General features: G+C 35.2%; 53 protein-coding genes and 2 riboswitches (1 of these 55 cut by a window edge). Of the genes, 16 read left to right on the forward strand and 37 right to left on the reverse strand.

The features are described from left to right. The 7 genes from K350_RS0100460 to gyrA form a co-directional block, all read right to left on the reverse strand. On the reverse strand, positions 1-224 hold the 5' portion of the coding sequence (locus tag K350_RS0100460; RefSeq protein ID WP_028978240.1) for a hypothetical protein. Its footprint begins 124 nt before the window's first position; the window shows 224 of its 348 coding nt (coding positions 1-224); its start codon is at positions 222-224; the stop codon falls past the left edge of the window. A 107-nt stretch (positions 225-331) separates the two neighbouring features. Further along, positions 332-562: a hypothetical protein gene (locus tag K350_RS26780; RefSeq protein WP_156026793.1), complete on the reverse strand. Its 231-nt coding sequence runs from the start codon at positions 560-562 to the stop codon at positions 332-334. Positions 563-603: 41 nt separating this feature from the next. Further along, a complete protein-coding gene (locus tag K350_RS26785) occupies positions 604-1677 on the reverse strand; it encodes a winged helix DNA-binding domain-containing protein (protein ID WP_051312729.1) in 1074 nt (357 codons plus the stop codon). Between the two features lie 149 nt (positions 1678-1826). Then, the gene (locus K350_RS0100475; RefSeq protein WP_081670832.1) at positions 1827-2297 is read right to left on the reverse strand and encodes a Smr/MutS family protein; all 471 of its coding nucleotides are present in this window, start codon (positions 2295-2297) and stop codon (positions 1827-1829) included. 265 nt (positions 2298-2562) lie between these two features. Further along, positions 2563-3036, reverse strand: a complete 474-nt coding sequence (locus tag K350_RS0100485; protein WP_028978242.1) for a response regulator — start codon at positions 3034-3036, stop codon at positions 2563-2565. A 337-nt stretch (positions 3037-3373) separates the two neighbouring features. Then, positions 3374-4477 (reverse strand): tetratricopeptide repeat protein, encoded by a 1104-nt coding sequence (locus K350_RS0100490; RefSeq protein ID WP_028978243.1) that lies wholly within the window; start codon positions 4475-4477, stop codon positions 3374-3376. Between the two features lie 105 nt (positions 4478-4582). Then, on the reverse strand, positions 4583-7195 hold the full coding sequence (gene gyrA, locus K350_RS0100495; protein ID WP_028978244.1) for a DNA gyrase subunit A: 2613 nt from the start codon (positions 7193-7195) through the stop codon (positions 4583-4585). 228 nt (positions 7196-7423) lie between these two features. Here gyrA and K350_RS0100500 point away from each other — a divergent pair, with 228 nt between their 5' ends. The 4 genes from K350_RS0100500 to K350_RS26790 all read left to right on the forward strand — a co-directional run bounded on the left by K350_RS0100500 (position 7424) and on the right by K350_RS26790 (position 10133). After that, positions 7424-8212 carry a GyrI-like domain-containing protein gene (locus tag K350_RS0100500; protein WP_028978245.1) on the forward strand — a complete coding sequence of 263 codons (789 nt, stop codon included), beginning with the start codon at positions 7424-7426 and terminating at the stop codon, positions 8210-8212. 9 nt (positions 8213-8221) lie between these two features. Next, complete coding sequence (locus K350_RS0100505; RefSeq protein WP_028978246.1) at positions 8222-8638, forward strand: hypothetical protein; 417 nt, start codon at positions 8222-8224, stop codon at positions 8636-8638. Positions 8639-8831: 193 nt separating this feature from the next. Continuing rightward, positions 8832-8940: riboswitch (SAM riboswitch) on the forward strand. 204 nt (positions 8941-9144) lie between these two features. Next, positions 9145-9381, forward strand: a complete 237-nt coding sequence (locus tag K350_RS0100510; RefSeq protein WP_028978247.1) for a hypothetical protein — start codon at positions 9145-9147, stop codon at positions 9379-9381. 80 nt (positions 9382-9461) lie between these two features. Beyond that, positions 9462-10133, forward strand: coding sequence for an HPP family protein (locus tag K350_RS26790; RefSeq protein ID WP_081670833.1), 672 nt, complete (start codon positions 9462-9464; stop codon positions 10131-10133). Positions 10134-10196: 63 nt separating this feature from the next. Here the strand turns inward: K350_RS26790 and fabG are convergent, their stop codons facing one another. The 4 genes from fabG to argS all read right to left on the reverse strand — a co-directional run bounded on the left by fabG (position 10197) and on the right by argS (position 14320). After that, positions 10197-10943 (reverse strand): 3-oxoacyl-ACP reductase FabG, encoded by a 747-nt coding sequence (fabG, locus tag K350_RS0100520; RefSeq protein WP_028978248.1) that lies wholly within the window; start codon positions 10941-10943, stop codon positions 10197-10199. Positions 10944-11033: 90 nt separating this feature from the next. Further along, complete coding sequence (locus K350_RS0100525; RefSeq protein ID WP_037573477.1) at positions 11034-11942, reverse strand: 1,4-dihydroxy-2-naphthoate polyprenyltransferase; 909 nt, start codon at positions 11940-11942, stop codon at positions 11034-11036. Beyond that, a complete protein-coding gene (locus K350_RS26795) occupies positions 11942-12526 on the reverse strand; it encodes a glutathione peroxidase (protein ID WP_081670834.1) in 585 nt (194 codons plus the stop codon). Before K350_RS26795 ends, K350_RS0100525 begins: the two co-directional genes overlap by 1 nt. A 3-nt stretch (positions 12527-12529) precedes the next feature. Then, a complete protein-coding gene (gene argS, locus K350_RS0100535) occupies positions 12530-14320 on the reverse strand; it encodes an arginine--tRNA ligase (protein ID WP_028978250.1) in 1791 nt (596 codons plus the stop codon). A gap of 138 nt (positions 14321-14458) precedes the next feature. Here argS and K350_RS0100540 point away from each other — a divergent pair, with 138 nt between their 5' ends. Next, positions 14459-15853, forward strand: a complete 1395-nt coding sequence (locus K350_RS0100540; RefSeq protein WP_028978251.1) for a type III PLP-dependent enzyme domain-containing protein — start codon at positions 14459-14461, stop codon at positions 15851-15853. A 63-nt stretch (positions 15854-15916) separates the two neighbouring features. Beyond that, a complete protein-coding gene (locus K350_RS32180; protein ID WP_156026795.1) occupies positions 15917-16057 on the forward strand; it encodes a hypothetical protein in 141 nt (46 codons plus the stop codon). A gap of 107 nt (positions 16058-16164) precedes the next feature. On the opposite strand, the gene K350_RS0100550 is transcribed toward K350_RS32180, so the two are convergent. The 3 genes from K350_RS0100550 to K350_RS30600 form a co-directional block, all read right to left on the reverse strand. Then, positions 16165-16965, reverse strand: coding sequence for an alpha/beta fold hydrolase (locus K350_RS0100550; protein ID WP_028978252.1), 801 nt, complete (start codon positions 16963-16965; stop codon positions 16165-16167). A gap of 2 nt (positions 16966-16967) precedes the next feature. Continuing rightward, the gene (locus K350_RS0100555; protein WP_028978253.1) at positions 16968-18149 is read right to left on the reverse strand and encodes a PLP-dependent transferase; all 1182 of its coding nucleotides are present in this window, start codon (positions 18147-18149) and stop codon (positions 16968-16970) included. Positions 18150-18260: 111 nt separating this feature from the next. Further along, positions 18261-18359: riboswitch (SAM riboswitch) on the reverse strand. A gap of 278 nt (positions 18360-18637) precedes the next feature. Further along, positions 18638-19264 (reverse strand): hypothetical protein, encoded by a 627-nt coding sequence (locus tag K350_RS30600; protein ID WP_156026797.1) that lies wholly within the window; start codon positions 19262-19264, stop codon positions 18638-18640. 257 nt (positions 19265-19521) lie between these two features. Here K350_RS30600 and K350_RS0100565 point away from each other — a divergent pair, with 257 nt between their 5' ends. After that, positions 19522-20172 (forward strand): sigma-70 family RNA polymerase sigma factor, encoded by a 651-nt coding sequence (locus tag K350_RS0100565; protein ID WP_081670835.1) that lies wholly within the window; start codon positions 19522-19524, stop codon positions 20170-20172. A gap of 190 nt (positions 20173-20362) precedes the next feature. Here K350_RS0100565 and K350_RS0100570 read toward each other — a convergent pair whose 3' ends face one another. The 20 genes from K350_RS0100570 to K350_RS0100665 form a co-directional block, all read right to left on the reverse strand. After that, complete coding sequence (locus K350_RS0100570) at positions 20363-22333, reverse strand: DUF3857 domain-containing protein (protein ID WP_028978255.1); 1971 nt, start codon at positions 22331-22333, stop codon at positions 20363-20365. Between the two features lie 9 nt (positions 22334-22342). Then, entirely contained in the window at positions 22343-24274 is a 1932-nt protein-coding gene (locus K350_RS0100575) for a transglutaminase-like domain-containing protein (protein ID WP_162144105.1), read from the reverse strand. Positions 24275-24281: 7 nt separating this feature from the next. Continuing rightward, the gene (locus tag K350_RS0100580) at positions 24282-27563 is read right to left on the reverse strand and encodes a hypothetical protein (protein WP_028978257.1); all 3282 of its coding nucleotides are present in this window, start codon (positions 27561-27563) and stop codon (positions 24282-24284) included. Positions 27564-27793: 230 nt separating this feature from the next. Next, positions 27794-28144 carry a hypothetical protein gene (locus K350_RS0100585; protein ID WP_028978258.1) on the reverse strand — a complete coding sequence of 117 codons (351 nt, stop codon included), beginning with the start codon at positions 28142-28144 and terminating at the stop codon, positions 27794-27796. Positions 28145-28190: 46 nt separating this feature from the next. Further along, positions 28191-30098 (reverse strand): OmpA family protein, encoded by a 1908-nt coding sequence (locus K350_RS26805; protein WP_051312731.1) that lies wholly within the window; start codon positions 30096-30098, stop codon positions 28191-28193. 177 nt (positions 30099-30275) lie between these two features. Next, the gene (locus tag K350_RS32960) at positions 30276-30410 is read right to left on the reverse strand and encodes a hypothetical protein (protein WP_281169202.1); all 135 of its coding nucleotides are present in this window, start codon (positions 30408-30410) and stop codon (positions 30276-30278) included. 192 nt (positions 30411-30602) lie between these two features. After that, positions 30603-32798 carry a T9SS type A sorting domain-containing protein gene (locus K350_RS0100600; RefSeq protein WP_028978259.1) on the reverse strand — a complete coding sequence of 732 codons (2196 nt, stop codon included), beginning with the start codon at positions 32796-32798 and terminating at the stop codon, positions 30603-30605. 927 nt (positions 32799-33725) lie between these two features. Beyond that, a complete protein-coding gene (locus tag K350_RS0100605) occupies positions 33726-34271 on the reverse strand; it encodes a hypothetical protein (protein WP_156026799.1) in 546 nt (181 codons plus the stop codon). 347 nt (positions 34272-34618) lie between these two features. Further along, a complete protein-coding gene (locus tag K350_RS0100610; protein ID WP_028978261.1) occupies positions 34619-34993 on the reverse strand; it encodes a group III truncated hemoglobin in 375 nt (124 codons plus the stop codon). A gap of 1 nt (position 34994) precedes the next feature. Further along, complete coding sequence (locus K350_RS0100615) at positions 34995-35741, reverse strand: acyl-CoA desaturase (RefSeq protein ID WP_028978262.1); 747 nt, start codon at positions 35739-35741, stop codon at positions 34995-34997. A gap of 157 nt (positions 35742-35898) precedes the next feature. After that, entirely contained in the window at positions 35899-37257 is a 1359-nt protein-coding gene (hemN, locus tag K350_RS0100620; RefSeq protein WP_425423899.1) for an oxygen-independent coproporphyrinogen III oxidase, read from the reverse strand. Positions 37258-37266: 9 nt separating this feature from the next. Beyond that, positions 37267-37959 (reverse strand): sulfite exporter TauE/SafE family protein, encoded by a 693-nt coding sequence (locus K350_RS0100625; protein WP_028978264.1) that lies wholly within the window; start codon positions 37957-37959, stop codon positions 37267-37269. Between the two features lie 4 nt (positions 37960-37963). Further along, positions 37964-38398, reverse strand: a complete 435-nt coding sequence (locus K350_RS0100630) for a FixH family protein (protein WP_028978265.1) — start codon at positions 38396-38398, stop codon at positions 37964-37966. A gap of 31 nt (positions 38399-38429) precedes the next feature. Continuing rightward, positions 38430-39848 carry a cytochrome c oxidase accessory protein CcoG gene (ccoG, locus tag K350_RS0100635; RefSeq protein WP_037573481.1) on the reverse strand — a complete coding sequence of 473 codons (1419 nt, stop codon included), beginning with the start codon at positions 39846-39848 and terminating at the stop codon, positions 38430-38432. Positions 39849-39871: 23 nt separating this feature from the next. Beyond that, the gene (locus K350_RS0100640) at positions 39872-40717 is read right to left on the reverse strand and encodes a cbb3-type cytochrome c oxidase N-terminal domain-containing protein (protein WP_245598396.1); all 846 of its coding nucleotides are present in this window, start codon (positions 40715-40717) and stop codon (positions 39872-39874) included. Further along, a complete protein-coding gene (locus K350_RS0100645; protein ID WP_037573484.1) occupies positions 40701-40883 on the reverse strand; it encodes a hypothetical protein in 183 nt (60 codons plus the stop codon). The genes K350_RS0100640 and K350_RS0100645 overlap by 17 nt, the downstream gene beginning before the upstream one ends. A gap of 32 nt (positions 40884-40915) precedes the next feature. Continuing rightward, the gene (ccoN, locus tag K350_RS0100650; RefSeq protein WP_028978269.1) at positions 40916-43042 is read right to left on the reverse strand and encodes a cytochrome-c oxidase, cbb3-type subunit I; all 2127 of its coding nucleotides are present in this window, start codon (positions 43040-43042) and stop codon (positions 40916-40918) included. Between the two features lies 1 nt (position 43043). Then, positions 43044-43214, reverse strand: coding sequence for a cbb3-type cytochrome oxidase assembly protein CcoS (gene ccoS, locus K350_RS0100655; protein ID WP_028978270.1), 171 nt, complete (start codon positions 43212-43214; stop codon positions 43044-43046). Between the two features lie 84 nt (positions 43215-43298). Further along, positions 43299-45695: a heavy metal translocating P-type ATPase gene (locus tag K350_RS0100660; RefSeq protein ID WP_028978271.1), complete on the reverse strand. Its 2397-nt coding sequence runs from the start codon at positions 45693-45695 to the stop codon at positions 43299-43301. Next, positions 45680-46153: a hypothetical protein gene (locus K350_RS0100665; protein WP_028978272.1), complete on the reverse strand. Its 474-nt coding sequence runs from the start codon at positions 46151-46153 to the stop codon at positions 45680-45682. Before K350_RS0100665 ends, K350_RS0100660 begins: the two co-directional genes overlap by 16 nt. A 131-nt stretch (positions 46154-46284) precedes the next feature. Here K350_RS0100665 and K350_RS30605 point away from each other — a divergent pair, with 131 nt between their 5' ends. Next, entirely contained in the window at positions 46285-46710 is a 426-nt protein-coding gene (locus K350_RS30605; protein WP_051312733.1) for an OsmC family protein, read from the forward strand. Between the two features lie 29 nt (positions 46711-46739). Here K350_RS30605 and K350_RS0100675 read toward each other — a convergent pair whose 3' ends face one another. Beyond that, on the reverse strand, positions 46740-46955 hold the full coding sequence (locus K350_RS0100675; protein ID WP_028978273.1) for a hypothetical protein: 216 nt from the start codon (positions 46953-46955) through the stop codon (positions 46740-46742). Positions 46956-47054: 99 nt separating this feature from the next. Then, a complete protein-coding gene (locus tag K350_RS0100680; protein ID WP_028978274.1) occupies positions 47055-48188 on the reverse strand; it encodes a porin in 1134 nt (377 codons plus the stop codon). Between the two features lie 250 nt (positions 48189-48438). Here K350_RS0100680 and K350_RS0100685 point away from each other — a divergent pair, with 250 nt between their 5' ends. The 8 genes from K350_RS0100685 to K350_RS0100720 all read left to right on the forward strand — a co-directional run bounded on the left by K350_RS0100685 (position 48439) and on the right by K350_RS0100720 (position 56814). Next, a complete protein-coding gene (locus tag K350_RS0100685) occupies positions 48439-49020 on the forward strand; it encodes a Crp/Fnr family transcriptional regulator (protein ID WP_028978275.1) in 582 nt (193 codons plus the stop codon). A gap of 109 nt (positions 49021-49129) precedes the next feature. Next, positions 49130-49780: an NADPH-dependent F420 reductase gene (locus K350_RS0100690; protein ID WP_028978276.1), complete on the forward strand. Its 651-nt coding sequence runs from the start codon at positions 49130-49132 to the stop codon at positions 49778-49780. A 157-nt stretch (positions 49781-49937) separates the two neighbouring features. Continuing rightward, positions 49938-50528 (forward strand): YceI family protein, encoded by a 591-nt coding sequence (locus tag K350_RS0100695; RefSeq protein ID WP_028978277.1) that lies wholly within the window; start codon positions 49938-49940, stop codon positions 50526-50528. A 68-nt stretch (positions 50529-50596) separates the two neighbouring features. Then, positions 50597-51472: a 4,5-DOPA-extradiol-dioxygenase gene (ygiD, locus tag K350_RS0100700; RefSeq protein ID WP_028978278.1), complete on the forward strand. Its 876-nt coding sequence runs from the start codon at positions 50597-50599 to the stop codon at positions 51470-51472. A 19-nt stretch (positions 51473-51491) separates the two neighbouring features. Further along, positions 51492-52004, forward strand: coding sequence for a YceI family protein (locus tag K350_RS0100705; protein WP_028978279.1), 513 nt, complete (start codon positions 51492-51494; stop codon positions 52002-52004). Between the two features lie 592 nt (positions 52005-52596). Continuing rightward, a complete protein-coding gene (locus K350_RS26815) occupies positions 52597-54801 on the forward strand; it encodes a bifunctional alpha,alpha-trehalose-phosphate synthase (UDP-forming)/trehalose-phosphatase (RefSeq protein WP_037573501.1) in 2205 nt (734 codons plus the stop codon). After that, on the forward strand, positions 54801-55469 hold the full coding sequence (locus K350_RS0100715; RefSeq protein ID WP_028978280.1) for a response regulator: 669 nt from the start codon (positions 54801-54803) through the stop codon (positions 55467-55469). Before K350_RS26815 ends, K350_RS0100715 begins: the two co-directional genes overlap by 1 nt. A 1-nt stretch (position 55470) precedes the next feature. Further along, on the forward strand, positions 55471-56814 hold the full coding sequence (locus K350_RS0100720; RefSeq protein WP_028978281.1) for a sensor histidine kinase: 1344 nt from the start codon (positions 55471-55473) through the stop codon (positions 56812-56814). Position 56815: 1 nt separating this feature from the next. Here K350_RS0100720 and K350_RS0100725 read toward each other — a convergent pair whose 3' ends face one another. Next, positions 56816-57253 (reverse strand): response regulator, encoded by a 438-nt coding sequence (locus K350_RS0100725; RefSeq protein ID WP_028978282.1) that lies wholly within the window; start codon positions 57251-57253, stop codon positions 56816-56818. Positions 57254-57671 lie beyond the last annotated feature (418 nt).

Here is a 57671-nt window from a genome sequence, read left to right on the forward strand (position 1 = left end):
ATTTGTTGTATGATCAGGAGTTTATCAATATTATCAACTTTTGCAACAAGTTTTTCGCTCTTTTTTATGTTTCCGCTTTTAATTTGACCACTTACCACGAGTCTTCCGTCTGAAAGCTGAAAAACATCTTCTGTAATGAAGACAAATATTTCAGGTTTGGAATTTTTAACAGAGGAGAAGGAAAATTGCAGGAATATGACTAGTGTTTTAAGAATCCCTTTCATAAAATTAAATTGAGGTAATGGTTATAATGAATTGGATCTTAAGTTACAGAAAAGAACTGTTTCCCAGAGGTGATTTCCCAGATTTCATCAAATCAAAGTCTCCCACTTCAATCTTCCAGTTCTTCACAAAAGAACTCAGCCTGCTTCATTTTAAGAATAATTTCTTCTGCAGACAAAGAGTCACATTCTATTCTCAGGACTTTGTCCCGATCATCCATGTCAACTGTCCAGCTGATCTTATCATTGAATTCAATTAATGCTTCATGTATCATTTCCTGATAGGTTAAAACTTTCTTGTCTGTTTTGAAAACTAATACGTTCTTAAATTGCTCTCTCATAATATTAAATTCCGGCTTCATGTATCATTGATTGTTACAGTTTAGAAAGCCTTTTGGATTACAGGCATTTCCAGAAAACTCTCAAGGCTTTTAAGTTCTTCTTTTATAGCAGATTGCTTTATCTTGCTGAGATTATCAAAGAGTTGGATATCCAGGATCACATTTCCTTTGGACAATATTTTTTTCCATACTCCGACAACTCTTCCATTTACAATAACTGTAGGATAAAATAAACCATTTACAGTAATGACTTTCCTATTGTGCTCAGCATCCAAAAACAGCTCTCTGTTTTTATACCCTAAAATATATTCATCAAATGCCGGAAGCAGCAATACTTTATTGGGGATAGGATTTATCTTAAGATTACTAAAGTACCAATATTCTGATTGGTTGAATATTTCTTTGGTCATGCTGGATAGTATAGATTCAAAAGCATTTTTTGCATCAGCATTCGATAAACCAGACCAGTTTACAAAATCAGCAAATGTTGCAGGGCCATGGCTTTGAAAATATTTTTTTGCCAGTTCGTATAAAGCTTCTTTTCGTTCAAGGATTTTAGCTTCAGGAGCCCAGGAATCAAGCAGTGTAAAGGTAATCTCATTATCTTTCATCGGCCCCTGGCAAATAATTTTTTGAAGCGATGCACGGTTAATAAGATATACACCTCTGTTTTCTTCAGGAGATAGTCCATTCTTTATAAGTAATGCATAGAGTTCTTGTCTCGTCAGATATATACCATCGAGTTCTTTGGAAAATATATTAAATGCTTTTGAAAATGATTTTTCATCAAGGCTGACACTGTGATACTGTTTATGCATTCGAGTTATAACCGCAGGGCCCGCCAGGTCAAGTATCCACTTTATATCTTTTGAAGAAACAAGGTGTAAAGTACCTCTCAATGCCGAAGTTCTTATAATTGATCCGTCATTAATACAATTAATAATATCGGATTCAGACGAATTGGGTAAACGTATTCCAATTGCCAGTTTAGATGCAGGAAAATCCTGAGACTGAATGACACATGATTTACGCACAACTTCCTCGCAAGATGTATTACTACTATTCACCAAACCGTGGTTGATAAGTCTATAGTTTAAAATTTCAGAAGGTGTCATGATTTTGATTTGATTATTTTCAAATAGCAGCTTATCAATACAAATAAATAGAGAATGACTGACAACAGTGTGTCAGTAGGAATAAAAAAAGCATCAGATTCTTACAAAAAGAATCTGATGCTATGATATTTTTAATTGAAGTGTTCTCTTTAAGCTTTGAATTTTACAAGAGTTACGTGGTCTCCTCCCTTCTCACGTGCTTCATCTGTTGCGCTTTCCACTTCTTTATATTTCCGAAGAAATGACCTAACTGTATCTTTCAATATTCCACTTCCTCTACCATGCACAATGCGAGCTTCGGGTAAACCCAAGAGAAGAGCATCATCAACCCAGTTTGTTAACAATGTAATTACATCTTCTTTGGCTTTGCCTCTGACATCAAGTTCAAACTGAAAATGTAATAACTTTTCTTTTGTGTCAATTTTAACGTTCCCTGAATTTTCAGGTGCAGATTTGATGGTTTCAGGAGGTGGTTGTGAAAAGGTAACTTTGTTTTTCTTAACAGTCATTTTCATAATGCCCATAGCAACTTCAAGATCGTTGCCTTTGACAGAAAGGACTTCTACTACGGTGTCCTGACCATTGATTTTTACAAAGTCTCCAGGTTTAATTTCGCTCATAGCTATAAAAATCTATTTTTAATAAAGTCAAAAATAGAATTTCCATTTGCATTATCAAGAGCAGAAGTATGATTTTTTGAATTAATTTAGTCCCCAAAAAATGATAAATTGCCTTACTTACCAGTATAAGATAATTTATTTAATTAATTCAAAATTAGAAATAACAGGAATCGGCAATACCGATGGAGTTGTGCCTTAGTATCTCTGATTGACACAATTTGAAGTTAAAAAAATAATCAGATGATAATTCAAAACTTTGATAGAATTAAGCTGCTCCTAATCTCAATGGTCTGAATGTTTCGTAACAATTCCTGATTTTTCTGACAGTACTATTAAAGAAATGTTTCTGGACAATATATGTAAGAGCATTAATTGTGAATGAGGAAAACAAGAAATAATTGGCTCCCATTTTACTTGCTCTGCTTTTTTCTTCGTTAGAAAGATGCTCGTTCAATATAACTATAATTACATTTTCCTTTTCAAGTCTTGAAGCATGCGCATAATCTTTTAAGAAATCCCATCCATCCACAATTGGAGTGTCCATGTCTAGCAATACCAATACTTTTGATTCTTTTAACTTTCTGCCCAAATGAAGGTGGTCTAGAAATAAGAATGCATGTCCTCCATTAAGAGCCATTTTAACTTGGTCGGCCATTCCAGAGGATTCAATGGAAGATTTTATGCGACTAGTGAAGTCGCTGTTTTTGCCTACAATAATTACCTGGTCAATTTTTTGCATAACGGTATTGGAAGGTTTCAATGTATTTTTACGAAATAAACTAAAGTATAGTTACATAGGGAAATTCGATAAAGAGGTAAAATTAATGGATAAGAGTCAAAATTAACAAGTTTTAATTTGATTTTAATGAAGAATATATATGATTTTAGAAAGAATTTTAACTAATAATCCTGTTTTTATTCAATTTTGTCGGAGCAAGGTAAATTATTTAAAGAAAAAATACAATTGAACTTCAGTTTGTTATCGGTAAAAGTGGAATAAATATCCTTGTCGAAATCCAAAAAAAATACCTGAAAGATAGCTTTCAGGTATTGTAACTTAAGGTCCGATTTACCCCTTATTTTTTAATAGCCTTGTTTAATTCATTGATTAGCACATCAAGTTGTTGCTTGTCACTCGGGTCTTCTGCTTTTGCTATTGCTTTTTGTGCATGATCCAGGGATTTCTTGAATAACTCATCGATTTCAGCTTCAAGAGCTTTACCTTCTTTCTGATAAGCTCCTACGCTAAGGGTACCAAGTTTCTGGTGTTTTTCCTTTCCTGTATTATAATAGATAACAGCAGTGTTAAAATTGGCTATCAGATCATTTGGGGCAATGGCTAATACCTTACCATAAGTCTGCAAAGCTTTATCTGTATCAGTTTTGCCATATAATACTGCAAGCTGATTAAGAAGATTTATATCATTAGGGTTATTCTTAACCAGATTTTCAATAGAAGCAGTAGCTTCTGAATCTTTACCTGTTTGTAAGTAAAGATTTTTTTGAAGTTCCAGTATGGTTTTGTTATTTGGAAAATCAACAAGACCTTTTTTGGCAGTTGCAAGAGCCTTTTCAGGACTTTTTTCTATTTCGTTTTCAATTGTAATCTGGTAATAATAAAGAACAGGGCTTTTATAGTTGAGAGAATTAAGTTTAACCACACTGTTTTTAATGACATTCATGTCGTGTACTTGTTCTGCTGCATAAATTGCATTAATGTAAGCAAGAGTGTCTGCAGGTTTAATCTTCTGGGCAGTTTCAAAACTTGTGATTGCCTGTTTATAGTTACTGGCCTCATATTCTGAAAAGCCTTTATTTATAAACAAGCCCCAGATTTCCTGTAGTTTTGCTGAAGACATTTTTGAATATTCGCCTTTAGAAGGATCCAACTCTACAGCTTTATTGTATGATTCATAGGAAGTCTGAAGTGCCTCTGGTGCAGCCGATTTTACTTCCGGTTTTTGGTTCATTGCTATATCCTGGTATATTAACCCTTTGTAATACCAGGTTTTTGCATTTGCTTTAGTTTTTTCGTGTTGACTAGCTTCGTCAATTTCCTGTTTTGCTTTTATCAAATCTCCATCTTTATGATAAAGGATTGCATTGGTAACAGCAGAGTTCTGAGCAACTCCGATTAGAGAAGAGCCTGTTAATATGATACTAAATAAGATTCTTTTCATAGCTAAATCAATTCTTTAGATTTAAATAGTTAAAAAACTGTTTATGTGTGACTTACAAAAAAAAGCCGGAATATAATTCCGGCATTTGTAAATATCAATTATCCATTATTCATTATCATTATCATTATCATTGTCATCATCCTCTTCTTCTTCAGACTGAGACTCTTCAGTAGCATCAGCATTTGGAAGTTCAGAATCTACATCAGGAAGTTCAGATTCGATTTCCAGGATTTCAGATGCTATAGCATCGGTCGTTTCTGGCGAAATTTCGGTTGGGCCAAGGTTTTCAATTTTCGCAACAGATGCTATTTCATCTGTTTCACTTAGCTTTATTAAACGAACTCCTTGGGTAGCTCTTCCGACAATTCTAAGTGCAGCAACTGGCATTCTTATTATAATTCCGGATTTATTGATGATCATCAGTTCATCTTTATCCGAAACATCCATTATTGCTACTAATTTCCCTGTTTTTTCAGTAATGTTTAGAGTTTTAACTCCTTTTCCTCCTCTGTTGGTAACTCTATAGTCGTCGATATCAGAACGTTTTCCATATCCTTTTTCTGATACAACAAGAAGGTTATTATCAGAGCAGCTCAGACAAACCATACCAATTACCTTGTCTTCGTCGTCAGCCAAAGTTACGCCTCTCACTCCTGCTGCATTTCTACCCATTGGACGAACATGTTCTTCATTAAATCTGATTGCTCTACCAGATTTAAGGGCTATAACAATTTCATTATTACCATTGGTAAGCCTTACATTTAAAAGTTTATCGCCTTCGTTTATTGTAATAGCCTGTATACCATTGGATCTAGGTCGGGAGAATGCTTCAAGGGAAGTTTTCTTTATGGTTCCATTTTCTGTAACCATTATGATAAAGTTATTATTAATATAATCGACATCAACCAACGTTTTTATATTAATAATCGCTCGTACTTTGTCTTCTTTCTCTACATTGATAAGATTCTGAATTGGTCGACCTTTCGATGTTTTACTTCCTTCAGGTATTCCATAAACTTTTTGCCAGAAGACTTTTCCTGAATCTGTAAAAATCAGAAGGTAATTGTGCATCGTTGCAATAAAAAGATGTTCCGTAAAATCATCTTCTTTTGAAACAGCTCCCCTTGATCCGACTCCACCCCTGGCCTGTGAACGATATTCTGTTAATGGTGTACGCTTAATATAACCTTCGTGTGAAATTGTAATAACCATTTCATCATCCGCGATAATATCTTCTATGTCAATATCATCTGCAGAATGTACGATTTGAGTTCTCCTTTCATCACCATAACGCTCTTTCATTTCAAGAGACTCGTCTTTGATGATTTGCATTCTGAGCTCCTGGCTATTAAGAATTTCATTTAACCTTGCAATTAAAGCCATAACTTCTTCGTATTCCTTAACGATTTTGTCACGCTCCATGCCTGTTAAACGCTGAAGTCTTAATTCAAGGACAGCTTTAGCCTGAATTTCAGACATTCCGAAGTTTTCCATCAAACCTTTTTTAGCTTCTTCAGGATCTCTGGAGTTTCTGATCAACTTTATTACCTCATCAAGGTGATCCAGGGCAATCAGATATCCTTGTAAAATATGTGCACGTTTTTCAGCTTCTTCCAGTTCAAACTTCGTTCTTCTGACTATCACTTCATGACGATGATCCACAAAGTGTCTGATCATGTCTTTCAGATTTACTGTCATTGGCCTGCCATTGACAAGAGCAACGTTGTTTACCCCGAAAGATGATTGAAGTTGAGTGTATTTATAGAGATTATTTAAAACGATACTTGGAATAGCATCTTTTTTCAATTCATATACGATGCGAAGCCCTTCTCTATCTGATTCGTCTCTGATATCAGAAATTCCTTCGATTTTCTTTTCATTAATCAATTGTGCCGTTTTTTCCACCATTGAGGCCTTGTTGACCATATATGGAATATCGTGGACAACAATCATATCTCTTCCTGTAGGAGTATTTTCAAAAGTGGCATTTGCTCGCACTACAACTCTTCCACGACCAGTTTCAAATGCCGATTTTACTCCTTGATAACCATAAATGGTTCCTCCTGTTGGAAAATCCGGAGCTTTTACAAATTCCATCAGCTCCTCAATTGTGATGTCATTGTTATCAATATATGCACAAACACCATCCACAACTTCACGTAGATTATGTGGCGCCATATTGGTAGCCATACCAACAGCGATACCGGAAGTTCCGTTAATCAAAAGATTTGGCACCTTTGAAGGAAGAACTGTGGGTTCTTCAAGGGAATCATCAAAGTTGGGTTGAAAATCTACTGTATTCTTGTTTATATCAGAAAGCATTTCTTCGGCGATTCTCTTGAATCTAGCCTCAGTATACCTCATTGCCGCAGGAGAATCACCGTCTATAGATCCGAAGTTTCCTTGTCCATCGACCATCATATATCTCAATGACCATGGTTGTGCCATACGAACCATGGAATCATATACCGATGCGTCACCGTGAGGGTGGAATTTACCAAGTACCTCACCAACAATTCTTGCGGATTTTTTATAAGGTTTGTTCCAGTTAACACCTAATTCTGACATTCCAAAAAGCACCCTTCTGTGTACAGGTTTTAATCCGTCTCTTACGTCTGGTAATGCCCTTGAAATGATAACCGACATCGAATAATCGATGTAAGCTCCCCTCATTTCATCTTCAATGTTAATAGGAATTATGTTTTCGCCTTCAGCCATAGATATTATAAATGGAAATTAGGATTTTTTAATGTAGCAAGATAAGTATTTTTAGTGAATGGCCACAATTTGGCATCCTAAATTTGGCTTTTATTTATACACATTCAGATCTTCTTCTTTCTGTTTTTTTGATAATGGAACCAATATGCAATCACTACTTTAAGTAAATAAACGATATGTATTGGTTATTAGCACAATACAACACAATAGTTTTTCAAGATTTTCAATTTGATTATACTGAAGGTAAGCCTAGCCCCAAATTTTAAATGGAACAAATACCTTCTGGTTTATGCTTTTTATATATGTAGAAAGGAACAGTCTGAAATTTCTGAAGAACAGAATTTTATAAGATTTAAGTTGAATGCAAAATATAATAAAATGGAGGCTTTGATTGATCTGGACAAGCATTTATATGATCCTTCTATAGAGGAAGTTAGACTGGTAGAAGTACCTGATTTTAATTATTTCACTCTTTATGGAGAAGGTCCGGCGATATTTGATATGCATTTTTTGCAAGCAGCATTAACTCTATTCAAAGTTGATGAATATGCTAGAAAAATTTTATCTGCCAAGACTCCAATGGTTAATATTTGTGCGAATGGAATCACTCCTGTTGAAGTTTTGTGGTGGAAAGATGATAGACCATTTGATTTTAACATGGATACAATTTGGAAATGGGCAATTATGATCAATGAGCCAGCATTAATCAACGAAGACATTCTTGGCTTGTCACAGAAAATGGTTTTGGAAGAGAACCCAGAATGGTCTTTTACCCAGTCTATTACATTAAATCGCCTTTCTGAGGGCTTGAGTTTGCAGACATCATTTAAAGGTGGCCGAACAGAAGGAAAAAAATCTCTAGAAAAGGTCCGTTCTTTTGCAAAAAGTAAAAATCTGGAATTCATTGGTAAATACCATGAAATATATTTTGAAAATCCGGAAGACTTAAAGTCAAATCAGTTGGTGACAATTTTAAGATTTCCTGTATCAGAAATTAAAATATCTCAAATAATTTAATAGTTGGCTATGACACAATTACTGGAATCCCCAAAAACCTCTTACCTTCTTGAAGGAAGCCTTGAGGTCTTACATCAACAGACCAGAGAATGGTTAAGTGAAATGGATTTGTGGAAGGATGAGATACGTTTTTTTAAGAATCTGATCAATAAGCAACTTCTGAAAGTGAGATCAGAAGATGATAAGGAGGAGTTGAGAGATTATGAAAAAATTCTAAGTAAAATGCATAATGACTGGCTGGAACATCTTTTCATGCAAACCCAAGCTCATGAAATGTATTTGGCTGGAATAATGCAAAACCGCCCCAAAGACTATGATGAAGCATATAGAGAAAGGCATCGAGACCTTACTGAAAAAGTTGACGGTTTTTATAAGGAAATGAAAAGCATTAAAAGCGAATTATTTGAATTCATAGAAAAGCTTTGATAATGATGTAGTTAAACAGTGCATCATTAAAATTTTTCATAACAATTTACCTGATCCTCAGTTTGGTAATCACAGCCGGACTGAGGATATTATTTTTTAATAAATTCACCGGTTAATTTATTTTTGTTAAACTATTTGGAACAAAATTTCCAGTAGCATATATTTGTAATGCGATCACCTACCGTGTGTAGTTGATTTATAAAGAAGAAGGGAGAGAATAGGCTCTGAGAACTTCTAGCAACCTGCCACCAAAAATGTAAGGTGCTAAATCCTAGTTTCGATTTTCGGAACACATATAAATTAACACTTATGAATACAGCCCAATTTAGAGATTCAAAAGAAAAAGTAACTAAAGGACAAGGTTCTTCAGTAAACTTTCGTTTTGCCATTACGTTAAATGCATATAACAACAGTTATTGTTGTTGTAAGCTTTCGTAGTTGGCTTTGGCTAATTTCCTGTAGTAACAGGTTTAAATCAATCCTTTAACAATTTAACCCTTAATGCCATGACAAAAACTATTTCTATTAATTTTAAGACGTTGGCACTCACAGCTGGAATTTCTAATTCTCAAAATAACGAAGTTTGCAATCCTGTATATTCAGTTAATCTGTATCATTTTAACGAAACACCTGGATTGACTTACGAAACCTATCTGACAATTTCAGAAATGGTTAATTATAAATGTGACCAGGCGGTGGCTGGTCAATCTCCGCTAAAACAATGCACCTGGAATCTGAATTAATTCCTGGTTTTTAGATAAATTTGAGGGCTGCTTCATATAAATTGAAGCAGCCCTTCGTTTTTATTCGGTTTAACCTTAAAATGAAAATTAAAATATCGAAACCATTTAAAAGTACACCCAACATTAACCTTTCACGAAAATTCAGAATTGCCAAATATGTCATGTACCGGGAAACCATGTTGCATAAGAGTGATCTTTTATGGACTTTCCTTGGATCGTTTTGCGGAATAGGACTTATTGGTCTCATCAACAGCCAGATATTCGAAGTTCAGGATCATATATTTTTAATAGGATCTTTCGGAGCTTCTGCCGTATTATTATATGGAGTATCTAACAGCCCTTTATCTCAGCCAAGGAATCTGTTTGGAGGTCATATACTTTCAGCACTTGTAGGGGTGACTGTGGCTCAATTATTACCAGACACGCTTTGGTTCTCATCTACTCTGGCAGTTTCACTTAGTATCATGGTAATGCAAATGACCAAAACTCTGCATCCTCCCGGAGGTGCAACTGCTCTGATTGCTAATATTGGCTCTGCTAAAATAAAAGCTTTGGGATACTGGTATGTGGTCTCTCCTGTCGCCACCGGAGTTATTATTCTATTTGCAATTGCGATGGTATTTAACAACCTTTCAGGACGCAAATATCCCGTGAATAAAGGTGGAAAGCGGAAAGCTAAAAGTCCAAAGTTAAAAATTGAAAGTGAAAAGTTAAAAGAAGTCGTTATTGAGGAAAAGTATGAGACTGTTTAATAAGCTGAATGTGGAAAGGTAAAAGCTAAAAGTTACGATGCTTTTACCTTTCCGCTTTCTGCTTTATGAAACAAAACCTCCATCTATTGTAAGTACTGATCCACTTATATACGAACTTTCTTCTGATGCAAGAAATATATAGGCGTTTGAAACATCTTCAGGCTTACCCAGTCTCCCTACCGGGATTTTATCTTTAATACTTCTAACGATTTTTTCCGGTACATTTTTCAGAGATTCGGTTTCGATAAAGCCAGGAGCAACTGCATTTACAGTAATTCCGTGTCTACTTAATTCTCTTGCCCATACTTTAGTAATACCCACTAGTCCTGATTTGGCTGCAGCGTAATTTGCCTGACCGAAATTACTATAAATACCTACCAATGACGATGTATTAATGATGCGGCCGAATTGTTTTTGAACCATATAAGGAGCAATAGCTTTGGTACAGTTAAAAACACCTGTGAGATTCAGGTCTATAACTTGTTGCCATTGTTCAATGCTCATATTCATCGAAGCAGCGTCCCTGGTGATGCCAGCGTTGTTAATGAGAATATCAATTTGTCCTCTTGATGCAAAAACACTTCTTGCAGCCTCTTCTACTTGAGCAAAACGAGTTGTGTCCACTTCCATAAAGGTCACATCCTCCATTCCATTTGCTTTTATTTCCTTAAGGGTTTCATTACCCTTTTCAATATCTATATCCCAAATAATAACAGATGAACCTTCGGATGAAAATCTATCTACAGTCTTCTTGCCAATACCCTGGGCTCCTCCGGTAATAATACTAACTTTTCCTTCTAGCTTCTTCACACACCGAAAAATTTATAATAAAATATAAAGCTTAAATACAGAAAAAATAAGTGAAATAGAAAGAGGAATATGATATAGTTATTAACAGCTTCAGGACATTAATAAGCCTAATCCAAACAGTATTACAAAGGCTAACGTTGAAAGAGCCATGAGTTTTAATTGAGGATCAATTTTTTCTGATTCATTTTCTTTGGTAACTTTTATTCCGGTTATTAATATCAGAGGGAAACTTAATAAGAACAGCCACTTTCCTACTGAATGGTTTTCATTTAGAAGAATGTATGTAAATGCTGAGCCGAAACCTCCTATAAGTAGAAACCAGTGATAAATTTTAGCTTTTCCTTTACCTAACCTTACTGGAATAGAATATTTTCCTGCAAGCTTATCGGATTCTATATCACGTATGTTATTGATGTTTAATACAGCTGCTGAGAAAAAGCCGCAGGCAAAAGCAGGCAATAATATTTTATAATCCAATGTATGTGTATGCAGATAATAACAACCTCCGACACCAACAAGTCCAAAGAATAGAAATACAGAAATGTCTCCCAGACCTGCATAACCATAAGGATTTTTTCCTGCTGTATATTTAATGGCTGCTACAATTGACAGGATACCTAATATCAGGAAAAAGCCAAATGTACCCAACGAGGAAAATGAAATAGCATTTACCAAAAGAATTACGCCACTAAATAATGAAAGAGATCCAAAAAGATACATTCCTTTTTTCATTGTTTCCGGTGATATTTTACCCGATTGTACAGCTCTTTGAGGCCCTTTTCTGAAGACACTATCAGCACCATTTTGGGAGTCTCCATAATCATTAGCCAGGTTTGACAATATCTGGAGGAATATTGTAGTTAAAATTGCCAAAAGACAGATTAAAAGTTTAAAGCTCCCATCATTGGCGGCAAGGAAACTGCCCATGATGATACTCGAAAGAGCCAGAGGAAGTGTCCTTAACCTAAATGCCGATACCCATGCTTTTATTGAACTCATTATTTGTTGATCGCTTCTGTAATTTCAAAACCCATAGGTGTAGATCCGGAAGGGAAAAATTTCACCAATTCACCATTTTCATTAATTAAATACTTGCAAAAATTCCATTTGGGAGCCTGATCGTTCCAGCCATTTTTATCTGCTACAGATAACCACTCAAATACAGGATGCTGTCCTTTTCCTTTTACTGTAACTTTTTCCATCATTTGAAAGGTTACACCATAATTTGCGGTGCAGAATTCCCTGATTTGGGTACTATTCCCAGGCTCCTGATTAAAGAAATCGTTAGAAGGAAATCCGAGGATTACTACTTTATCTCCATGCGTTTCGTGAAGTTTCTGAAGTTCAGCATACTGATGTGTATAGCCACACTTGGATGCAGTATTTACAATTAAAACTTTTTTCCCTCTGAATTTCGAAAAGTCTATTGAATCTCCTTCCAAAGTATAAGCCTTAAGGGAATAGAATGAAAAGAAAGCATCCTTACCATCCAAAGGTTTAGACTTTATCTGCCCACACCCAGGAAGAACATATATGAATGTTAAAGCTAAAACTACAAAAGAAAATTTAAGTGATAATTTCATAATTTACATTTTTTCAGGTACTTCTATTCCTAATAACTGCATCCCTCTATTGATTATTTTGGCTACAGCGAAAGAAAATGCTATTCTGAAGGCAAGTGCTTCTTTCTTTTCTTCTGAGAAAATTGATACCGCACCAAAGAAGTGATTATACGCTTTTGCCAGGTCAAAGATATACTGAGCTATTTCTGATGGAGCATAGTTTTTCGCTGCCTCCTCAATTTTTTCAGGAAACTTTGTCATCAGGATTATAGCCTCTCTTTCTGATGGTTGCATATTGTCCAGATTTGAAAAAGCTTCTGGTCTGAAATCTACTCCTAATTGTTTTGCCTTCCTTAAAATCGCAGAGATACGAGCGTAAGTATATTGAATAAAAGGACCTGTGTGTCCTTGAAATTCAATAGATTCCTCTGGATTGAAAAGCATTCTCTTCTTCGGATCGACTTTTAACAGAAAATACTTTAGTGCACCAAGACCAAGTTTTTTGTACAAAGCTTGAAGATCTTCCTCACTGAACCCTTCTATTTTACCCAACTCTTTGGTTCTAGCCTCTGCAGTTTCCAACATCTCTTTTACCAGATCATCTGCATCTACGACTGTTCCTTCTCTTGATTTCATCTTGCCACTTGGCAGATCTACCATTCCGTAAGAAAGATGATACACCCCATCAGCATAAGTTTTACCAAGCTTCTTCAAGATAAGCTTCAATACATTGAAATGATAATCCTGTTCATTTCCTACTACGTAGACAGATTTCTCAGCATTGTATTCCTGGAATTTAAGGTCTGCAGTTCCTAAATCCTGAGTTATATAGACAGATGTCCCATCTCCTCTTAACAAGAGCTTCTGGTCCAGTCCATCAGAAGTTAGGTCAACCCATACAGAGCCATCAGGCTTTTTAAAGAATACCTGTTTTGCAAGGCCTTCTTCCACTATGTTTTTCCCTAAAAGGTAGGTATTCGATTCATAATAAAATTTATCAAAAGTAACACCTATCGTTTTGTATGTTGCATTGAAGCCATCATACACCCAACCATTCATTTTTTCCCATAGAGCAACGACTTCTTTATCTCCTTCTTCCCATTTTAATAAAAGCTCCTGTGCTTGTTTCATTAAAGGAGCCTGCTTCTTTGCCTCTTCTTCTTCTACTCCCAGACCTTTAAGCCCATCTATTTCCTTCTTATATTCTTTGTCAAAAAGCACGTAATACTTGCCTGCAAGGTGATCACCTTTTAATCCAGAAGTTTGAGGAGTTTCTCCATTTCCCCACATCTGATAAGCCAACATGGATTTACAAATGTGAATTCCTCTGTCATTAATAAGGTTAGCTTTTACTACATCATATCCGCTGGCTTTAAGTATTTCAGAGACAGAATAACCAAGGAAATTATTTCTTAAGTGGCCGAGGTGAAGAGGCTTATTTGTATTTGGACTTGAATACTCTACCATTACCCTTTTACCATTAGAAGGTAAAACGGCAAAGTCTTCACTTAGAACGCTATTAGAAAAGATTGAAAGCCAGGTTTTATCAGAAATGACAAGATTTAAAAATCCTTTTACAACATTGAAATCAGAAACTTCCTCCAGATTATCCTTTAAAAATTTACCAATTGCCTCGCCTATTTGCTCCGGAGATTTCTTGGTTTTGGAAGTATATGGAAAAGTTACAAAAGTTAAAGCACCTTCAAATTCTTTCTTGGTCGGTTGCAATTGAATTGATTCTGCCTGATCTTCCAGGCTGAACTGACTTTTCAAAGCTTCTGATATTCCTGATTTTATCTTTTTTTCTAAATTCATTTTAAAGTTATTTTTCAGCCATTGGACGAATTCCGTATTAAGTTTTATTTGTTTGCTTCAATGGCGTTGCAAAGATTGTAATTTTATAGCAATATTGCACAAATTTTAAACAGCACTATCCGCAATTAAGAACAAATAATGGACAGATACATTGACCTGATTGAACAGACATTTTATTTTCCTACAGAAGAGTTTAAAGTAGTTGACAATGATTTGCATTTCAATGAAGTACCTTTAATGGACATAGTAAACAAATATGGTACTCCTTTAAAATTAACCTTTCTGCCGAAAATCAGCAGTCAGATTCAGAAGGCCAAAAAATTCTTCAATGAAGCAATTGCAAACAATAACTATCAGGGCAATTATGTATACTGTTATTGCACCAAATCTTCACACTTCCAGTTTGTTCTTGAAGAAGCTCTGAGAAATGATATCCATATTGAGACCTCAAGTGCTTATGATATTCCTATTGTAAAGATTCTACATAAAAAAGGCAAAATCAGCAAAGATACTTTTGTAATCTGTAATGGTTATAAAAGACCTGAATACACGCAATATATCAGTGATCTGATAAATGAAGGTTTCAAAAACTGTATTCCGATTCTGGATAACCTTGATGAGATCAATGCCTATGATGAACAGGTAACCAATCCATGTTTTGTAGGTATGAGATTAGCGGCTGATGAGGAGCCTAAATTTGAATTCTATACAAGCAGATTGGGCATCAGATACAATGATGTATTACCTCTGTATGAATCTAAAATAAAAGATAATCCGAAGTTTAAGCTTAAGATGCTTCATTTCTTTATCAATACAGGAATGAAGGATACTACATATTACTGGAGTGAATTAAGCAGATTCGTTCACAAATACTGTGAATTGAGAAAAGTTTGTCCAGACCTTGATTCCATTGATATCGGTGGTGGCTGGCCAATTAAAACTTCCGTTCACTTTGATTATGACTATGGATACATGGCCGATCAGATTGTGAAAACTATCAAAAGAATCTGCACTGAGAATCAGGTGCCGGTTCCGAATATCTTTACTGAATTTGGAAGCTTTACTGTGGGGGAAAGCGGTGCCGTGCTTTATTCAGTGCTTGGAAGCAAACTTCAGAATGATAAAGAAGAGTGGTATATGATCGACAGTTCATTTATCACTACACTGCCAGACGTATGGGGTTTGAATCAAAAGTTTATATTACTAGCTGTAAATAACTGGAACAAAGAATACGACAAAGTGAAAATTGGTGGTATTACTTGTGATAGTATGGATTATTATAATTCGGAAGCTCACCTGAACATGGTATTCCTACCAAAGCTACAAGAACAGAATAAGCAGATAATAGGATTTTTCCATACAGGTGCTTATCAGGAATCACTAGGAGGATATGGCGGAATTCAGCATTGCCTTGTGCCTGCGCCAAAACATGTGCTTATTCAGAAAGATGAAAACGGCAATTTTACAGATACCTTATTTGCTCCTGAACAAGATAAAAATGTAATGCTGAAGATTCTCGGATACGAGAGTTAAACAATCCCTGAAGGAATCTGGTTAGATTAATAATTATGGTTAGGCTAAAAAACTTGTTGGATTATGAGAAAAATACCATACTTATTCTTTGTTGCAGTTCTTTTATTATCTGCTTGCAGAAAAGAAGAAACATGCGCTACGTATTCAAAAGATACGAAAGTTAAAAAAACGAAGCAATTTACTTCAGATGAAGCTTCTATCTAAAGTAAAAGAGCCGTTCCTGCCAGGGACGGCTCTTTTTTATTCTTTTAAATCTTCATCTTAAAGTCTCCTCAACTTCTTCATAAGATTTCTAGTACAGCATTGCTATATCAAGCTCTTTTACTTGATAAGACATAATCTGAAGATTGAATTAAGAAGGTTTCAAGTACACCATTAAACTCTTCTGGATGTTCCATCATAGGCACATGACCACATTGATCTATGACGTGTAATGTTACATCACCTGGTATCAGTTTTTGAAATCTATGAGCAATATGTATAGGTGTTACTTTATCTTGTTTTCCCCAAATCAGAAGTACAGGTACATTTATTTTGTCAAGTACTGACGCAACATTGTTAGTATTAGCAGAGCGGGCCATTTTAATTACTTTAATGGTTTTCCTGACATTATTAACGACCTCGTATACTTCGTCAACTAACTGAGGGGTAGCTACTCTTTCGTTGTGAAATATATTTCTGACTTTTTCTTCCACATACTGATAAGATCCTCTCTTCGGATATGTAACACCAAGGCTATTTTCATGTAAACCTGAACTTCCGGCAAGTACAAGTCTTTCTACTTTATCAGGATGGTTAACAGTATATAGTATAGCGAGATGGCCGCCAAGAGAGTTTCCCACTAATGTTACTTTTTCCAGATTCAAGGATTGAATAAAGCTATCAAGGTAGTCAACTAATCCATCGAGACCTTCTTTTGGTAACGATTTTTCATATACTGGCAATTCTGGAATTATGACTCTGTATTTTTGAGAAAAATACTTTATCGTTTCATGCCAGTTGCTCAACCTTCCGAACAAACCGTGAAGTAGCAAAATCGGCTCTCCTGAGCCTGCTTCAGTGAAATGAAATAAGCTGGGCTTTCCAGATTTATTTTCTTTGAATAGTCTCATAATCAGACTTGATTGGTTAGTTTTTCTTTTATCAATGCGATGGGCACTCCAAAGCTTAAAAACTTTTGCAATGCTTGTTCGAGTTCTAGTTGTCTTGACAAATACAGTCTATAGTTTACTTCATTGTTTAGCTGAGTAAATACTTGCTGAAAGTATTCCAGAACTACTTGAAGATTATTAACCTTAATCTCGATTATAAACTCTCTGTTCGTAGTATTCACGTCAATAATCAGTCCTTCAGGCTTACCAGCGACAAAGAATCCCTTTAGTAAACCAAAGCTGAATTTATCATCCCATAAATTGAATTTAAGCCTGTTTCCAAATCCACCTTTAGAAAACCTTTCGGCATTCAGATTAGATATTGAAGACTTAAGTCCAGGATAACTCACTTCCATCACTGTTTCCAGTTGATTAAGCCATTTTGCAAGTTGAAAAGCAACAGAAGAATATTCTTTATATTTCTTCTCTTCTATATTGAGCTGGTTTTCTATAAGCTCGCCAGTTATGTCAGTTATAAGGAATTCAGGAGCAATGTTTTTTTCACGTTGCTCTTTAAGCTCTTCCAGCAACGATTTTTGAATAAGCATTTGAAATAGATCTTTTTTTTGCCAGCTATTCAAGCCTTGTACCACAAAAGCTCCAATAGCTGTATTGTTAAACGCACTATAATTTTGAACCGAAGTGATAACAAAGTCAGCTCCTATTTCAAGAGGATTGAATATCTTTCCCAAACCGCCTGCTGAATTGTCAATGATAACAGGAATCAAAGATTGATGAGCCTGTTCAATAATGTGTGAAAGATCTTCTACAGCCAATGTCAAACTGTCGATTGTTTGCAAATAGATCACACCGATATTATTTAATGCGATAATATCTTTAAGATTAGTATCAGAATAATCTTTGGCAAAGAACAATTTGATTCCATTTCGTTTGAAAGCTTCAATTTCCCATACACCAAGATGGAATGTCAGGATATTTTTTCTTTCTCCGACTATGTTTTTTATGAGTGTATATCGTGCAGAACGAATTGATTTAAATGCTAAAGCCTCAATACCTGATTCAGAAATAGCAACTTTCTTTTCTATTTTTCTCAAAGTATCCCAGGTTGTATTAAAATGTAAACTATCTTCTGCAGCATCATTGAGATGGCTGTGTGTTATTTTATCTATTTGGATGGATTTCATAGCTTTTGTGAATTACAGGATTAAAATTTGGTTGAAAATTAGGATTGCAAACCGTTATGGTTTATCAAAACTTATTTGAGGTGATTCTACATCGTTTGTTCATCATCGTAATATTTATAGTTCCCTTATTGGGCAGGAATTAGCACCTTGAAATGAAACAGGTTGCTATAGGTTCATTGAGCCTGCTCTCTTCCCTATTCTTTATAAATTAAATGCAGTAACCGCATGTAATTCTATACAAAGGTATTTTGAAATTCCTAAAATACAATAACTCTATAGGAAAAGTAGGGTTTATGTTTGAGGTTTATGAAAAGAATACCACCTGAATAAGTATAATATATTGAAAATTAAAGCTTAGTAAGAAAGAAATGATTGTCCATCATTATGGGCCATAAAGTAAATTATAAGAGCTAATCAGGATAAAAAGTCTAACCACATAAGATGCACACAACAACAGATTATTAATCTTAATACAACATAGATCCTATTTATTCTTGTTGAATCCAGTTATATTCATCATGATCCCAATAGATTATCCCTCCTCCGCAGGATTCAGAGGCATGAATATAAATACCATCTGCAGGCAGGGTTGTTTTTAATGAATCAGGAACATCTTCTAACATGATCTCTCCTGTTTCTTCATCAATATTGCTGCACGACTTTGTTCCTTTATTTACCTTTTGAAACACCCCAACCCAATTAAAATCATCAAATTTCTGAGATAGAACTTCCTGACCTGCACCTAGTAAATAATGTTCTTTCGATGCTCCATGCTTAATCAAAAGACCTACTTTATTAGTTTTCTTATCTTGCAATAAAATAGCCGTATCCCCAATATCATCCAAATTAAAATACCCGGTTATCATGTAGGGATTATGATTAGTTGAAATATCATACTGCTCGTCAAGTCCTAAACTACTGATATATGACGTTAAAATACTATCATTAAACATTGGAGACTGAACATTAGGAAGGTCTTCTTGAATCCGCTTTTCAACTTTGGGAGTACTATCCTGAATTGCAAGCATATCAGTAACAACTGTGATTTCAGTATTCTTTTGTGCACATGAAACCGCAATAATTGCCAAAACAAAAAAGTACAAGTCAGCTTTCATAACTTCAATAGGTTGATGCAATAGTCTAAGATAGAATCTAGACCAAATTAGGTTGAATTCAAGATATGAATATTCTTTCAATAATTCACTTTTAAACAAACATCTGACCATTCCAAATGGCTTACAAACATCATAGACAAGGATTTTTTTAATTCATTAATCATATTTTTATAGCTGTGAATACTAAGTAATTACTGTTCATTAATATGAAAATAAATGCAATTTTAATTTATAAACAGACAAATATTTTTTAACACATGGTTACATATTTTTTCCAATTCCGTATAAGGAAAATTATGACGGATCTTGAGTTAATTGATAAAATTCGTAATGGCGAAAAGAAACTCTTTGGAATTATTATTCAAAAATATAATCTAAGGCTTTTCCGAATTACAAGGTCAGTTACAAGGCATGACGCAGACGTAGATGATATTCTTAAAGAGACTTTTCTTAAAGCATTTTTAAGGCTTTCTCAATTTAAAGGAGATATTGAGTTTTCTGTCTGGCTTACAAGGATTTTGTTAAATATTATTTCTATCAGGCTTAATAAATCGAGTTGGTTTAGCAAGGATTTCTTCAATGCCTTTAAGAAACGAAGTATTCCTGATTTAGGAGTATCCAATATAGGCTTTAAAGAAATACTGGAAAAAGCTGTTGATGGTTTGCCCAGAACCCTGAGATCCGTTTATGTGATGGTTGAAGTTGAAAGTGCTAATATACAAGATGTTGCTTTATCACTGGAAATACCTGAAGAGGAAGTCAACGACAGATTAATCAGGGCTAAAGCATTTCTGAATGATAACCTATGCATTGACAGTCTGAACCTACCAGATTTATTTATCTTTCCGACTGATCGTAGTGAAGTTGTTTATTGTGAAGTAATGGAAATGCTTGATATGATCAGGTAAAATTTCTTCATAAAAATTTTACCAACCTATATATAACTTGAACCCAATATAAAACTATTGATAGTCAATCTTGATCATGGGTGAAATTCAATTATGGTCACAAAGTATCATTGATTAAATTTTCTATAATAAACACAAAGGGCTTACCCGCATTACCGGATAAGCACTTTAAATTATTTATTAAGATATCTTATTCTTTTTCAAGAACCAGGGTAATCTTATTAAAATCTGCTGCTGCATTGATTACTTTTCTGAATTGCTCAAATATCTCGATTGGATAGTTAAGCTTTTTGTAATACTCTTCCACGTCGATTGTAACAATTCGTCCTTCCTGTTTGTATGTAGAAGTAAAGCCCATAGAATTTTCATTTCCGTCTTTGAAAACAATGTTCTTATTAAGGTCTTTCAGGTTCGGAATTTTATATCCCTGTGGAATCTCGAATTTAATCTTTCTTACGTATTCATTCGGATAATCAAGAGAGATCTCTGTATTTCTTTTCTTTTCCTGATACAGTTCATTCTGTGGCCCAATGATTTCGCCAATCTTCAGAAGGTACTTACCTCCTGCCTTTTCAATCAGTTCATCACTTTTTAAAGTACCTGTAATAAGCATTGGCTGAATATACGGAGATATGTTTTTGTCTACATTTTTTACTGTAACATTGCTAACATGTCCGTCTTTAGCCTGGCTTTTTAGAATCTCATCAAACAGCTCTTTACGCTTGTCTTCAGGAATCAAATCATAATATGGCTGAATAAACATTGCTTTATAACCTTTAAAGCTTCTCTCTATTGAGATTGTTGAATTGTCATTTTCAAGATCAACAGCCAGATTGATAATGAGGTTATCATGATTCAACTTATAATCAACAGAAGGTATCATCTTGATTTCACTAAGTCCTGTTGTAAAATCACCAACCGTAAGAGGCTTGATAACCATAGCATAATTGCCCAGGAAATATGAAGGAATCATTGGATAACGGAATTCAAACTGCACAGGAGACATATACTTGTCAAGCTTATCAAAGTAGATCAGCTGTTCATCAAGGTAATCCCATGATTCAAACTTAGGATCAAATCGTTCGCTTGTCTTATCATTAGAAAGCGCCAATCTGTGGCTTACTTCGGCTCTTTCGAAGAGTTTAATAAACAACCTCGTCATTCCGAATTTGGAACCGAATTTATTTTTTAATATAAAATCAATCTGAGAACTTTCACTTCCTCCATTTTGATTTACAATAAAATTACTTTTGATGTGATTTTCTATAAGCTTTATCTTATCCTCTTCCGAAGCAGATTTATCAAGCTTAATTTTCTTTAAAAGTCCGTCTACCTGTTTGTCAATTTTAGAATCTGTAACATGAGTGTTGGCATATATACTTTTAGCTGCTTCCGCAAATGTTACGATTTTTGTTTTACCAGTGCTCGTGTTATTTGCGATCTTATATTCAAGACGCATTACATTCGCCCAATAGTCACTGTATTCTTCCTTAGGTAAAGCATTAGTTTTATTCACCTTCAGAGATATGTGTCTTTTCTTTTCAATAACAGTGTCTTTAACCTGTGCATTGCCATTGTAAACTTTAGTATCATAGGTTAAAAACTCCGGTACAATTAGTTCAAAAGAGTAATTGTAGCTTGGGTTTTGAAATTGAATATATCTTCTTCCAGAGTTAGCGGGATATTTTTTGAGCTTATAAATGTATTCTATTTCACTTCCCACTTCCACACCTTCCACAGCGAAAACTTTGAAGGCTCCTTTGTTCTCCAGGTTTTCGACTTCTTTCATGTGACTTTTATCCGTAAGAATAATTTTCCCGTCTTTACTAATTGACCTGACTTTGATGTCAACAATATCCATCACATTCGCCAATGATATTGAAAGTTTATTGTATTGTTCAATTCCAGACTCATTGTTAACAGCTACAATAAGGTGATGAACGGAATAAATGTAAGGCTCATTTTTCTCATTATAGGAGATCTCTTCAGAAGCATGGTTTTTAAAGATAACACAAGACTCTTTCTGATCATCAGCATTTACCTTAAACCTGGCCCTCTTTTCTTCCCAATCATAACTGTCAGTTTCGGGCTTTTGTGCAAATAGTGTTATTGCATTACAAAAAATAGCTAAAAAGATAACTTTTTTAAAAAGCTTATTCATATTGATGGTTTAGTTTTCTACAATGGAGATGTTTTCTTTATAGGCTTTATTCAATTCTTTAATCATCTTATTCCACGTAGGGAATTGAGTTGTTTTAAGAATAAGAAAGTCGATGTATATTTTTTTTGTATACACCAGTTTATCTTTCTTTAATTCATATTGAATATCAAAACCAAAATCCTTCTCATTAACTTTTTTGTTTTCAGGAATGTATTTTACTTTATACCCTTTCGGAATACTAAAAGTAGTAACTTCCGTCATTTCATATTTATAATCTTCTTCAAAATCCGTCTTTCTGTTTGAGGATTCGAAGTTGAGAGAGGAAAGGTCTTTATTGAGATTTAAATTAATAAACACTTCCTTACCCGATGTTAAAGAATAATCTTCCACGTGAAAATCGAACTTTAAAACAGTTGGCTTTTCTCTTTCGGATGCGTTCTTAACAATAGGGTTAGTTACTTTGCATTTGTTGTTTCCTTTAGATAAAAAGCTATTGAAATAGTCTACCTTATCTTCCTGATCGAGGTTGCCATACACATGGGCAAATGTAATTTTAGGATATCCTTCAATATATCTTTTACCTTTTCCTTTCAAGCTGTTTTTTTCAAAATCAACATGAACAGTATCTACAATTTTGTTCTTGCTTCTGTCGATTAAAGGTACTTTAAGCACCATACAGCTGTCTTTTCCCATTACTATCAATCCTTCTTTATCCTGAATCATTGAAGTAGGCTGTCCATGCAACTGGTATTTACCAGTGGCATCCAGAAAATAGTATTTTCCATCAAGTTTCACTGTAGCAATCATGTGATTGAAGTTACAGCTTGAAGGAACTTCCGAAACAGCGTATGGAATATCTCTTGAACCAATGAGTGTCAGATATGCAGGAATGCCGGCAAGTTTGTGCATATAGGAAGTTATGTTTGCCATATCTTTGCAGTCACCATACCTCTTTCTGTATACCTTTTCCGCATCTCTCGGTATAAAACCTCCATAACCATCTTCAAAAGCAATGTATCTGATGTTGTCCTGCACCCAATAAAAAATTCTTTTAGATTTCTCCAGGTCTGATTTGGCACCGACAAGTAAAGAATCGACAAGTCCCTTGATCTCTTTTTCCGAATCTTTATTAATGCCCTTTACAAGATTATAAGTCCACTGATAAAGGTCTTTATAGTTGGAAGAATAATTAATGGTACCGTTTTTAAGATTAAGAGATTTGATGTAAACAATAATCTGAGGTGCATAATACCTTATATTGGGAGCATTAGCATCATGTTCAAGCCTGGGAACGTTTTTCATTTTCCAGGTTGTAATTATTTTATTACCTTTTTTAATCTCGCTTTTTTCAAGAGCACTTTCATCTACTCCTATCACCTTATATCCGATCTCAATCTTGTTATTGTAAGTAATAGACAATTCAGAGCTTAAGGACAATGCCTCAGCGCTGAAAAAGAATGGACCGAAAAGTCTTGGCTCAAGGTAGGACTCTTTATAGAAAAGAGATGATTTTGCTCCCTTTTGAAGGGACGGGTAAATAAATTTTTTAACCCTTGAATCATTGAAAAAAATACCTCTCTCCTGTACATCCTCATCAATAAAGTCAGTTACTTTTATAGTCTTCAAGCCTCCATCGCCTTTAGGAATCATACACTTCGCTTCCACATCACTAACCTTAAGCATACCGGAATAGTATATTTCCTTTTCTGAAAGAATATTTGCATTGTCTTTCAGATAGATCATTTCAGAATAATTTTCTGTATTGATGGTCAGGGAATCAGCCTGAATATCCAGAAAGATTGATTTCTTTTTATTCAGGTAAATGGCCAATTCGTCAGGATACTGTTTGGATAATGAATTTGCATCCTGAGCAAATATTTTTGCAGGAATACAAATCAACGTCAGATAAACAAGGAAAGTCCTCCTTAACGATTTATTCATTTTACTTTTAATAAGTCCAACCATCCACATATTTTTTTTCTTTCACAAGTTTTCCGTTGATGTCATAGAATCTGGCAACTCCGTTAAGAACGCCCAATATATAATTTTCCGAAGACTTCATATTTCCGTTAGGATAATAAGTAGTCCTTAGTCCATTTAGCTCATCCGCAAAAAATTCTGCCTTTTCTTTCACTTTGCCGTCTGCATAATATTCTGTTCTAGGCCCTTCAGTTTCGCTGCTTTGATAAGTTTTTTCATACCATTTTTTTCCAGAAGAATAATATGCAATGCATTTACCTTCTCTCATACTCTTATTCAGTGTAAACTCAATGGCTTTGTTTCCATTGTTGTAATACCCAGTAATCTGAGCTGTTTCGTTTGCAACTGGTATCAGTGCCCCACTAGCACCGTTTTTCATATTGTTGTACGAAACCAGAACATCATTCTCAAAATTTCTTAACAAGATAATGTCTTTTCCATCAGGCGAGTAATAAACGTTTTGCCCATTAAGGTTATTATCTTTGTAAGTAAATTCATTGTTCTTCGTACCATCTTCATTATACCAAACCCACAAACTGTCTTTGGATCCGTCAACATATTTGCCAGTTGAACTTACGGTCTTCCCGTCTGAATAATAATACTTCCAGATACCAGATTTCTTGCCCAGGAAAAAACTACCTTTAAATTCAAGTTTTCCATCTTCAGTGAAACCTTCGGTCGGTCCATGTTTTAATCCGTCTATATAGTTGTATTTCTCTTTCAGTTTTCCATTAGGATAAAATTTTTGATAATCTCCCTGGAATAGCCCGCCCTTCATTTTTGCCTTTACGTAAGGTTTATTATTTAGATGTTTCTGTATAAAATCCCCTGTTCCATATTTTAACGCACAGGTAGTATAGGCTTTTCCAGTAGTATCGAACAATGTTTCTTCAGCGAATACGCCATCTTTCAGAACTGTAATAAGTCTCTTATGTCCACTTGTGGAATAATCTTCATAAATCCCATATTCTTCTCCATTCAAGTAATAATAAACATCACTTACTTTGCCATTAGGATAATAACGGTACCAGTATCCTTCTTTGCGGTCATTGACATAATATCCTTCAAAAGACGTTTTACCGTTTGTATAAAATCCCTGGTAAAACCCGTCAAGTGCTCCATCCTTATAATTAAATTCTGAATCTTTCTTCCCATTTAAATAAAAAGTTTTTCCAGGTCCATTCTTAACTCCTGCTTTGTAATTCTCCTCTGAAGTGGCAACACCTGTTAATTCATAATATTTCCATAGCCCATCTCTTTCTCCGTCTTTGTACGTTCCTTCAGACATTGTATTAACTCCATCCGGATATAATGACTTTAATTTTAGAACACCACCTTTTTCTTTATTTTCAGAAATAAGCTTTCCTGATTTATCAAAATATCTGACTCCTTTTAACTTGCCGTCTTTATAGTCAAGAATATAGTGAAGTTTACCATCCGTATCATTTACTTTGTGTTCACCGTTCTGATTTCCTTTTTCATTATAAGTGCATTCTTCCAGAAGGACACCTGTTTCAGAATATTTTTTCCATGAACCAATGATTTTACCACCTTTAAAATTTGAAACCTCACCTTGTTTTCCATTGTCATAATAATGATTCCATACTCCTTCTTCCTTATCATCTTTCAAAGCACCCTCTGAAGCAATCTTGCCATTGTTGTGGAAAGTTTTGAAAGTACCATTATATTTTCCATTTTTATATTCAGCTTCCTTCACCAAGGCACCCAGGTTATTGAAATCTTTACCTTTTCCTTCTTTAAGCCCATTAATGAAATTAACATCACTTTTGACACTTCCACTGTTGTAAAATGTTTTGGATAAACCATTTAGTTTATCATCTTTAAAATTATTAACAGTTTCAAGTACCTCAGCATTGTTATGGTATTTCAATTCCCCTGCTATACTTCCATTGGACATTGTACAGGTATACTTAATTGCCCCGTTGGGATAGTATAATTTGTAAGGTCCCTCAGACTTTCCTGCATTATAACTACTGACCTCTTTAAGGACTCCATTGTCATAGTAATATTTCCACTCACCTGTTTTATTGCCATTGCTATCAAAATTACCTTCAGCATTGATGACAGTATTGGGATAATAAAAAATCCACTGACCTGTTCTGATAGTATTTTGAGCATCTTTGTAATTACCCAGTGAATGAATAAATCTGGTATCATAATACCATGCACTCAGCGTCTGGTCTTTCCCCTCTATTTTAACAGTTTTCTTTACAATATCTTTTGCTAAATAATTGGATGCCCAGGAAAAAAACTCCTGTTTCTTTGCCTGATTTTTCTTCAGCCAGCTTTGAACTTCAGGAATATTTAATCCTGATAGCATTGTATAAACAAAGGGCTCCAGATAGTTTTTCTTATTAAGTTCAACAAAGAATGGAACATACTGTTGCATCCAAATGGAAGTGTCTGAGGCTTTATATTCCAGCTTTTCAAGGAAAAGCTGAGTTTGTGAAACGAATGGATAATTGAGTTTAACTTTGTGCTTGTATTTACTGTTCAATGCGACTTTAGATTCAATGATGGCTTCAAGGTCTCCAAAGCTATAATTGGATTTATCTTTATTTTCGGGAAGATTGGTTTCTCCTTTTACAAGTTTCTCAATTTTTGTAATGACATCAAAAGCATTTGATCCTCCTGGCTTGAGCACAAGATACATATAGCTGGCAAGCATATATGGTACAAGTTTACCTTGATCAGAAGCAATAGTTGATAATCTGTAATGAGTTAAAGGGTGATAAGGATTGTAATTCACGATAATATCTTTATACATCGTCATAGACTTAGGCAAGTTCTTTTTCTCATATGCCAAAGCGCAATTGTATCGGATAAGGAAATCCCATTGATATTTTTTTAAAGCATCTTCATCTACCTTTATGGCTTCATCGGTTTTGCCCATTTTATCAAGGGCTACGCCTTTATTTCTAAGGAAATGATTTTCACTTTTTGAGTTGTACGACAAACCTTCATCTGCAATCTTAATCCCTTGTACGAATTGGGAATCAGCGATGTACGACAGAGAAAGCTCGGCAAGGGCCCAAACGTAATTGGTGTCATTCTTATCCACCTCTTTAAGTCTATCGATTGCCTCTTTATACTTACCTTCATCATATAATGAAATTCCCTCGTTAATGATTTCATCAGAATTGATGATGAATTTTTTCTCTTGTGCTACAGAATTAAGGCTTTGCCAAAATATAAAGCAAAACAGGATTAAAAAATTTTTATTAAACATAGATGCCCCTTTATTATTGATATTTGATAAAAAATTAAATGCAAATCTAATTTATAATTTTAAGTTTGGACTGAAAATAAGGAAGAATCTAATATAAAAAAACAAATAGCCTTCTTATAATTTTAAAAACATAAAGTATTGAATATTAAAAAGTTACAAGAAAGATACTTTGTGTTTTTACACCCTTGTAGAATTTAAATAACTGTCCGTATTTCCCCTTACTATATCTCTCACAAATCTTGATTTGAGGAATTCTGAGAATAGTTATTTCTTGCTTTTTGGATTGATTCCAGCAACTCCTCTGCTTTTTCTTTTGGTAAATTCAGATTTATCTCCCTTTTATTAATTTGACCATCTTCTTTAATGTATCTGATGATCAGTTTATTTTCAGGAACATATGCGTCATTCACTATTTCCCAAAAGACCCAGATTGACCATTTGAAATGCTCCAACTTTACATCAACAATTTTATCATATGGAAAAACAATAACCTTATTATCAGGAATTACAACAAAATCCAATTCTAGTTGAATACAATTTTCTTTAACCTCAATTGTGTGGCTGTCAGGCTTAAATTTCATAAGTGAATATGAACTTTAGATTAATAATGAAAAGCAAATTAAATGGTCACTTTTCACAACCTTCACAATACATATTTTTCAGATACTGATCCTTTAAAAGCTGAAAAGTAATTCCACCATTAGTAGCTGAATTAAAGATCTTGCAAAACCTTTCTTTATTGATATTGATCGCATTTAGCATAATGGTGCGATATTCCTGTGAGGCTGTTTTTTTACTGTCAACAATTGTAAGATTTAGATAATAAAACAATACATCTTCATTAACATCAACTTTCTTTACATATTTTAAAAGAACCTTTTCCGCCCAGTCCAGCTTACTATAACTGGAAAAATATCTGGCAAGATTTAATGCATCATTTTCATTAGCGACAAGCGTAGAATATTGTGTTTGAATATATTTTACAGACTTGTCTTTTTCTGCATAGTTTTTCAGAGAGATCTGATATTCACTCCGAATAATATGGTAATTAATGAGCATTCTTTTAATAAGGGTTTGATCAATTCCCATTTTTTGCAAAGCCATTATCTCACTTCGCAATTCCTCAGGATCAATACCTCCCTGGCTATAAACCCAGGATCTTATTTTAAGTGCAGTTAAATTATATCTGATATTTTTGTTACCAGGCATTAGTAATTGAAGCTTTTCAAAAAGTCTGATACTAGTGTAAAGATCTGTCTCATTTTCCTGATAATTAAAAATTGCATATTCAAACAAAAGAGATCCGTATGTATAGGTCTCAGGTATTTTTATTGATTGCATGTAATCCTGAGGCAGGGACTTCGTCCTCATTTTGGAAAAAATAACTTCCTGAATTGCTTTTGCTTCCTCAATGTTCTTATCAACGATAGCTTTCTCAAATGAAGCTTTTAACTTTTCAGGATCATCGCCCATTTTAACTTTTTTCTCAAGATTTATCATCAGGATGGCTTTGCGATGGTCTTTCAATACAGGCTCCAATTGATCCGCCAGCTGCTTGTCTTCAAGCTTCTGCTTTATTTCTTCTTTACTTAGTGATTTCAAATACGAAAACCTGGAGTCTGAAATATCCTCGAGGAACTCAACCCAGTTTTCAGAAGCTTGTACATCTTTATTGATCTTTTCCGTCTGATAACCTTGTAAAATCCTGATTATACTTTCAGCCCTCTTTTCCTGCAGTTCTATATTTATTTTCTCAGGACCTTCTACAGATGAATAAGCTCTGATTTGTATATCCTTAATTTCGTAATCATTAAGTTTTAAAGAATCTGTAAGTGCTTTTATATCAGAAGGTGCATATTCGAATTTGTTCTTTTCAAAAGGTACTTCAAACTTCATGCTTTTGCTGAATACCTGGTATTTCTCGGAGGTCAATTCCTTTGCTCCTGCTGTCGCTCTGGAAGGAATGGTGTCCATGAAGAGGCCCATCTCAAGAAGTCCCCACCTATCCCAGGGTACACTGAAAAAAGTATTGATATGGCATACATATTTATTGCTGATCAGCAGCAGATTAAATTCTAATTCTTTACCTGCCAGTTCATCTGGAATGGTGCCAACTTTTACAAAAACAAACCCTTTCTCATCTATTAATGCAGTCTTCTTAAAGTTTTTCCAGTATATCGGTTCCATCAAATAACCATCGTAAGCCCAGTGCTTATTGGCTCTGTTGCCTTTAAGTTTGCATGAGTACAGATCTCTACTCACTATATCAACTGCAATACCATCATATGATTTATTAAAAAGCAATTCAAGCCACCTTGAATCTGTGAGGATAAAATAGATGTCATTGTCCTGCACTGTAAACCCGAACTCAACATCTGCCGGTTTCTGCATAAGCACCTGCATACAGGATGTACATGCTTTTCCTTGATCCTGTAGAGGGTTCTTCAAACCGTAAACGTCGTCTGGAACTTTCAGTGATTGTGCCTGACTTACAAGAGAATAAAGGAAAATAAAAAGTGTAGATAAATATTTCATGATATAATTTAATACTAACGAAATTGTAGCTAGAGAGATACAATAAAATTTCCGTTAATATTTAAAATATATAACTGACACTAAGGAGAAATATTTCTATAGCACTACAAAAACTTAATTAAAAGTATGCAAAATTACTCCTTTTAAAAATAGTAAAAATACGTATTTCCATAAATTCTAGTGCACAACTTCAAGAGAATCTTTCAAATGCTTTTTGTCTTTCTCCCAATAACCGTTTTTCCAAAGTCCTCTTAATACTGCGCTTGCAAATATGAATAGAATAAAAATAATGGCCAGAATGTATTTTTTCATGAGAATAAAATTAAAATACTATTGTTCTATAATAACATAAGTTTCCGTCAGGAAAAAACAGGATCAGATAAAAATAAAATAGCTAATCTGTAACTGGATTAGCTATTTGAAATGTGGCATAAGTCCGCCCCTACATATGCAACACAAAACTCTGAAAAGTATCCCAATCTAGGTTGCAAGATTATTTTTTGATTACTTCAATACTTCAAATTTCTTAACCGTCACACCATTTGCATCTTTGACCATCAGGATATAGATACCACTCTGCAAATAATCTATCGGAATATTTAATAAAGGCTCATTACCTAAGATGTTTCCTGTGTATTTTATCATTGAGTTCATATCAAAAATTAGAATCTCCTTGTCTAAATCGGACTCAGGAACATTAAGAGTCATTAGAGATCCAATAGCTGGATTAGGATAAATTGTTATTTGATCTGACATACTGGTAAACATTCCACTTCTAGTCACCGGAGAAGATTTTGCTATCATTTTAACTTTAAGTGAGTACGTTGCTGATTCCGTTAATCCTCTCCAATAGGCCAGATTGCACCAGGTAGATTCAAAGAATGCATAACCGATAGCAGTTGAAGTTTCAACTCTTACAAGGACAATTCCTTCTCCAGGGTTGCTAATATGTCCATCTGTCTGGAATGGATTTTTAGGTAATACAACTTTCCCGTTATAAGGACCGCTTACCAGAGTAAATTCTGGTATACTATCAAAATATTTAACATAATATGCAGATCCAGAAGGTGGTGCGGACTGGAATATCTTTATATCAGCATTGGATATAGGCCGACTTACAGAATCACTAATGATAAGAATATTTTTATTCGGCAGATCATTTAAGTAGACTCCAGCATTGCCTGGTAAATTGCAATTACCGGAAATAGCGCGATGACCGGCAATTAAATTAAATGCTGCAGCAGAGTATCTGTCTACGTAGGTATATTCTCCATTCATTAATCCTTTATGGGGACAAAGGTGTACAGCATCGAAAGATATTTTCGGAAGATATTGAGAACCGCCAATAAATATTCCATTTTCCTTAATATTTAAAACATCACCATTTTTATCGTGCACATCATATCCATAATTATCAAACACATATCTTGCATGTCCTAGCTCGTGCAGTAAGGGACCTTCAAAATAAAATGGATTCTTATATGTAACATTAACAGTATCTGCGTATAATCCTGTGGTTAATAATGATGATGGAAACCCCCACTGCAAGTCCACAGAAAAATCATTTAAGTTCGGGTTATTTGTAGCCAAACCCCCATTTAAAGGAAGTGCATTGTCCGGAACTACGACAATGCTATCTATACGAATTCTGTCAAGAACACCTTTGGGCGCTTCAGCAGATTTAATACTCTCAAACATTCTGTTCCACCTGGAAACATGAAGTATCTGTGCCCAGTCTTCAAAAGAATTAGACTTATTTCCTCCTTTCAATCCTCTCTGATATTTGTGAAAATAATTATAAAGAGATTCTTCGACGTATAGGTTAAGCGATATGGCATCGGTATGTATTAACAGATTATTATTGGTCTCAACAACCTCCTTTACTGCATTATCAAAGTCAATAATAAAAGTAAGCTCATTCCTGTCAAAAGACCAGAATGTATTATAATCAACATATGCCAGGCCATTAGGCGCAAAGTTCACAACTCCTGAATCAATCGGCATATCATTCCATAACCAATGATATTTAATGTTCTTTCTTGCTATTGGCGACCAGCTTTTAACATATGCCCTCCACTTAACATACGAGCCTGCTGCAGGCCAACCATCAACTTTAGGATTAGCACTATTCACAACATAATCAATCTGAGGTAATCTTTTGATGTAACAAACACTAAAATCGGGAGCATTTTTATCATTTGCAGGTGTACCAAACAGTTCCCAGCCCCTCAGATGAGGATAAAAATCAGAAGTTGTTCTCTTAAGGGTTAAGCGGATATGACTTGCAGTTCGAATTGTAAATCCGATAGAATCATAAACATTGGCAACTGCAGGATCCTTGTTCACAATTAGTGAATAAGTTCCGGATTTACTAACAAGATCCGATAATGAACTGGCGCTCTCCAAAGTCCACTCAGCCGGAGTAGCAGACAACACTTTACTCGCTTTAAATTGCTGGGGAGTTTTAAAAGTTAGCGTTATTTCCATCGGATTGTTAGAAGCATTACACCTTGCTAAAGTATTAAAATCCTGATCAAAGACATTGGCCAGGACGCCTCCATCAAATGGAGAATTTGTGGCAGTTATAGTTCCCGCAGCAAGTCCTGCTGCAATGTCTATCTTTGTAATGCCCTGACCACTTACAAAAGATGAGAAGCAAGTCAGGATAACCAAAAAGCTGAATTTGAAATTGTTTTTCATTGTTTAGATTTTAGATTAACATCATTGAATGTTTAATTAAAGACCTATTGTATAGCATTCCATCGTGGTAGTTTATTACCGAATAAAAATTAAAACATTAGCTGTTATGACTTTTTTTATCAACAGATAATCAAAAGATTACAAATATATAATTAAATAGATATGTGCTGGACTAATTATAAATTATTAGACTATAGAATATTAAATATTCAGTTTTGATCAATTTGACTTGTTAAAATATTAAAGGATAAATAGAGGGTTAAACAAAGGTGAAATAAGAACTTGTTCGATTTTGTAGAGAATGCAAAGCTGTATAAAAAAACTTTTGGGTTATTCAAAAATTGAATGCAGGTACCTTCATTGGGGATCCACAAGGGAAGTCATTTTATTTCAAACAATGATTTGAAGACTCGACAAATAAATATTATCTGGTTATAACGTCGCCAGCCCTAAAAGAAGCAAATGCAGAAAAGCTGGAGATATAATTTTCCTCAATGAAAATTTCTTTTTTTCGGTTGACTGAAAATTTCATTTTCTAACTAGGAATTTCTTTTTCTTATATAGGAATTTCAAATTGCAATCTTGTAATTTCAATTTACAAGATTGTAATTCTAATTTACAAGACTGTAATTTCAATTTACAAGACTGTAATTTCAATTTACATGACTGTAATTTCAATTTACAAGATTGTAATTCCAATTTACAAGACTGTAATTCTAATTTACAAGACTGTAATTTCAATTTACAAGATTGTAATTCCAATTTACAAGATTGTAATTACTTTTTTCTAGCTAGTAAATTCAATTTCTTAACTAGAACTTGAATTTACTAGCTAGAAATTTTGTTTTACAAGTTAGGAATTTCAACCATCATATCTTTCACCGAATTTTCATGAATCTAATCCAGTTTTTATTTATGTCCTATGTTTTATAACTCATTGTCGTGCTTTCGTTTTTCTAATTCTTTCAAAATACTGTCTCTCATTACTGGAGCTTCTGAAATTGACAATCCGTTGAAAAATGTGTTATTCTTTCCATTTTTGTATGTGACTTTCAATTGTCCCATTCCAATCCAAAAAGGAAATGCTCTTTGCTTTTCCGTTATTCGTTCTCTCCGAAAGTCAATCCATTTATCCGAGTTGAATTTCTTTTCTACGATTTCAATTGATTTAATATCCGAAATCGCCAATTTAGTTGACCTTGTAAAAATTCGGTTTGATTTTACTAATTCTATTGTTTGTTCTTTAATAATGACTCTTTCGAATCCAAATACAAACCACATTGAGTACATAAAAAAAATTGGAAAAAAGATAAAATAGCCAATGAATTCTTTTTGAAATTGAAAGTCAGGATTGACAATTGCAAAAACAGGTAATGATAAAATCAATACTCCAAGCACAATTGTAGTCGTTCCTAACACAAAAATTAATTGTCCATATTTTTTAATATGAACCTTATATTCTATATCACTCATTTCTCTATTTTTTTTATGAAGCACTACTTATTTATATATGAGGTGCATAAATTGTTCATTAGTACGGACAAAATTATTAAACAATTAATTAATTTGTAAAATCAAAAAAATAAGAAAATACCACATTTTGAGCAAAATTGACAGATTTTGATACAATGTAATAATTGTGTGATCCGGTTTGTATTCGAGCACGTTAGATTTCTACCTATTTCTCAACAACATGCTACATTCTCTCACAAACTTTGCCTCCGACTAGGGTATAAACTGAATATTTTAAAAATGAAAAATAAAAGCCAATTCCTCACAGAATTGGCTTTTAAATTCGAAAAAATAATATCCCCTTAATCCTACAGAAGACCCATTCTATATTGAAATGTAAGTGCTATCTGCTCCCCTTTAACTTTTGCCATGTCTGCAACAGGACCTGAAAACTGTTGATCTATATTAGACTTAAATAGTCGAACCCAGGTATCAAAGTGTTTGGAATCAATAGGCAACTGGGTGTGTACAGGAAATGGCCGGCCTTTATACTCTGGTATACCTAATAAAAGATAATTCCAGAACTGATACATTTTAGGAAGATGTTTCTCCCAGTTAACCTTTGAAAAGTCATTGAAAACATAAAACAACAGCTCATCTTTGTTCACCTTTTCGTAAAAGGAATCTACCATAAGTTTTACATCTTCTTCAGATGCAATATCCTTTAATCGGTCTGTTACCATATCACATATAGTTTAAGTCATTATTCAGTTTTAGTTTTATTACCCCAATAAAGTTTAAGAGCTTTATTACTGGATAAGTTGGATCAAACTCGTGCCATTTAACGCCGAAGTTTGCCCTTCCTCCAAGCTTGTGATGGTTATTATGATAGCTCTCTCCCATCATAAGGAAATCAAATGGAAGCAAATTTTTAGCAGTGTCGGAAACCTTGAAGTTTACATATCCAAATTTATGTGCAAACCAATTGATAATTGCACCATGTACTGGCCCCATTAAATAGTGGATTGGTAGCAATAAATACATCCACCAGGCAGTTGCAAATTCCATATAAACGAGTGTGTAAACCACTCCCCATCCTATTCTCACAGCCCAAGTATCGCCAAGCTTTTCTATAAATCCCCAGTATGGTACACCTTTGGTAAATTTTGCTTCAATATTTGCTCTATGGTTTAATACATCATTATAAATATTTTTTGTCTTCCACATCATATCAAAAAGGTTTCTGGAATAGGAAGGAGAATGTGGATCTTTATCCGTATCAGCATAGGCATGATGCAATCTGTGCATCACACCATAGGCATAGGGACTTAAATAAGACGATCCCTGAAATATAAACGTCATTACGTAGAATACTTTTTCCCATGTTTTACTCATTGTAAACATTTGATGAGCAGCATATCTGTGGAGAAAGAATGTCTGGGCAAACAAGGAAAGGTACCAGTGCGCCAGAAAGAAATAAAATATAATCATATAATTAAGTTTAATAATTCATTTTATAATATAGGGAATGACCTCACCCTAAATCCCACTCCTAAAGGAGAGGGACTTTAATGTACCTGTTACTTTTGATATTGCAGTTTCGTAGACTGTTCCCTTCTCCTTCAGGAGAAGGGTTAGTGATGAGGTTTTATACTACCTTTGAAAACTTCACTTCCTTAGCTGATGTTGCATGCATCCTTGCATCAAGTGCCATACAAATGTTTCTCATAAAAGGCCTTCCCTTTTCAGTCACCTCAAGAGAATATAATCCAAATCTGATAAGGTCATCCTGCTCCAGCTCTTTCATCCTTCCAATTCCATCATATAATCCAGTTGATTGTTCTCCTGGTGAAGACCAGCTTGTATAAAATCTGCACATGATATTGAGTATATGTTGTCTTATAATCATATCCTGATTACTAAGAATATGGCCTTTAAACACTGGTATTTTACCTTCATTTACTTTAGCAATATAATCTTCCACTACTTTAACATTCTGAGCATACGCTCCCCACAGATCACTGATAGCAGAAACGCCAAGTCCTATCAATCTTGAAGTATATTGACTGGTATAACCCATGAAGTTTCTATGCAGGGTTTTATTAACTGAAGCTTTATAAAGAGAATCTGACTTCAGCGCGAAATGATCCATTCCTATTTCTATATAACCAGCCTGCTCCAGAAGGTCTCTTCCTCTTTCATATAAATTTCTTTTTGCTTCATCAGAAGGAAGATCAGCTTCTGAAAATTTTCTTTGTCCTGGCTTTATCCATGGCACATGCGCATAACTATAAAAAGCAATACGGTCCGGTTTCAGCTGTCTTACTTTTTGAACGGTGTCTTCTATTCCTGAAATAGTTTGAAAGGGCAAACCATATATAATATCATATCCTATAGAGGTGTAGCCTATAGTCCTGGCAATCTCTGTAACAGTTTTAACACTATCATAAGTCTGAATACGATGAATAGCATGTTGAACCACCGGATCAAAATCCTGTATCCCAAAACTTACTCTTCTGAAACCAAGATCATAAAGGGTTTTAAGATGTTGTTCCGTAGTATTATTGGGATGCCCTTCAAATCCGAACTCTGCGTCGGGAGCTGTTGAACATGTTTCAAGAATTCCATCAATAAGCATCTTAAGGTTCTCTGGCTTAAAGAATGTCGGAGTACCACCTCCCAAATGGATTTCTTTAATAACCGGAGTTTTTTTCATGAGCTTTAAATACAGGATCCACTCTTTTAATACTGTATTGATGTATGGAATCTCCACATCATGATTGACAGTAATCCTTGTATTGCAGCCACAAAATGTGCAAAGACTTTCACAATATGGAAGATGTATGTACAGACTCACTTCTTCATGATCATTACTAAATGATTTAAAGATTTCCTCCTGCCATTTCTCTTGATTGAACAGATCGTTGTCCCAGTATGGCACAGTCGGATAACTGGTATATCTTGGCCCTGGCACATTGTATTTCCTGATAAGATTATTTCTTTCCATGTCCATATTCTAGTGACAAGTTTGACTGTGACAACAACTGCGTACTGCACCTTTGGGCGATATGGTAGTATTTAAACCCCTCATAATAAGCATCGCTCCAACTATACATCCTATCAATGGTATGATCTTAAAAAAGACAGGTTTTAATTTTTCTCTTAAGACGTTTCCTGTTAACCCTACTGCCAACATCATAGGCATAGTGCCCAATCCAAATAACATCATATAGATTGCTCCAGATATAGAATCACCTGTGGCTATTGCGCTTAACAAGGTTATATATACAACCCCACAAGGCAATAAGCCATTTAAAACTCCCAATATAAATAATGAAGTAAAGCTTGAATTCTGAAAGTACTTTTGAAAACCTGCCTTTACTTTTTGATTAATAGAATTAGTTAATTGAGAGAACAGATCAATCTTAATTGGATTATAGATAAAAATGATCGTCATAATAATCAGAATTCCTGAACTGACAGAAAGCACTTTCTGCAATCCCACCACTGCAAAACCTTTACCAATAAGCCCTGATACTAATCCAAATAAAGCATAAGTAAGTATCCTTCCGAAGTTGTACAAGAGGTATTTGAACAGCTTATTCCATTTATTAGTTGTCCTCACTGGTAAAGCAAATGCCAGTGGCCCACACATACCTAAGCAATGGAGACTGCTTACAAGACCTATTATAAATGCTGCATAAAACATAATACTAACTGATTATGATTGACTTTTCATAGTAATACTTTTTCCCTCCTGAACTATAATCCACCTGCACTTTGTAATATCCTTTCTGAAACAATTCTTTCTTGAAGACCTCTACACCATTATTGGAATTGATAAGCCTTTTAACATCTTTCTTAGCATCTGAAGGTCTGAAGAATAATACTTCACCAGATATTTTATTCTGTATGAGTTCATCAGGAAATTTTAGGATCACATTATTGTCTGATACAATACAGGTGAGAGAATCCTTCAATTGCATCTGATTGCTTTGCTTTTCAATCTGATTCTGAAACTGTAATTCCCTTCCGTAATAGTCTTCAGTAACAAGATCAAAGTCCTGTCTGAAAGCACTGATAACCAAAAAAGTCATGAAGCCTACAAAGCTCATCGTAAGTATTGTAATTCTATATCCCCAGCTCATATTTTTAAAGTTTTGTTGAAGTAAAAAGTTGTCAGTTAAGAGGTCCTATGAAACTGGTTGTTAAAGTTTCAAGTTCTTTACCATCAGAATAGACTCCTATTTTAATTTTAGTTTTAGCCTTTTTTATGTCAGCTTTATCCAGTACTATAAATGCAGCAGTCTCAGCGGTTCCCTGTGATGGAATTATAGGCTCTTTACCTACAAGTTTTATTTCTCCGTCATCTGATAATACTTTTATCTTGACTTGAATCTCTTTACTTGTCTTATTGATCATCTTTATATTATAGAGATTGCTGACTTTATTGTCGGGAAGCTCCTGATAGGAAACTCCTGGAGTTCTCAAAATGCTTGTCTCAATATCAGTCCTCATTAACAATAAAATGAATATAAATCCGATCAGAACTAACAAAACTCCGGTATATACTGCAATTCTTGTAGTTACTTTGAATGGTTTACTTTCAGCAATTCCTGCTTCTGAGTCCATTCTGATAAGTCCCTCCGCTAAGCCTACGCTGCGCATCATAAAATTACATGCATCAATGCAAGCTGTACAATTAGTGCATTCCATCTGAGTTCCGTTTCTGATATCAATACCCATAGGACAGACATTTACGCATTGATTACAGTCAATGCAATCTCCTTTGCCAGCTTCCTTGCGTGATTCCTTTGCCTTTAACTTTCCACGCTTCTCTCCCTTCACATAATCATAAGCAACAATCAGAGAATTCTTATCCAGCAATACTCCTTGTAGTCTTCCATAAGGACAAATCGTAGTACAAACCTGTTCTCTTATTCTTGAAAACACCCAGTAGAATGCGAATGAAAATACCAGGTGAGAAGTAAACATTCCCGGATGATTTGTAGGGTTTTCATGCATAATCTTCAAAACCTTCTCGACACCTAGTATATAGCTAAGGAATATACTGGCAATCAGGAATGAGATGCTGAAGAAGATCAGATGCTTGGAAAGTTTTTTAAAGAACTTCTCAGCGCTCAGCGGAGCTTTATCTAAAGCTACTCTTGTTTTGAAGTCTCCTTCTATCCAGTATTCTATTTTCCGGAATACTGATTCCATGAATATAGTCTGAGGACAAATCCATCCACAAAAGACTCTTCCATATACCATTGTAAATATTCCTATGAAGACAACAAAAGCTATCATGATCAACAGGAATATATGGAAGTCCTGTGGCCAGAATATCTTTCCGAAAATGATGAACTTCCTTTCAATGATATTCAATAGGAGCAGTGGCTCACCATCAATTTTAATGAAAGTTCCTGCAACCATCATTCCTATAAACAATAAGGAAAGTAAATAGCGGTAATTTGTTAGCTTTCCTTTTGAGTTTTTGGGATATAGCCAGATTCTTTTTCCGGACTTGTCAACGGTAGAGATAGAATCTCTGAAAGACTCATCCTGGTTCACATTTGTTAATTCAGACCTTTCCATTTTGGTAATGGTATAATAATTGTCTACTCTTTTCCTTCGTACTTATCTCCCTGAGGAGCTTTGCCATTTGCAGGATTACTTCCCTGAATGCTTATAATATAGCTAGCTACTTCCTGAATTGCTGAAGGACTTAACTGAGCTTTCCAAGATATCATCCCCTTCTGTGGCACTCCATATTTAATGGTTTTAAATACATTCTTTACTCCTCCTCCATGCAACCAGTAAGGGTCTGTCAGGTTAGGTCCTACTCCACCTTCTCCTGATGCACCATGACAAGCAGCGCAGTTTTGCACGAACAGGCTTTTGCCTTTTTCAATACCTTTTATATCAGCCAGTTTAACATTGGTTTCATCAATGCTATTTGCTGCAAGCTTCATATAGGCTTCTTTCTCTTTTTCCGCCACAGCAAGCTCTTCCGTATATTCTTCTATCTGTAACTGGCCATTTTCATTGAAATGATAATAATAGATGTAAACAAAGGAGAATACTATTGTTGCATAAAACATGTATTTCCACCATGGAGGAAGATTATTATCAAGTTCCCTTATGTCGTCGTAAACATGATCAGTAAGAATACTTTCTTCCTGATCTATTGGAACCGTATCTGTAAGTTTCTTTAGAAATCCTGCCATTACAGGTTCTGCCGATGCCTTAGGCTTCGCATGATCCAGAAATAGTTTTAATATAAATAGTATATACAGCAGAACAAGAGTTATCAATACAAGTATCACAAGTATTATGACACTGAACATATCCGCTGATTGAGGAGCTGCTGCTACAGCATCAGCTTTTGAAATGAACGGACTTAAAACTAAAAGCAGGGCAAGTATGGATTTCATATTGATAAAATCTTTAAATATTCTCTTCATTGTTTTCACCTTTTGCTAAGATTGAATCTTCCAGGGGCATTTGTTCCATTTTAGACATAAACTTCTTGTCCGATCTGAAAACGAGCATCAATACACCAAGGAAGAACAGAAAAAATATGACAAACGAGATGATAGGGTAAATCTCTATATCTGTAATGGATGCCATATGATATTTTACAAATTTTAACATAACGATAATCAGTCTTCGTGAGCTAGTGGTTTTGCTTTTATATCAGTTCCTAATCTTTGCAGATAAGCTATCAGAGCAATAATTTCTTTTTCACTCTTTGTTTTTACTCCAGACTCTTTAAGTCTTGCTGAAATTTCATTTGCCTGTTTTCTAAGGTCATCATTTGCCTGAGCCTCATAACCACTTGGGTATGGCACTCCCAGTTGTCTCATTGCAGTAATTTTTCCTGCGGTAGTAGTGGTATCCAGGTCCTTTTCAAACAACCATGGATAGGCAGGCATGATGGAACCAGGAGACATACTTTCCGGATCAAGCATATGATTATAGTGCCATGAGTCAGGATATTTACCTCCTACTCTGTGAATATCTGGACCGGTTCTCTTTGAGCCCCAAAGGTGTGGGTGATCATATATAAATTCACCAGCCTTTGAATACTCTCCATACCTCTCAGTCTCAGATCTGAATGGTCTTACCATTTGTGAGTGACAGTTATTACATCCTTCTTTGATGTAAAGATCTCTTCCATGTAGCTCCAAAGCTGTATAAGGTTTTACACTTGCTATTGTCGGAATATTTGATTTTACCAGGAATGTTGGTATCATCTCTACAATTCCACCTATCAGAATTACGACAAGACTAAGTACCATCATCTGAACAGGTCTTCGTTCAATCAGTCTGTGCCAGTGCTCATTTTCTTCTTTTACATCTTTATGAATCGCTGGAGCTTCAGCTTCTTCATTAGCAAGGAATGAACCTTGTTTAGCCGTCATAAATAAGTTGTAGCACATCACTACTGTACCTACTATGAACATTGCTCCTCCAAGAGCTCTAAGCATGTACATTGTTTTTATCTGAGTTACAGTTTCAAGGAAGTTAGGATATGCTAACAAACCTTCTGCTGTAAATTCTTTCCACATCAAACTTTGTGTAAAACCAGCCCAGTACATTGGAAGTGCATAGAAAATGATTCCTAAAGAGCCGATCCAGAAATGGAAGTTGGCAAGTCTTTTTGAAAACAGTTCTACTCTGAATAATTTCGGGAACAACCAGTATAACATCCCAAATGTCAGAAATCCGTTCCAGCCAAGTCCACCAACGTGTACGTGTGCTACAGTCCAGTCTGTAAAGTGGCTAATAGCGTTTACATTTTTCAGAGAAAGCATCGGACCTTCGAAGGTAGCCATACCATAACAGGTTAATGCCACCACCATAAATTTAAGAACGACATCTTCACGTACTTTGTCCCATGCACCTCTCAAAGTAAGCAATCCATTCAGCATACCTCCCCAGGAAGGTGCTATAAGCATTACAGAAAATACAACACCAAGTGATTGCGCCCAATCAGGAAGAGCCGTGTATAACAAGTGGTGAGGGCCTGCCCAGATATATAGGAAAATCAATGCCCAGAAGTGTATGATTGAAAGTCTGTAAGAATAAACCGGTCTGTTTGCAGCTTTCGGAACAAAGTAATACATAAGTCCCAGATATGGAGTTGTCAGAAAGAATGCAACTGCATTATGTCCATACCACCATTGAACAAGAGCATCCTGAACACCTGCATACCAGGAATAACTTTTCATAAAGGTCACCGGAAGTTCAAATGAGTTCACAATGTGCAATACAGCAACCGTAACGAAGGTTCCAATATAAAACCAGATAGCGACATACAAGTGCTTCTCTCTTCTTTTAAGGATAGTAGCAAACATATTCCATCCGAAAACTACCCAGATAAGCGTGATTGCGATATCTATAGGCCATTCCAGTTCAGCATACTCTTTGCTGGTGGTGTAACCCAGCGGCAGAGTAATTACTGCTGAAAGGATGATCAGCTGCCATCCCCAGAAGTTGATTTGGCTAAGCACATCACTAAACATTCTTGTTTTACAGAGTCTCTGTAAAGAGTAATAAACACCTGTGAAAATTCCATTTCCTACAAAGGCGAAGATTACAGCATTAGTGTGTAATGGCCGGATTCTTCCGAATGTGGTGAACTCGAGTCCGAAGTTCAAGGCTGGAAATGCGAGTTGAAGCGCTGCCGTGAGTCCGACGAGCATTCCTATGACTCCCCAGATCATTGTTGCAAAGGCAAAATTCCGGACGATTGCATTGTCGTATGAAAACCGTTCTAAGTGCATATTACTTGTTACTTTTATGTTTTATTTCTGATTTTTTTGAGTCAAATAACATCCTTACAGATGGAGAATAGTCGTCTTCGTATTGTCCGTCTCTGATAGCCCATATAAAAGCTCCCAAAAACGATCCTGCTACCAGCAGGCTGAAAATCACAAGTATGATCAGTACACTCATTGCTTATTGTTTGATACAAATTAATAGGTAAAGCAGTCAGGGAAGAATGAGGTAAAACAACCCGGAAAATGATATTTGTCACTTTTATCTAAGGCCATATTTTTTCGCCCAAAGACCGCTCATAATGGTCACGAATAATACCACTGATACTGAGCTTATTGGCATCAACAGAGCTGCTACGAGTGGTTTTAATTGCCCCTGAACTGCAAAATATAATCCTATTGCATTATAGGATAGGGAAATAGCAAGACTACCATAAACTGATTTCACGCAGGCTTTTGCATATTTCAGAAAGACCGGCAAACGAGAAAAAGCTGAAGCATCCAATATCGCATCACAGGCTGGAGAAAAATTTCCACAGTTTTCAGTAATGCTGATTCCACAGTTGCTTTGTTGCAGAGCACCTGCATCATTCAGCCCGTCTCCTATCATCATTACCTTCTCATTTTTACACAGCTCTTTTATGTAATCCAGTTTACTCTGAGGAGTCTGATTAAAGTGCAGGTTAAACTGTGGAAAGTAATTATTCAGGTAACTTCTCTCCGAATCATTATCCCCACTTAGTAAGTGAAGCGTATATTTCTTTTTTAATATTCCTGATATCTGTTCAAAACTTTTTCTATAGCTGTTTCTGAATACAAAATAACCTTTGACTTCATTATTGATCTTTACATATACCTTAGAGCCTGAGACCATTCCAGAGTCTTTACTGATTCGAAGGCCAGCAATTTCTGCTGTACCAGCAATGACTTCTATGTTATTAAATTTGCCCCTTATTCCCTGAGAAGGTATTTCGATGAAGGAATCAGGTTTTAAAGAGGTATCCACTTTAAGATAATTATATATGCTTCTGGAAAGCGGATGGGTTGAATTTTTAACAAGGGCTTTTACCATGCTTGATTCTGCATTGGTAAGCTCTCCTTCAAATGATACCTCTGGATTTTCAGTAGTGGTAATAGTTCCTGTTTTGTCAAACACAATAGAATCATTATGGGCAAGCTTTTCAATAGTTTCTGTGTTTTTCAGAAACAAACCATTTCTTCCCAAAATGTTCATCGCTTTGCCAAAACCAAATGGAATGGCCAGTGCAAAAATGCATGGACAAAAAATGATCAGCACTGACACTGCAGCATGCAAAGCAATTCCAGAACCCTTTCCTACCCAATATAGATAGGACCCCAGACTGATGAGCAATACAGCTATTGTAAAATATTTTCCGATTCTGTTGGTGAATTCAACAAGGCCATTGGATTTATCCGTTGCATTGTCTTTGTTCCATAACTGGGTCAGATAACTTTCTGAAACCTCCTTGCTTGTGATGATTTTAACAGCAGGGCCATCTTGTCGCCCTCCTGCATATACCTTTTGTCCTGTTTCTTTTGTGGTCAAACTTGATTCACCAGTAACAAAGCTATAATCAATAACACCGGTCCCCTCAAGAATATAGCCATCAGCTGGTATTATTTCTTTATTACGAATCAGAATGGTATCGCCAGCCTTTAATTTATCCAGTGTAACATAGCACTCAGAACCGTTTTCAATCTTGGTAACTGCCAATGGAAAATAAGACTTATAATCTCTTTCAAATGATAGAGCCTCATAGGTTTTATTCTGATACCATTTTCCTATCAGCAGAAAAAATACAAGGCCAGAAAGAGAATCCAGATATCCAGGTCCTTTACCTGTATAGATTTCATAGATACTTTGTGAAAAGGCTGCAATTATTCCCAATGCGATAGGAAGATCAATATTGACTGTTCTTGTCTTAATTGCATTCCAGGAACTGACAAAATAGTCTGCTGCACAATAGATGAATACAGGAAGAGAAAGGAACAGACTTAAGAAAATGAATAATCCTTTTATATCACCTGAAAATTTATCTGAAACAGATAGATACTCAGGAAGGCTGAGCATCATTATATTTCCAAAGCAAAAGCCTGCAATACCAATCTTATATAAAAGTGCTTTATCAACAGTTTTCCTATTGATCTCTTTTCCGTTAAAATTAATAACAGGTGCATAGCCCAGCGACATCAGCAGTTCAGCGAGTTGCCTTAATGATATCTTGTTATTAAACTGAATGTTTATTTCTTTTTTCCGAAAATGGACATTCGATGTTATTATACCGGGATGAACCCTTTGCATATTCTCCAACAGCCATATGCAGGAGCTGCAATGTATGGATGGGATGTAGAACGTTACACCAAACGTATCTCCTTCATGAAAATCTAATACTTTTGCAATAATGGTTTCTTCATCAAGAAAAGCATATTTGGATTTGCCAGCTTCTTCAATTTTATTTCCGGGATTATGAGTATCCAGTGCATAATAATCGCAAAGGAGATTAGCGTCAAGGATTTCATAAACGCTTTTACAGCCATTGCAGCAGAAGACTTTTGAGTCGATCTTAATATCAGAACCTTCGCATTCATTTCCACAATGATAGCATTTAACTTCATGTTGCTCTATGATGCTTTCCATAGTCCCTCCTTTTGAATCAATTTCATGCTATTGTTAAAAAATATAATACCAGCAGTGATCAGACTTATCAACTTGATTACTTCAGCAACTACATAATACATGTGAGGGGAATTTCCTGAAGGTATACCACCATCTATGATAATCTGTGCTCTCTCATCTAGAGCTGGCAATAGCCAGATGGTCTGGAAGAGAAGAATCATGCATAATAATCCCAGTAGGTATCTGAATTTAATTGGTGGTCTTGTAATGAAACTTAATGCTATTAGAAGAAAAGAGAATAACAGCTCGATTTTGTTAAGTGTACCGAAAACCAGTCTTCCGATACCCAGCCCAATACCAAGAGTGACATTAGGAGCCTTAAATTTAAGAGGGGCTTCAAGAAATGAAATGCCCAGAATCATGCCGGCCCATAAAAATATAAGTAAGAGCATAATTCCCCTGTATCCTTGTTTTTCCATAAATATTATTTTGAACAAAGGAACTCGATTTCAAAAAGGGAATAAATGACAAATATCAGTTTTTCGAATAATATATGTCATCACTGTCTGCAGCACAATAACTTATATTTGAATCATAAATTATTAAAACAATGGAAGAATACTTCTATGAAATAGATCTGTCCTGGAAATCAGAAAAAGCCGGATTTCTTACCTCACATGGAGTTGATGAGATAAAGGTTTTTTCTCCGATAGAAACACCCACTGAAAAAAAGAACCAGTGGACACCGGAACAGTTGCTTGGTGCATCTGTGTCTTCTTGTTTTATGACTACATTTCTGGAAATAGCCGAGAAAAATAACCTTGAAGTAATATCTTATCAAAGTCAATGCTTTGTGAAGCTTGAAAAAAGAGCAGAGAAGTTTACAACAGAAGAAATTCTGATCAGACCTATAGTAAAACTTAAAAATAATAGTTCTTTCCTGCTAGCTCAGAGATGTCTGGATGAGGCGGAAACAGCATGTCCTTCAAGAAGAGCATTAAAAATCAATATTGAGATTCATCCAATATTTGAATAAGCCAGGAAAAAAAACAGGAACCTGATTGGTCAGGCTCTGTCCTCATAGCCCCATTCCCGCTCATTTAAAGTCTTACCGGAATGTTTCCCATATTTCAGTACAGAATATACCATCCATAAAACCAGAAACGGGGATAATGAGAATAGCGATAACATAATCCCCAATTCAACATCCATCCTGGATAAAGCGGTAAATACAAAGAGGTACAGAGTTACAAAGATGACTGATAGTTTATAATTTTTCATACTTGAAAAACCTCTGAACCTATCAAATGTTAAAGGTTATTCTGGATTCATATTCAGTAATTGTGACTTTATATGAAAGGATTTTTATAAATAGGATTATTAAAACTTAACAGCAACAGAGGAAAGAACCAATACACTTTTGTCTGACTGATTATCTTTAGTAAGGAAAACCTTATCCTTAGAATCAAAGACCTTCCCTTCTATTCTCCATAATAAATATTCTGCAAGTTTAAAATTAAGTCCAAACGAACCTGAAAATGTTTGAAAGCCATTCTGAGTTCCTGTATAAATAATGACACCATTTTTATCATTATAATATTCACATCTGGCAACTGCACTTAATTTATCACTGATTGAATAACTTAAAATTAAATTTGGGTTAAACCAGAGATAATTACCTGTCGCTTTTCTTTTCCTCTGAAGGCCGATATCAAAAGCTCCTAACAGCGTGAATCTTGCTATATCAGCTCGACAGTAAAAGTTATTGAAGAATCTTGGTGTAGATAAAGAATCTGTGTTTATTACTCCAGTTATTTGTTCATATGCTCCAACTTCCTTTCCGTAAAAAGTGGAGTAATTCATTAGTAAGTTCTCTGAAGGTTTGAATTGGATCTGTGTTCCTAAAGCTTTGTTTTTATTGTGATCAGTTATGTTTTGCCATCCGTTTAAAACTAAACAACTAATCAATAACTTATCACTTACATCATATGCTGCCCTGACTCCTGTCTCATAGTAAGGTGAATTTTCTGCCATCATAGATCTTGATAAGGTAAGATCTTCTGAAGATATGGCGCTTTCTGCTCCAAGGTGAGAAGTAAAGATACCCGCATCAATCCATAAGTTCTTTATTGGTTGATAACCACCGTAGGCCTCATAAATAAACCTGAGCATTACAGGCTCATTTGAGTAATTATATTCTACATAAGTACCTGCCTGAAGTGCAAGTATTCCCCGCATCTTATCATTAATATAATCAACACCTGCAATACCATTATTAAGGTTAAATTCGTTATGCCTGTTGTGAGAATAAAGAAAACTATTGCCAGTAACCAGTTCACCATCAACACGCGATGGTGGTAAGTTAAAATTATATCCATAATAAATATCCGCAAAACCCCAGAATGATACATCGGGAGCGTCTTTTACGATCAAGCTATCTGATTCCTGTGCGGGGCAAATAATTGAGTTGTTCATCATAAAAATGAACACCAACAAGAAAATCAACCTATCCATTATGGAACAAAGTAAAGTATTTTAGAATTGTTTTTTAAAACTACCGGGAATAGAATATTGAAATTACATTCCTGATTTAAGAAGCACATTGAAAATAATTTTGCAAATATCTGATTTTCAATAAAAATACCTTCAATTACTATTTTAAAGAATCTTATTGGGTAACCATTAGATAATAAATTTAGAAAATAAGGTTTTTTTTGCTTTTTTGCGGCTTCGGGTAAGTCTATCTGCCTGAAAATTTATAGCAATGTTTGATTTATTATTTGAAAATATAAAACGGAAAATTGAGATTACAGAAGAAGATAAGGACTTTTGTAAAACGCTCTTTATTCCTAAAAAGCTCAGGAAAAAGCAATACCTGCTGCAGGCTGGAGATATAGCTGAATATGTCGCTTTTGTTAACAAAGGATTATTAAGGTCCTATTCAGTTGATGATAAAGGAGAAGAACATATCATACAGTTTGCTCCCGAAGACTGGTGGATTACTGACATGAACAGTTTCCTTACCTGTGAAGAGGCTATATATAATATAGATGCACTGGAAGATACTGAAATACTTTTACTGGATAAACCATCTCAGGATAAATTATTTGAGCATATACCAAAGTTCGAACGTTACTTCCGCTTATTGATCCAGGGAAGTTTTATTGCTATGCACAAAAGATTGCTATCCACCATTACCAATACAGCTGAAGAGAAATATATGCGTATGTTAAAAACCTATCCGGATCTGGTGCAAAGGGTACCACAACATATGATTGCATCTTTTCTTGGAATAAAGCCTGAGACAATCAGCAGAATAAGGAAAAAGCAGGCTTCTAATTCCTGAAATTTTATGACTTGTATCAATGCTTTTTCTTGATGCAGATCAATGTCACGAACGACCGATATACCCTATCTTTGTGTTATAGATTTAAATGATTTAAACACAAGCAGAGATGAAAAAGACCATTGCAATTATCGGAGCCGGAGGAGCAATGGGCTCAGCATTATCCAAAAGCCTTGCAGCCAGCGGACATCATATTCTGTTAATGGATAAGGATTCTGAAAAATGTCATAAGACGTATGATCATATTTTTGCAGAATTGCCTAATGCTGATATTGAAATATTGAATTGCATTCATGAAGGTTCATGGGAAGCAGATGTAATCATTCCGGCAGTTGCTTATGAGATACAGCAAGAAGTGGCGGATTATATTAAAGATGTAGTTACCGGGAAAATTGTTATTAGCCTTATCAATCCCCTGAATGAAGATAAGAGCAAATTACTGACCTCTTCGCTCTCTAGCGCTGCTGAAGAGCTACAAGGATATCTTCCTTATTCAAAAGTCGTCAAGGCATTTAATACAATCTTTCCTTCGGATCTCAAGAGTATAACGCATGCAGATTGTTTTATAGCCGGAGATGATGAAACAGCTGTTGCTACGGTCTGTTCTCTTGCAAAAGAATCAGGATTTGTACCTCAACTGGCAGGTAACCTGAGTGCCAGCAGAACGCTTGAAAGCATGATGCTCATTCTTATTCAGTTGTGTAGAAAGAACAATATTCCTGAATCCGGAAGCTTTAAGGTACTTTTTTCAAAAAGCTAATGGTATGATAACCAAAATTGATCTGAATCAACGAATTTTCTTAATCCAGGTCAATGGAAATAAGGAGTCAATTAAATTAACTTTGTGTTATTAAATCACTGAAAAAAAATATTAATTAAATATTAACTATAAAACCAATAAATCTAAATTAAAAACTATGAAACGTAATGGTCTTTTTATCGCAGTAATCTTCGCCTTTTTAGCAATGGCATTCACTGCAGGAACAACAGAGTACAAAGTAGATGCAAAACAAAGCAAAGTAGTATGGCTTGGTAAAAAAGTAACAGGTGAGCACACTGGCGGTATCAACATTGCAGATGGTAAACTTATCTCTAACGGTAAAACTTTCACAGGTGGTTCTTTCACTATTGACATGAACTCAGTGACTTGTACAGATGTTGCTGATGCAGCTTACAATGAGAAGTTTGTTGGACACTTGAAATCAGATGATTTCTTCTCTACTGCAAAATTCCCGAAATCAACTTTTGTAATTACTAAAGTTACATCTACTGGTAAAGATCAGTATAACGTTAAAGGAAACCTTACTATCAAAGGTATTACTAAAGAGCTTGAATTTCCTGCTACTATCCAGACTGTAGGAAATCAGATCAAAGCTAAAGCTAAGATTGTTGTAAACAGAACTCTGTATGATATCAAATATGGTTCTGGTAGCTTCTTCGATAACCTAGGAGATAAAGCGATCAACGATGACTTCGAATTGAATGTCGACCTGGTAGCTGCAAAATAAGCAGAAACAAAAAGAGGGCTGACAATGAATCAGCCCTCTTTTTTTTCCCGAACATAATTCCATTTATTATGAACAGGACAGATTTCTTAAAAATACTAGCATTAATGCCTTTCGCGGGAGGAGCTGTGAATCTTAAAGAACTCAATAAACTCACTTCGGAATTTGAACCCACGGAAACCATGCCTGTTTTATTTCTCGGTCATGGAAGTCCAATGAATGCCTTGCAGCAAAATGAATTTTCCAAGGGATGGCAGGATACAGGAAAAAGCCTTCCTACACCTAAGGCGATTCTTTGTATCTCTGCCCACTGGGAAACAAAAGGTACTTTTGTAACGGCAATGACAAAACCTAAAACCATTCATGATTTCGGTGGTTTTCCAAGAGAATTACATGAGTTTCAATACCCGGCTCCGGGAAGTCCGGAACTGGCTGAGGAAGTAAAAGGAATTGTAAGAAAAACTTCTGTTCAGTTAGATCACAACTGGGGATTGGATCACGGAAGCTGGAGTGTTATCGCCCATCTGTATCCGGGAGCTAATATTCCTGTCATTCAAATGAGCATGGATTATACAAAGGATCCCTTATGGCATTACGAATTGGCAAAAGAACTTTCGGTTTTAAGACAAAAAGGGATACTAATTATGGGAAGCGGGAACATTGTGCACAATCTGCATCGTGCTGACTGGAATACTCAAGGAGGGTTTGATTGGGCCATTGAAGCGAATGAAAAGGTTAAAAAACTGATACTGGAAAACAATCACAATTCCCTGGTTAATTATCATCTGCTAGGGAAAGAAGTACAGCTGGCCGTACCGAGTCCTGAACACTATATGCCATTGCTTTATGCGCTTGGCTTAAAACAGGATAAAGAAACTCCTGTGCTGTTTAATGATAAGACCGAATTGGGATCTATATCAATGACATCTGTTAAACTTTCGAATTAAACTTTTTAAAAGATATAATATGGCAAAATGGATTCTAGACCCGGCGCATAGCGAAATAGGGTTTAAGGTAAAACACCTTATGATCAACAATGTAAAAGGACATTTCAGGTCTTTTAAATCTGAAGTGGAAGCTCCAAGTGATGATTTTAAAGATGCGAAAATTAATTTTTCAGCAGATCTTTCTTCTATTGATACTGGAAATGAGCAAAGAGACGGACATTTAAAATCAGCTGAATTCTTTAATGCTGAAAAACACCCTCAGTTAGTTTTCACAGGGAAGAAATTTGACGGAAGTACTTTGGAAGGAGATCTTTCTATTGCAGGTATTACCAAACCTGTAAAGCTAAATGTAGAATTTGGTGGTGTAGCTAAAGACCCATGGGGTAATACCAAAGCAGGTTTTACAGTAACCGGAAAAATTAACAGAAAAGACTGGGGAATCAACTGGAATGCTACCCTTGAAACAGGAGGCTTTCTGGTAAGCGATGAGGTTGTTATTACTGCTGAAGTACAATATCAGAAACAAGCTTAATTATTTACTACAATACATTACAAAACAGCCCATTCTATTTCTGCTACCCTTAGCAAAAATAGAATGGGCTGTTTTACTTTTAGCATTATAGTAATGCAACTCATCCCTAACCCTTCTCCTGAAGGAGAAGGGAACAGTCGATGAAAATTAATATGCTTTTACATCTGATATAGCTAATAACATATACATTAATGTCCCTCTCCTTTAGGATATAGCCGTCAACTTAAGGAAGAAACAATTATAAATTTGAGATTTATCCTCAGCCCACAAGTTCTCTTTGAAAGAAAAAACAAGCAAGAGTTTGAGCAAGAGCAAGAAACCCTCTCTTTATTTATTAAAAGATCTCTTGCTCTTGCTCAAACTCTTGCTTATCTCTTCATGTAGTCACTAAGTTGACGGCCATGTCCTTGGGATAGGGATTTAGGGTGAGGTTTTTAGTGAATATGCTACACAGTGCACCTCTAAGGAAAACTAAATACTTAATCCTTATAATTTTACACCTTAGTGCCAATCCCCTCTGAAGTAATTCTAATTCCTTTTTAATTCCCTGTAGAAACCTAAGCTGTATTATTAAAGTTAATTCTTGCAGAGTATGGAAAAGACAATTATTGTTTCAAACCGTCTTCCTGTAACATTAAGCAGAAAAGACAACAAGGTAGTCTTCACGCCTAGTCCTGGTGGACTAGCTACTGGACTTGCCGGTGCCAGCAAAGACATGAACTCAGTATGGATAGGCTGGGCAGGTTTTTCCCTTGAAGGATTCCATGAAAATACCGATGAGATTAAATTAAATCTTGAAAAACAAAGGCTTATACCGATTTTCCTGGAAGACCCGGATGTAAATCAGTTTTATGAAGGATTTAGCAATACAACCCTCTGGCCTTTATTTCATTCTTTTCCTACTTATACTTCTTGCCATGAAGAACAATGGGAAGTTTATAAAAAGGTCAATGAAATATTTTGTGAAGAAGTGCTAAGACATGCCGGAGAAGAAGATCTTATATGGATTCATGATTATCACCTCCTGCTATTACCAGGTCTTATAAGAAAAAAACTACCCAAAGCTAAAATTGCCTATTTTCAACATATTCCCTTCCCTTCATATGAAATTTTCAGAATACTTCCATGGAGAGAACAAATACTAGAAGGGGTTACCGGAGCTGATTTGATTGGTTTTCACACTCATGATGATGTAAAACATTTCCTTACTTCCATTCAAAGGATATTGGGCATGGAAAATAAAATGGGTACAGTAAGGGCTGAAGAACGCATATTTAAAGTAGATGCATTTCCCTTAGGAATAGACTTTTTTAAATACTGGGAAACGTCTAAGCTAAAGTCAACAGAAAGACAGGTAGGCTTACATAGAAAACAATTTCAGGATGTTAAAATCATCCTTTCCATTGACAGACTGGATTATACCAAGGGAATACCTGAGCGACTAAAGGCATTTGATGTTTTCCTTGAGAAAAATCCTGAATTCAGAGAAAAAGTCTCACTGCTGATGATCGTTGTGCCTTCAAGGGAAAAGGTTCAGTTGTATAAGGATCTTAAGATGGAAATAGATGAGATGGTCGGCAATATCACCTCCAAATACCGCACAGTGAATTGGACTCCGGTACTTTATTTTTACAGATCATATCCTCTTCAATCTCTTTCAGCCTTTTATAAGTTAAGTGATGTAGCACTGATAACACCTCTGAGAGATGGAATGAATCTCGTCTGTAAAGAATATGTAGCAAGCCGTAATGATGAAACAGGTGTATTGATTCTCAGTGAAATGGCAGGCGCTGCAAAAGAGCTGTCAGATGCGCTGATCATCAATCCTTATAATATAGAAGAATGTGCCAATGCAATAAAGAATGCACTATGCATGCCATTTGATGAACAACAAAGAAGAATGTCTGAAATGCAATACCTTCTCAGAAAATATGATGTTTCAAAATGGACATCTATATTTCTGAAATCTGTGGAGGAAATAGTACAGAAGCAGCAAGAACTGGCGATGAAGAGGCTTACTCCTGAACTTAAACACAAGGTGATCTCAGATTTTAATTCTTCAAAAAACAGAATAGTATTTCTGGATTATGATGGAACGCTGGTATCCTTTCAGAATAAGCCTGAACACGCTAAGCCAGACGAGAATCTTATTGATATTATGACCAGGCTATGCGCTATTAAGGACCTCAAAGTCGTGATTATCTCAGGTAGGAACAAGGAAACATTGAATGAATGGTTTGGCCATTTTAATATGGATATCATTGCTGAACATGGTTTGTGGATGAGAAGAGATAAGAACTGGAAAATGATGTTTCAGCTGAATGATGAATGGAAAAAAGAATTATCGGCACTTCTCAATCACTTTGTTGAAAAAACACCGGGAACATTTATCGAAGAGAAAGATCATTCTCTTGTATGGCATTACAGAAAAGCAGATGATGATCTTTCCAATGCAAGGAAAAAGGAGCTGCTGGACTATCTTCAATATCTGACCACAAACATGGGATTGTCTGTGCTTGAAGGTAATAAAGTAGTAGAAATAAAGAGTGCTTTAATCAATAAAGGAAGAGCAGTTAAAAAATATCTGAAGGCTCCTTTTGATTTTATCCTTGCTGCTGGTGATGACTGGACAGATGAAGATATGTTCAAGGAAATGCCGGAACATGCTTATACTATAAAAATCGGTTCTTCCCTATCCGCAGCTAAATATACGCTTCCTCATTATATTCAGGGTGTAAATTCAGGTATTAGGACTATCTTATCTGAAATTACAGAAAAAACTCAAAAATTGTTTTAATGAAAATCCTTATCATCGAAGACGAGAAAAAGGTAGGCACTGTGCTTAAAAGAGGTCTGGAAGACAGTAATTATACAGCAGATCTGGCATTGACAGGCAGAGAAGGTCTGGACCTGGCAGTGTCACACGAATATCAGTTAATTATATTGGATATAAATCTTCCTGATATTAACGGTCTTGAAGTATGCACTAAAATAAGAGCTCAGAAATCCACGCCTATTTTGATGCTCACAGCCCTCGGTACCATTGATGATAAAGTAAACGGACTAGACGCCGGTGCTGATGACTACCTTCTTAAACCCTTTCAGTTCAGAGAGCTTCTTGCCAGAGTAAGAGCTTTATCCAGAAGGCCACCGGTACATAATGACAAAATATACAGAATAGCTAATCTTGAACTCGACATTGATACTAAATCTGTCATAAGAGGCGGAAAAAGAATTGAACTCACAGCCAAAGAATACGGATTGCTTGAATATCTGATAAAGAATAAGGGCAAAGTGTTATCCAGAGCAGATATAGCCGAGAATGTTTGGGATCTCAACTTTGACACGGGCACTAACATTATTGATGTTTATATTAATTATCTTCGTAAGAAAGTAGACAGGAATTACACACCAAAGTTAATACACACACTCATTGGCCTGGGCTACATTCTTAAAGAAGAATAATATGAAAATAAGAAACAAGCTTACATTTCAATTTACAGGAATTGTCTTTTGTATTCTTGTTCTATTCAGCCTCTGTCTCTATTATGCATTTAGTCAATACAGAGAATTTAACTTCAGAAAGCGACTCAGGGAAAAAGCCTTGAATACCGCTAAAATTCTGATAGAGGTAGAAGAGATAAATTCAGAGCTCTTAAAAAAGCTAAGACGGAATTATCTTCAGTCACTTCATGAAGAGTATGTGAGAATCTATGACAAGAACGATAATCTTGTATATAAAGATGATACGATAAAATTTAAAATTCCTGATGACAAACTGCAAAAGATCAGAGACGACAAAAAGTATTCTTTTAAATTAAAAGACCGGCAATTTGTAGGTCTGGATTATAAAGGAACTTATGTCATAACAGCCTCAGCCATTGATATAGAAGGTTCTAAAGCTAATAATTTCCTGGCTATAGCATTGGTAGCCGGAAATCTCTTCGGATTGATTGTCATATTTTTTTCGGGAAGATTTTTTTCATCGAGGGCCCTTTCTCCTATTTCAGAAATTATTCATGAAGTTGATAATATTAAAGAAGGACATACAGGACTAAGATTAACCAAGCGTAAAGGAAAGGATGAAATCACACAGCTTGCCAATTCTTTCAATCAGATGTTTGACAGAATTGAAGATACATTTGAGCAGCAGAATAAGTTTATAGCACATGCGTCTCATGAATTGCGCACACCGTTGACATCCATTACCAGTGAAATAGAAGTAGCACTGCTTAAAGATCGTTCTACGGAAGATTATAAAGAAACGTTAAGATCAATTCTCGAGGAATCGCTAAGCCTTACAGAGTTATCCAACAAGCTTCTGGAATTGCTTCAAGCCGATAAACAAAGCTTGATTTCTGAAAAAGTAAATCTCAGATATTTATTGGACAGACTTGAAGAAGATGTACTAAAAAGAAAATATTCAAAATCCTTTTTAATTGAAAATAATATAAATAAAGACCTTAGTGAAATTGAAATTACAGGGAATGAAGACCTGATAAGAGTAGCGTTGATGAATGTTATTGAAAATGGTTTTAAATACTCGGATGAGCCTGTAAAACTAATTGTTGATGAGAAGGAAGCAGACAATATAAGCTTTACTGTAATAGATGAAGGTTCCGGTATAGATAAAGATGAGCTTACAAAAATTCTCAAACCATTCTATAGAAGTCATAGAAACATTTCTGCAAGTGGATTCGGCATAGGTCTTTCCCTTACAAATAAAATTATAAAACTACACGGAGGAACATTGAGAATTAACTCTGTAATCAGCAATGGTACTTCTGTAACCCTTACATTTCCAATATAATTTATAAGTTGGATAAATCTTTTCCAAGCATCTTATTAATTTGAAACTGCATGAAGTTATCCATAGACGAATTCCTTTTAGTGTTCTCGTTGAAGTTTAAAGGCTTGATAATATATCCATCAATATCATAGGTCTCTGCCAGAATCCTGTCTTTGTCATCATTGGAAGTAGTCATAATAAATATTCTGACTGAATCATAAATTCTGCTTTCTCTCAGCACTTTTAAAAACTCAAACCCATTCATTTTAGGCATGGAGAGATCTAACACAATAATATCAGGAATAGAAATTTTATTCTTCCCTTCAAGCAATTCAAGCGCTTCAATTCCATTATAAGCAGTATAGAAAATTATGGGCAGATTAAATTTTAGTAACGCTCGTTCAAAACATATTACATCTAATTCATCGTCCTCAATATAAAGAATTGATTTTGCAGCCATTACTATATGATTTTATGAAGCCAATAACGGCTTGATTTCACTACTACTTAATGTATAGAATCAGTTATTAAATTCTCGTTATTCTAAAGACTACATTTAGCATCATTCATTCTGGGAAGAATCTGATAGTTACTAAATAATCTTCAATTACAATAGACAATCTACCTGATAGGCAAATTTTATTCTTTTAGAAAGCTCAGATGCTTCAGAAGTGCAGCATTACCAAGTAAAGATTCACTAAGTTTACAGCCATGTCCTGAAGGAGAAGGCAAAGCGATGAGGTTCGTTTGCAATGATACGATAACTTAATACCTCATCCTATTTAAATCTTTCAGAAAATCAATACAACACAAAAGAGAATCCTAATCCTAGAGTTATAACATCGAAAAATAGAGACTTGATGTATGTTTGAAATTAG

It is taken from the genome of Sporocytophaga myxococcoides DSM 11118, assembly GCF_000426725.1.
Lineage (GTDB): Bacteria > Bacteroidota > Bacteroidia > Cytophagales > Cytophagaceae > Sporocytophaga > Sporocytophaga myxococcoides.

Excerpts from the sequence above, each read along its gene's own strand:
- K350_RS26780 (WP_156026793.1), bottom strand. The coding sequence starts at position 562 with ATGAGAGAGCAATTTAAGAACGTATTAGTTTTCAAAACAGACAAGAAA.
- K350_RS26785 (WP_051312729.1), bottom strand. The coding sequence starts at position 1,677 with ATGACACCTTCTGAAATTTTAAACTATAGACTTATCAACCACGGTTTG.
- K350_RS0100475 (WP_081670832.1), bottom strand. The coding sequence starts at position 2,297 with ATGAGCGAAATTAAACCTGGAGACTTTGTAAAAATCAATGGTCAGGAC.
- K350_RS0100485 (WP_028978242.1), bottom strand. The coding sequence starts at position 3,036 with ATGCAAAAAATTGACCAGGTAATTATTGTAGGCAAAAACAGCGACTTC.
- K350_RS0100490 (WP_028978243.1), bottom strand. The coding sequence starts at position 4,477 with ATGAAAAGAATCTTATTTAGTATCATATTAACAGGCTCTTCTCTAATC.
- gyrA (WP_028978244.1), bottom strand. The coding sequence starts at position 7,195 with ATGGCTGAAGGCGAAAACATAATTCCTATTAACATTGAAGATGAAATG.
- K350_RS0100505 (WP_028978246.1), top strand. The coding sequence starts at position 8,222 with ATGACACAATTACTGGAATCCCCAAAAACCTCTTACCTTCTTGAAGGA.
- K350_RS0100510 (WP_028978247.1), top strand. The coding sequence starts at position 9,145 with ATGACAAAAACTATTTCTATTAATTTTAAGACGTTGGCACTCACAGCT.
- K350_RS26790 (WP_081670833.1), top strand. The coding sequence starts at position 9,462 with ATGAAAATTAAAATATCGAAACCATTTAAAAGTACACCCAACATTAAC.
- K350_RS0100525 (WP_037573477.1), bottom strand. The coding sequence starts at position 11,942 with ATGAGTTCAATAAAAGCATGGGTATCGGCATTTAGGTTAAGGACACTT.
- K350_RS26795 (WP_081670834.1), bottom strand. The coding sequence starts at position 12,526 with ATGAAATTATCACTTAAATTTTCTTTTGTAGTTTTAGCTTTAACATTC.
- argS (WP_028978250.1), bottom strand. The coding sequence starts at position 14,320 with ATGAATTTAGAAAAAAAGATAAAATCAGGAATATCAGAAGCTTTGAAA.
- K350_RS0100540 (WP_028978251.1), top strand. The coding sequence starts at position 14,459 with ATGGACAGATACATTGACCTGATTGAACAGACATTTTATTTTCCTACA.
- K350_RS32180 (WP_156026795.1), top strand. The coding sequence starts at position 15,917 with ATGAGAAAAATACCATACTTATTCTTTGTTGCAGTTCTTTTATTATCT.
- K350_RS0100550 (WP_028978252.1), bottom strand. The coding sequence starts at position 16,965 with ATGAGACTATTCAAAGAAAATAAATCTGGAAAGCCCAGCTTATTTCAT.
- K350_RS0100555 (WP_028978253.1), bottom strand. The coding sequence starts at position 18,149 with ATGAAATCCATCCAAATAGATAAAATAACACACAGCCATCTCAATGAT.
- K350_RS30600 (WP_156026797.1), bottom strand. The coding sequence starts at position 19,264 with ATGAAAGCTGACTTGTACTTTTTTGTTTTGGCAATTATTGCGGTTTCA.
- K350_RS0100565 (WP_081670835.1), top strand. The coding sequence starts at position 19,522 with ATGGTTACATATTTTTTCCAATTCCGTATAAGGAAAATTATGACGGAT.
- K350_RS0100570 (WP_028978255.1), bottom strand. The coding sequence starts at position 22,333 with ATGAATAAGCTTTTTAAAAAAGTTATCTTTTTAGCTATTTTTTGTAAT.
- K350_RS0100575 (WP_162144105.1), bottom strand. The coding sequence starts at position 24,274 with ATGAATAAATCGTTAAGGAGGACTTTCCTTGTTTATCTGACGTTGATT.
- K350_RS0100580 (WP_028978257.1), bottom strand. The coding sequence starts at position 27,563 with ATGTTTAATAAAAATTTTTTAATCCTGTTTTGCTTTATATTTTGGCAA.
- K350_RS0100585 (WP_028978258.1), bottom strand. The coding sequence starts at position 28,144 with ATGAAATTTAAGCCTGACAGCCACACAATTGAGGTTAAAGAAAATTGT.
- K350_RS26805 (WP_051312731.1), bottom strand. The coding sequence starts at position 30,098 with ATGAAATATTTATCTACACTTTTTATTTTCCTTTATTCTCTTGTAAGT.
- K350_RS32960 (WP_281169202.1), bottom strand. The coding sequence starts at position 30,410 with ATGAAAAAATACATTCTGGCCATTATTTTTATTCTATTCATATTTGCA.
- K350_RS0100600 (WP_028978259.1), bottom strand. The coding sequence starts at position 32,798 with ATGAAAAACAATTTCAAATTCAGCTTTTTGGTTATCCTGACTTGCTTC.
- K350_RS0100605 (WP_156026799.1), bottom strand. The coding sequence starts at position 34,271 with ATGAGTGATATAGAATATAAGGTTCATATTAAAAAATATGGACAATTA.
- K350_RS0100610 (WP_028978261.1), bottom strand. The coding sequence starts at position 34,993 with ATGGTAACAGACCGATTAAAGGATATTGCATCTGAAGAAGATGTAAAA.
- K350_RS0100615 (WP_028978262.1), bottom strand. The coding sequence starts at position 35,741 with ATGATTATATTTTATTTCTTTCTGGCGCACTGGTACCTTTCCTTGTTT.
- hemN (WP_425423899.1), bottom strand. The coding sequence starts at position 37,257 with ATGGAAAGAAATAATCTTATCAGGAAATACAATGTGCCAGGGCCAAGA.
- K350_RS0100625 (WP_028978264.1), bottom strand. The coding sequence starts at position 37,959 with ATGTTTTATGCAGCATTTATAATAGGTCTTGTAAGCAGTCTCCATTGC.
- K350_RS0100630 (WP_028978265.1), bottom strand. The coding sequence starts at position 38,398 with ATGAGCTGGGGATATAGAATTACAATACTTACGATGAGCTTTGTAGGC.
- ccoG (WP_037573481.1), bottom strand. The coding sequence starts at position 39,848 with ATGGAAAGGTCTGAATTAACAAATGTGAACCAGGATGAGTCTTTCAGA.
- K350_RS0100640 (WP_245598396.1), bottom strand. The coding sequence starts at position 40,717 with ATGAAGAGAATATTTAAAGATTTTATCAATATGAAATCCATACTTGCC.
- K350_RS0100645 (WP_037573484.1), bottom strand. The coding sequence starts at position 40,883 with ATGGCATCCATTACAGATATAGAGATTTACCCTATCATCTCGTTTGTC.
- ccoN (WP_028978269.1), bottom strand. The coding sequence starts at position 43,042 with ATGCACTTAGAACGGTTTTCATACGACAATGCAATCGTCCGGAATTTT.
- ccoS (WP_028978270.1), bottom strand. The coding sequence starts at position 43,214 with ATGAGTGTACTGATCATACTTGTGATTTTCAGCCTGCTGGTAGCAGGA.
- K350_RS0100660 (WP_028978271.1), bottom strand. The coding sequence starts at position 45,695 with ATGGAAAGCATCATAGAGCAACATGAAGTTAAATGCTATCATTGTGGA.
- K350_RS0100665 (WP_028978272.1), bottom strand. The coding sequence starts at position 46,153 with ATGGAAAAACAAGGATACAGGGGAATTATGCTCTTACTTATATTTTTA.
- K350_RS30605 (WP_051312733.1), top strand. The coding sequence starts at position 46,285 with ATGGAAGAATACTTCTATGAAATAGATCTGTCCTGGAAATCAGAAAAA.
- K350_RS0100675 (WP_028978273.1), bottom strand. The coding sequence starts at position 46,955 with ATGAAAAATTATAAACTATCAGTCATCTTTGTAACTCTGTACCTCTTT.
- K350_RS0100680 (WP_028978274.1), bottom strand. The coding sequence starts at position 48,188 with ATGGATAGGTTGATTTTCTTGTTGGTGTTCATTTTTATGATGAACAAC.
- K350_RS0100685 (WP_028978275.1), top strand. The coding sequence starts at position 48,439 with ATGTTTGATTTATTATTTGAAAATATAAAACGGAAAATTGAGATTACA.
- K350_RS0100690 (WP_028978276.1), top strand. The coding sequence starts at position 49,130 with ATGAAAAAGACCATTGCAATTATCGGAGCCGGAGGAGCAATGGGCTCA.
- K350_RS0100695 (WP_028978277.1), top strand. The coding sequence starts at position 49,938 with ATGAAACGTAATGGTCTTTTTATCGCAGTAATCTTCGCCTTTTTAGCA.
- ygiD (WP_028978278.1), top strand. The coding sequence starts at position 50,597 with ATGAACAGGACAGATTTCTTAAAAATACTAGCATTAATGCCTTTCGCG.
- K350_RS0100705 (WP_028978279.1), top strand. The coding sequence starts at position 51,492 with ATGGCAAAATGGATTCTAGACCCGGCGCATAGCGAAATAGGGTTTAAG.
- K350_RS26815 (WP_037573501.1), top strand. The coding sequence starts at position 52,597 with ATGGAAAAGACAATTATTGTTTCAAACCGTCTTCCTGTAACATTAAGC.
- K350_RS0100715 (WP_028978280.1), top strand. The coding sequence starts at position 54,801 with ATGAAAATCCTTATCATCGAAGACGAGAAAAAGGTAGGCACTGTGCTT.
- K350_RS0100720 (WP_028978281.1), top strand. The coding sequence starts at position 55,471 with ATGAAAATAAGAAACAAGCTTACATTTCAATTTACAGGAATTGTCTTT.
- K350_RS0100725 (WP_028978282.1), bottom strand. The coding sequence starts at position 57,253 with ATGGCTGCAAAATCAATTCTTTATATTGAGGACGATGAATTAGATGTA.